Genomic DNA, 54,664 nt, shown 5'->3' with positions numbered 1-54,664 from the left:
CCGGCGCCGCCGACCACTGCGGCTTCACCGCCGCACCGGAGCGCCGGGCCGAGGTCGCCGACTGGCTGCACCGCCGGGCCCGGCGGGCGACCCTGCTGCTCACCGACCTCGACCCGGGGCAGCGCCAACTGCTGCCGCCCGGCGCGGTCGAGACCGGCCGCACCCCGTGCCCGCGCGCCGACCTCCGGGCCGGCCCGGAGGCGCTCGGCTCCCGGCAGTTCCGGGCCGACCTGCGCCGCTACGGCCGCAAACTGGCGGCCGACGGGGTCACCTTCCGCTGGGTGGCACCGGCCGTTGGAGAGCGCGAACTCCCCGAGCGGATCGAACTGTTGCACGCCGCGCTCCGGCTGCACCGGGAGCGTCGGGCCGCCCTCGGCCTGCCGACCACCTTCGACGCGGCCCGCGCACCGCTGCACGTCCGGCTGATCCAGCGGGCCGCCGCGACCGGCCGGGGCGAGGGCCCGGCCTTCCTGGTCGCCGAGCGGGCCGGCGAGGTGGTCGGCGTGCTCTACGGGTTCCGGTGGCGGAACACCTTCGCCTACTACCAGATCGGCTGGGACCAGTCGCTGGCGCCGCTGCGGCTCGGCACGGCCGTGATCGCCGAGGCGATCCGGGCCGCCGCCGACCAGGGCCTCGCCACCTTCGACTTCCTGCGCGGCACCGAGCCGTACAAGTACCGGTTCGACGCGGTGGACCGCGAGGACGTCTCCTGGCTGGTGCCGCACGGCCTCCCGGGCGCGCTGCTCGGCCTCAAGTACCGGGCCAAGGCGGCCCGTCAGGCCTGAGACCGCCACGAAGCGGACGCGGCCCCGGGCACCGCCGCGATCCCGGGTGCCCCGCCGGTCGCAGGTGCCCCTTCGGTCGTCGCCGGACCGGAGCTGGTGCGGATGCTCTGCGTCGCCACCGGGATGCCCTGCCCGGCGGGCGTCGACGCCGTCATCGGCACACTGGCGCGAACGGCCGCCGTCACCCCCACTCCCGCCGTCGCCGCGGCGGCGGCGGGAGTCGCCTCGAAGCCGACCGCCGCCAGCGAGTACAGGCGCAGGACGAGGTTCGGATGCTCCGGGTCGCCGCCGGTCCAGTCGGCGTCCTTGCTCCGGATCACCTGCGTGCGCTCCCCCGAACCGAGGCACTCGACCGGGCCCAGCCGCATCCGGATGTTGGGACACCAGCGCCCGTTCCAGCTGTGCTCCAACTCCAGCTCCCACTCGTCCTCCCGGACGTCCAGGAACTCCCCCACCCGACCCGCCAGCACAGCGGTCCCGTACGAGGCCCGAACCACCGCCCGCTGATCGAAGACGGCGTCCTTCCCGATGACCGTGATCCGCCACGGCCCGCTCATTCGCAGCACAGCCACCCTCCCAAGCCCTCCCCGTCCGCGGGACAGCCGACCCCGCACTCCCTCGACGGCCCCGCACCCCCCACCGGTTCAGATCCCCGCCCCGGCCCACCCGCCCGCACCCGGCATCCCGCACCCGGCATCCGGTTGCGGAAGGACGAGAAGGCCACTGCCAGTCGTCGCCCACCGGCTTGGCGGCGTGCACCGCCTGGGCCACTTTGGTCCAGACCATTGACGGGGGCGGCCCGAGGCAGCAGGATCGGCGACGCTCGCGGGGCCCCGCCGGCCGCATCTCGCACGTTCTGTGATCCTTCGTCAGTCGAAAGGCAAGGAACCAGGCGCAAGATCGTGAAGGCCGCTGCCACCGCAGCGGTCGGCGGAGCACTGCTCCTCGGCTTCACCGGGTCGGCCACGGCTGCCGCCCTCCCCCCGGGGCCGGTCTCGCTCGGCGGCAAGGGCTGCCCGGCGCACTACTGGAACCAGGCCCAGTACGGCTCGTACGACCAGTACCTGCAGTACACCTACGTCGGGGGCAACGGCGTCCGGTTCGGCATGTACGCCGTGTACTTCAACAACCCGGCGCGCGGCACCAGTTACGACTCGGCGATCTCCTACACCTGCTGACCGCCGACGGTTGTCCGGGGTGGGCGCCCGCGCCCACCCCGAACGTCTCCGCCCCCAGGGCCGCTTGAGGGTCGGAAGCGGGACTCCGCGTGGCAGGCTTGCGGGCCATGAGCGAACGCGATGCGGGTGGGACGGACGAGCGGGTGCCGCTGCTGGTGGTGGACGCCGCCAACGTGGTGGGCTCGGTGCCCGACGGCTGGTGGCGGGACCGCCGGGGGGCGGCCGAGCGGCTGCGCGACGCACTGGTCGCCGTCGCCCGATACGGACCGGCCCACCGGGACGCGGCACGTTCCCTGCCGGAGCCCGGACCGGTGGAGGTGGTGCTGGTCGTGGAGGGCGCGGCCCGCGGAGTGACGGCGGTGCCGGGTGTCCGGGTCGTCGCCGCCCCCGGCTCGGGGGACGACCGGATCGTCGAACTGGTCGCGGAGGCCCTGGCCGCCGGGCCCCGACGGGACTGCCGGGTCGTCACCGCGGACCGCGGCCTGCGCGCCCGCGTCACCGCCCTCGGCGCCGGGGTGCTCGGCCCGCGCTCGGTGTGGCCGGCCCTTCCGGCCCACCCGGCCCACCGCGCTCGCCCGGAGTCCTGAGCCCCCGGCCGCGCGGGGGCCCGCCCCGCAGTGCGGGGCGGGCCATGGCTGCGGTACGGGTCAGAACTGGACGTCCGTGCAGGAGTAGAAGGCGTTCGCGGTGTCGGCGACGTCCCAGACCGCGACGACCACGTGGTGCCCGGTGCGGCCGGTGGGGAGGGTGGCGGTGTGGGTGGTGGTGGCGGCGGGCTGGCGGCCGTTGTAGGGGACGGTCAGGAACGGGGTGAGGTCGAGGGCGGCCCGGGTGATCTTCTGGGTCGCGTCGTAGCCGGGCCTGGTGAGGAAGTACCGGAAGTTCGTCGTCGAGTGCCTGGCCTCGATCTCCCAGGTGAAGGTGAGCTGTTGACCACCCGTCACCTTGGTGGTCGGCCACTTGCCGCTGCGCGGGTTGTCCAGCGGCGCCCATCGCGCGTCGGCGCCCGCGCAGATGGTTCCGTCGGCGGGTCCCTTGGCCGGGAAGCCCTTGGGGCCCTCGACGCTCTGGGGTTCCCACTGGATGTCACCGCAGTTGGTGACGACGCCCGCGCCGCAGAGCGCCGAGCGGCTCGGCGGGAGGTTGATGAAGCCGTGCGACTGGGCCGGCCCGGCCGTCACGAGCGGGACGGCCGCGGCCGCGGCCAGCACGGCACCGATGATGTGGCGTCTACGCATGATGCTCCTCCGTGGGGGTGGATGGAGAGTGCGCCCGACGCAGGCGGCGCGTGGGGGTGCGCCGATCCGCCCGCATCGACGGGACGGCCTGGCCGCCGAGTCGATTGGCATGCCTGCGCCAGGTCGGTACCGGAACCGTAGACGCCGCCCCCGTGAACCGTCAATGGTCTGTACCACAGCGGGAGTTGGGCAATCCGGCGAGGTCCGGGCCGCCGCATGCGGCGGGTCGCCGTTTCAGCTCGCCGCCGTCCGGCCGCAGGGGGCGACAAGGGTCTCGCGGGGACGTCGAACCGCCGGCAGGGCCGGCGGTGGCGTTACGGGAGTCCGGTGCGGTGGTGCTGGTGTACGCGCCGCCGGGCGAGGAGTTCGCGGCGCCGCTGACGCGTGTCGGCGTGCCGCTGGTACCAGAAGGGCCTGTCTCGCGGATCACGTCGAGCTGCTCGACGTCATCCGAAAGACAGGCCCATGGCCTCGGCGCGGCCCGCGAGGACGCCCCCGGTCAGGAGACCGGGCTACTCGGCGCCGCTGACGCCGGGCGCGACGAACCGCCGGTGGAGCGGGGAGAAGGAGACCTCGGGGGTGCCGGCGATGCCGGCCTTCTCGACCGCCGGTGTCAGCCGCTGGGCGAGGAACGCCTCGAAGGCCTGCGGGGACTCCCACACGTCGGTCACGCACAGGCCCTGGTCGTCGAACCAGGCCACATGGACCTGACCGCCCGCCGACGGGATCTCCTCCCAGTCGACGGCGTCCCGCACCGCGTTGTACTGCTCCGGCGTGACCCCGGCCCAGCGCATCGACATCACCACAGCCACAGCCATGTCCGTTCCCCTTGCTCAGTAGCGGCATACCGGTCACCTACCAGCCAACAGCCTCCACCGGCGCGACGCACCCCGACGAGGGACGAAGGCTCCCCGGTGGCATCGGGGCAGGCCCCGGTCCCGCGTCACGAGGGTCTCGGGCGCACATCGCGGGAAGTCGGGAGATCAGGCTCCCCCGATCGGGGGAGGCCGCCGCCGAGCTGCCCCGCCATACTCGTGATCATGATCAAGGGAATCCAGCCGCTGCTGCGCGGCTCCACGTACACGGGCGTCCTGTTCGCCTTCTGCGGCGCGTTGGCGAGCCTCCCGCTGCTGCCCTTCGCGCTGCTGCCGGCGCTGGCGTGGCAGTCCGCTCCGGAGGGGGTGCAGCTCGCGCTGGTCCTGCTGCTCTGGGCGGTACTGGTCGGTGTGGTCGGGCTGGCCCGCACCACGCGGCGGGTACTGATCGTGTCCGCCCGTCGGCTGCTGCGGGTGCCGTTGCCGGATCCGGTGGCCGCCCGTCGGCCCGCGGGCTCTCCCGACACCGCACCGGCCCCCGGCGGGCCGGCCGGCGCCGACCGCTGGCGGACTCCGCTCTGGCTGCTGCTGCACGTGGCGCTGGGGTGGGCGGGCGGCCTGGTGGGCGGTGTGCTGATCGCGGCGGGCCTGGCCATGCCGGGCGGCTGGACCGGCTCCGAGGCGAAGGTGATCCTGTTCGGCTGGTCGGTGCAGGCCGCGGGCGGCTGGAGCTGGGTGGCGGCGGTCGGCTGCGTGCTGCTGGCGGTGGCGGTGTTTGTGACGGTGGCGAACATCCTGCGGTGGTCGGCGCCACGGCTGCTGGGCCCCTCGGCGGCCGAGCGGCTCGTACTGGCGGCCGAGCGGGAGCTGCTGCTGGCCGAACGCAACCGACTGGCCCACGAGTTGCACGACTCGATCGGACACACCCTGACGGCCGCCACGATCCAGGCGGCGGTGGCGGGCGAGGTCCTCTCCGCCGACCCGGTGGCGGCGCGGGCCGCCATGCGCAGCATCGAGGAGTCGACCCGGGCCGCGCTGGAGGACCTGGACTACGTGCTGGGTGTACTGCGCGAGGAGAAGGCGGGGACGGCGCCGACCCGGACCCTGGCCGACCTGCCCGAGCTGCTGGACCGGTTGGGGCACGCGGGCGCGGTGGTGGAGCCGGAGCTGTCGGGCGAGTTGGCGCAGGTACAGGGGACGCTCTCCCGGGCGGCGTACCGGATCCTCCAGGAGGGGCTGACGAACGCGCTGCGGCACGGGGCGGGCGGGCCGATCGGGCTCCGGGTGGCGGCCGTCCCGGACGGGCTGGAACTCAGCGTGGTCAACCGGACCGGCACGGGCGCGGACCCGGCCAACGGGGCCTTCCCGACGTCCGGGCACGGCCTGACCGGACTGGCCGAGCGGGTACGGCTGCTGAACGGCGAGTTCGAGGCCGGCCCGCACGGGGAGCAGCACTGGCGGCTGTCGGTTCGGCTGCCGGTACGCTTGCCCGCATGATCGGCTCTGACGTGAGCGCAACCCTCCTGACCGGCGCCGACGCGAGCGCAGCCGCCGTGGCCGACCCCGCCGCCGACCCCGCCGACCCCGCTGACCCTTCCGCCGGCCCGACCGGCAGCGCCGTCACGCTCGTGATCGCGGACGACGACGAGGTGACCCGCAGCGGTCTGCGCACCCTGCTCGCGGCGCAGCCGGGGATCGCGGTGGTCGGGGAGGCCGCCGACGGTGTCGAGGCGGTCGAGCAGGCGCTGCGGCTGCGGCCGGACGTGGTGCTGATGGATGTGCGGATGCCCCGTCGCAACGGGATCGACGCCACCCGGCAGCTGCTGGCCGAGTCGGCCGACCCGCCGAGGGTCGTGGTGATCACCACCTTCGAGAACGACGACTACGTCACCGCCGCGCTCAGCGCGGGGGCCAGCGGGTTCGTACTCAAGCGGCGTCCGGTCCGGGAGATCGCGGAGGCGGTGCGGGTGGTGGCGGCCGGGGAGGCGATCCTCTTCCCCGCGGCCCTGCGCCGGATGGTCGCCGCCCGGCCGCTGGGCTCCGCCCAGGCGTTGCCGCAGGCGGCGCTGACCGGGCGGGAGGAGGAGGTGCTGCGGTTGATGGCCACCGGCCTGTCCAACCCGGAGATCGCGGGGTCGCTCGTGGTGAGCCTGGAGACGGTCAAGACGCACGTCGGGAACGTGCTGACCAAGCTCGGCGCGCAGAACCGGACCCACGCGGTGGTGATCGCGTACGAGTCCGGGCTGGTGGTGCCGGGGGTTGCCGGCTGACCCGGCGTGAGGTGACCCGGCGCCCGTCCTGACGGACCGTGGCCTGCGCTCCGGGCCCCGGCTGTTCTCCTCGAAGCTCTCCTGCCGCTACCCCGGGGCGGCCGGAAATATTCCGCAGCGTGCGAACGTTCGGGGATGTAGGCTCTCCGATCAAGGACTTTTGAACGAGTTCAGGAACAGGAATTGGGGGGCCGGTGTACCGTCACCGTGTCATGATCTCCGCTGCCGTCGTCGCGGCAGTCGTCGGCTTCGTACCCGCCACGGCGCAGGCGGCGAGCCCGTCGGCCGGTCCCGGCGGGGCCGCGAGCACCACCGCCCCGGCCGAAGGCGCCGGGCAGGGCGCCCCCTCGGCGGGCGCCTCCGCGCGGACGGCCGAGGATGCCGCCGCCGAGAAGGCCGCGAGGGACGCCGTGGCGAAGGACATCGCCGCGGGGAACGCCGAGGCCGCCAAGGCCAGGACCGGCGCCCGGGCCGCTGCGCCGGGTGCGGCGGCCGAGCAGCCGTACTTCCAGGTCTTCACCGGTGAGTCCAACCGGAACGCGCACAGCATGGGGATGGCGGTCGGCGTCAGCAGCGACCTGACCGAGGGGGCCGTCGACTACAAGGTCGACTGGGGTGACGGCAGTACCTCCTCCGAGGTCGGCCTCCTCAAGGAGGTGCGGTTCCTCGACCACACCTTCGCCGAGGTCGGGACCCACAAGATCACGATCACGGCGACCGAGCTGCTCAACAAGCTGACCGTCGTCACCGTCAAAGAGGTGGTCCTGGACGGCACCGAGTTCACCCCGCACTCGCCCACCCGGCTGCTGGACACCCGCGACGGCACCGGGGCCCCGGCCGCCGGAGCGGTCGCCCCGTACGCCACGACCCGGGTGAAGGTCGCCGGCAACGGCGACATCCCGGCGGGGGTGACGTCGGTGGCGCTGAACATCACCGCCACCAACACCACGGCGGACGGTCACGTCATCGCGTACGCCTCCGGCACCAAGCAGCCGACCACCTCGAACGTGAACTTCACGGCCGGGCAGACCGTGCCGACCCTGGCGATCGTGCCGGTCGGCGCGGACGGGTACGTCGAGCTGGCCAACCGCAGCGGCGCCCCGACGGACCTGATCGCCGACGTGACGGGCTACTTCACCAAGTCCGCGGCCAACGGGTACACCTCCGTGAAGCCGTCCCGGATCGCCGACACCCGCGAGGGTCGGGGCACGGCCCAGGGGCAGGCCGCCGGGCAGAGCACCTTCACCGTGCAGGTCGCCGGCCAGGGCGGGCTTCCGGCCCAGGGCGTCGCGGCCGTCGCGCTCAACGTCACGGTCACCGATCCGAAGGGCCCCGGCCACCTGACCGTGTTCCCGAGCGGCGAGCAGCCGTCGGCCACCTCGAACCTGAACTTCACCACCGGACAGACGGTCGCCAACGCGGTGATCGTGCCGGTCGGCCCCGACGGCCGGATCGGCATCCGCAACGGTGCCTGGGCCGGAGCGGACGTGGTCGTGGACGTCACCGGCTACTACGGCACCGACGGCAAGGCCGCCTACCTGCCGGAGGAGCCCCGGCGACTGGTCGACACCCGGCCCTGGTCGCCGCTCGCCGGCCGGAGCTACGACCGTGAAGGGGTCTGGACGTCCGACCGGGCGCTCGAAGCCCTCGTCCTGAACACGACGGTGACCAACCCGCAGGGCAGCGGCCACCTCGCGGTCGCTCCGGATCCGACCGACCAGGGCGGCGCCCGGCCGACTCCGCCGGACTCCTCGGTCCTGAACTGGACCAAGGGTGCCACCGTTTCCAACCTGGTCCAGGCGGACATCAGGAACGCGCGGTACGTCGACATCTGGAACCTGGGCTGGGAGCCGACCGACCTGATCGTCGACCTGGTCGGTACGTACGACCGGAGCTGACGCCCCGCCCGCACCGCACGCCGGCCGTCCGTCCCTCCGGGGGCGGGCGGCCGGCGCCGTTCCCGCAGCCGGGGCCGGGCGCGCGGCGCGGGCCTTCAGCGCCGTTTCTCAAGCCCTTTTCTCAAGCCCCGATTCTCAGCGCCGGCCCTTCAGCCAGTCGGCGAAGGCGGCCAGTGCGGGGGCCGGGTCGCGGCGGCCGAGGCCGATGCGGAAGCGGTCGGTGGGGGTGGGGGTGAGTTCGGAGCGGTAGATGCTCGCGGGCAGGAGCAGGACGCCGGCCTGCTCGACCAGCCGGGTGCAGAACTCCTCCACGCCGTCCGCGCCGAGGTAGCGGGGATAGGCGACGCAGCCGCCGTCCGGGGCTCGCCACTCGAAGAGGTCGGGGAAGGCCGCGAAGAACGCGTCGAACTGCGGCAGGTTGGCGGCGATGATCGCCCGGTTGCGGGACAGGATCCGCTCGCGGTTGTTGATCGCGATCCGGGCCAGGATCTCGCTCGGCGCGGAGTTGCAGATGGTGGTGTAGTGCTTGGCGCGCTCCAGGCGGCTGCGCAACTCCCGGTCGCGGCAGGCGATCCAGCCGACCCGCAGGCCGGGCAGGCCGAGGGACTTGGAGGTGACGTTGAGCGAGAGGGCGGTCCGGGAGAGGTCGGCGGCCTGCGGCAGGGTGCGGGCCGGGTCGTACTCCAGGCCGCGGTAGACCTCGTCGCTGAAGAGGTGGATGCCACGCTCGTCGCAGAGTTGGGCGATCCGGGTGAGGTCGGCCGCGTCGATCACCTTGCCGGTGGGGTTGTTGGGGAAGTTGACGGACACCACGCGGGTGTTGGGGCGCAGCGCGGCGGTCAGTTCGTCCAGGTCGAGCGCCCAGTCGCGCCCGGCGTCCAGGGCGACCCCGGTGACCTCGCAGAGCGAGAGCGGAATGGTCTCCGCGGACTGGTAGTTGGGCGTCAGGACGACGGCGTGGTCGGCTGGTCCGAGCAGCACCTGCATGGCCAGGTTGAGGGCCTCCTGCGCGCCGCCGAAGCAGATCACGTCGTCGGTGTCGACGTGCTCGTACATGCCGGCGATCGCCTGCCGCAGGGCCGGGTCGCCGAAGGTCTCGGTGTAGCCGAGGGTGAGGTTGTCCCAGGCGTGCCGGTCCCCGGGGCCGGCCAGGGCGAGCAGTTCGGACATCGCCATGGTCTGCGCGTCGGAGGCGGTGAGGTGGTGGCGGGCGGTGAACTCCCAGCGGGAGAAGTGGGTTTCCAGCCGGAAGTCGGGCAGCCTGGTCATCGGCGGTTCCTCTGTTCTGCGTTCGGCTGTTCTGCGTTCGGCTGTTCTGCGTCGGCCTGTCGGGCTTCGCTCTGTTGCACGTCGGCCTGCAGCGCTTCGGCCCGTTGGGCCTCCGGCTCGCCTCTGAGCTCGGCGAGCAGGGTGTAGACCGTCGAGCGCGAGACCTTGAGCGCGGTGGCGACGGCCGGGACGGCGCGGCGTACCGCGAGCACCCCGGCCTGGTCGAGTTCGCGCAGCACGGCGAGCCGGTCCTCGCGGCCGAGCCGGTCCAGCGGTCGGCCGTGGGCGCGGACGTAGCCGCCGACGACGTCGTTCATCCGCTCCGTCCAGTCCCGTTCGAAGAGCGGTTCGGGGCGGGGGGCGGTGGGGGCGGCGAAGCCGGCCAGCAGGGCGGCGGCGTGTTCCAGCGGTCCGCGGTCGAGGTTCACGCAGAGCACGGCCGAGGGGCGGCCTTCGGCGTCGCGGAGCACGGCGCTGACCGAGGAGAGCCGCCGTCCGTCGGGCAGCAGCTTCTCGTAGGGCCCGTAGACGTCGGGCGCGGACGGGTCCAGCCCGTCCAGTTCGCCGAGCAGGGACGGGTCGCCGGGGGCGCGGCCGCTCATCGGGTTCCAGAGGGCGAGGACCTCGTCGCGGACGGCGTCGTGCAGCACCACCTCGGCGTAGGGGCCGAGCAGCAGCGCCACCGCCTGGCACACGGGCGACCAGGCCTGGACGCGCGGGTCTGGGGTCTCTGCGGTCATATCTGGACTGTACGTCCAGTCTGGACGTTTCGTCCAACCCTGCTTCGCCCAACACTGCGCGGCGCGCAGCACCGGGAGCCGGGCCCCCGCCTCCCGGGGAGAGGGAGGCGGGGGCAGTCGGGCTCAGACGCAGCTGATCAGCAGGGCGAGGGTGGCGGTGCAGGTACGGGACGCGCGGTCGTTGGTCGCGACCGGGTCGGCGGGCGCGCTCGCGGTGCGGGCGGCAGTGACGGTGAAGGCCCGGCCGAGGTTGAGCAGGCCGACCTGCACCGTGACGTGGCGGGTGGTGCTCGCACCCTGGGCGAGCGGGGTGGCGACGGTGCAGTTCAGCTTGCCGGAGGCGATGGTGCAGTCGGTCGAGGAGGCGCTGAACCCGCTGGGCAGGTCGGCGGTGACGGTGGCCGAGGTCACCGTGGCGGGGCCGTTGTTGGTCAGCGTGAGGGTGTAGTCGACCCGGCCGGAGAACAGCCCGCCCACCGGCGCGGCGCCGAGCGAGACGGCGAGGTCGGCGGTGGGTGCGGTGTAGCCGAAGCGGTCGGCGGGGGTCACCGCGCTGGTGCCGCCCGGCGTGGTGACCCGGACGTCCACCGTCCCGGCGGCGGAGGCGGCGGGCGCGGTGGCGGTGCAGCCGGTCGCGGTGCAGGTGAAGGTGGTGGCGTTTCCGGCGGCGCCGAAGCTCACGGCGGTGGCGCCCTCCAGGTCGGTCCCGGTGATGGTGACGACCGTACCGCCGGCCTGCGGGCCGGACGCCGGGCTGACCCCGGTCACCACCGGCACCGGCAGCGGGAAGCCGAGGACGCTCACGGTGGAGCCGGTGAAGTCGGTCAGGTAGCCGCGCCGCCCGTCCGGGGTGAGCGCCAGCGTGAACGGGCTGGCGCCGACCGGCACCGTCGCGGTGACCGCGCGGTCGGCGGTGGTGATCACGCTCAGCGTGTCGTCGGCGTAGTTCGAGGCGTACGCGTACCGGCCGTCCGGGGAGAGCGCGACGGCGAACGGGTTGGTCCCCACCGTCACGGTGCCCGCGACGGTCTTCGCGGCGGTGTCCAGCACGCTGAGGGTGTTGTCGCCGCCGTTGGCGGTCCACAGCCGGGAGCCGTCGGAGCTCAGCGCCAGGCCGAACACCCCGTGGCCGACCGCGATGGTCGCGCTCACCGTGTTGCTCGCGGTGTCGACGACGCTCACCGCCTGGGCGCCCGAGGCGGCGACGTAGAGGTGCGCGCCGTCCGGGGCGACGACCAGGCCGTGCGGCTCGGCGCCGACCGGGACGGTGGCGGTGACGACGTTGGTCGCGGTGTCCAGCACGCTGACCGTGCCGTCCCCGGCGTTGCCGACGTAGACGTGTGCGCCGTCGCGGGCGACGGCCACCCCGAAGGGCTCGGCGCCGACCGGGACGGTGGCGGTCACGGCGTTGGTCGCGGTGTCCAGCACGCTGACCGTGCCGTCGAGGTGGTGGGTCAGGTACGCGTGCCGCCCGTCCGGGGCCCAGGCCACGGCGTACGAGCCGGTGCCGGCCGTGAAGGTGCCGGCCACCGTGCCGGTGGCGGTGTCGAGGACGCTCACGGTGCCGCTGCTCTGGCTGGTCACGATCGCCCGGCCGCCGTCCGGCGCGAGCGCGACGCCCGCCGGGTACTCCGCCACGGCCACGGTGGCGGTCACGGCGGGCGGCGGCGCGGCGGCCTCCGCGATGCCGGGCTGCGACAGCAGCGCGGCCGTGGCCGCACCGGTGGCGACCACGGCCGTCCAGGAGCGGCGCGGGGAGCGACGTATTCTCACGGGGGTCTTCTCCAGACTCGTCAAGGCAGCGGGGAACGCTGGACTCCGGTACGCGCCGGAGCCGCACGAAGCGTAGGAGACCCCTTGACGGAGCGTCAGGAGTTGATCGGGATTGTTGCCAAATGTTCAGAACCGGTCACCGGTCACGCCAGAGTGAGCGCAGTCCGGCGGCGAGGCGATCAAGGCCCCGCTGCGGGGTGAACGGAGGGGCCCCGACGGAACCGGTGTCCGTGCGGCTTCGGACCGTCCCCGGGGAAGGCACGGGTGGCGGCCCGGCGGCTGTCGGGCGCAGCCTGGAGGGAGGCGATCGCGCGTGCCCCGGAAGGCGGTCGGTGACCGGTCTAGGAGCGGCCATGGACGAGACCGACGTACTGGTCGTGGGCGCGGGCCCGGTGGGCCTGACCGCCGCCGCCGAGCTGCGGCGCCACGGGGTCGGCTGCCGGATCGTGGACCGCCTAGCCACCCCGCAGCACTACGCCAAGGCCGTCGGGGTGCAGCCGCGCACCATGGAGGTGTGGGACGCGATGGGCATGGTCGGCGCGGCCCTCGACGAGGCCGTCCCGATGCTCGGCCAGCTCCTGTACTCCGACGGGCAGCCCGGCCCCCGGATCGAGCTGGCCCTGCCGCCCGACATCCCGTACGCGTTCGCCGCGCTGCCGCAGTACACGACGGAGCGCCTGCTCACCGAGCATCTGGCCGGCTGGGGCACCCACGTCGAGCGCGGCACCGAGTTGCTCTCCCTCGAACAGGACGCCGACCACGTCCGGGCCGCGCTCCGGGGTCCGTCCGGGCCACGGGAGGTGCGGGCCCGCTATGTGGTGGGCTGCGACGGCGCCCACAGCCTGGTGCGCAAGACGGCCGGCCTGCGGTTCGAGGGCGACGCCTTTCCCGAGCAGTACATGCTGGGTGATGTCGAGGTGGACTGGGACCTCCCGGCGGGGTACGGCGTCCGGGCCGTGCACCACGACGCGGACGGGAAGGTCGACGACCTGCTGGTCTGCATCCCGCTCCCGGGCCGGGGGCGGTACCGGATGTCGATGACGGTGCCGGACGAACTGTCCCGCGCGGGTTCGGGGGACGGCGTCGAGCACGGGTTGGAGGGGGGCCGGGCTCCCGAACTGCGGCACATCCAGGCGGTGCTCGACCGGCTCTCGCCCCGGCCCGCGCACGCCTCGGCGCTGCGCTGGGCCTCCACCTTCCGGATCAGCCACCGCCTGGTGGACCGCTACCGGGCCGGGCGGCTGTTCGTGGCCGGGGACGCGGCCCACATCCACCCGCCCACCGGCGCCCAGGGCATGAACACCGGTGTCCAGGACGCCTACAACCTGGCCTGGAAGCTGGCGCTCGCGGTGCGGGGCATCGCCGCCGACGGCCTGCTCGACAGCTACCACGCCGAGCGGTACCCGGTCGGCGCGGAGGTCGTCGGGCGAACGGTCCGGCACGCCAGGGCGGGCGTCCCGGCGGACGCCGAGTCCGACTCCGACGACCTGGAGACGATCCTGCGGCGGGAGGCCCAACTCCTGGTCGGGTACCCCGACAGTCCGCTGGTCGAGCAGGCCGACGGCACGGACGCCGCAACCGGCGGCCCCGCCCCCGGTGACCGGGCGCCGGACTGCCGCGGGCTGGAGCGCGAGCTCGCGAGCTACCCGAGCCGGCTGTTCGACCTGCTGCGCAGCCCCCGGCACACGCTGCTGTTCCACGTCGACCCCGGGGCCGCCGGCGAGCAGGTGACCACGTGTGCGGTGGCCGCGCTGTCCGCGGCCCACGGGCTGCTGGACGTGTACGCGGTGCTCGCCCCGGGCGCGCCGCAGCCGCAGTGGCGCCTGCCGTTCGTCCGGGACGGCGCCGGCGAGTTCGCCGCCGCCTACGCGGCCCGCCCCGGGGAGGCGTTCCTCATCCGCCCGGACGGCTGTCTGGCCGGGCGGTTCCACCCGCCGACGCCGGAGCGGCTGGCGAGCTGCCTGCGCCGGACGTTCGGCGTGGGGTGAGGCCGCTGGTGAGCGGGTGTCGAACGCACGGACGTCAACGCCGTTGACCGAACGACCACTTGTGGTACGTTCAGCGTCGCCGTTTACCGCAGGGACTGAGGAGGTGAGACCGATCAACGCTGTGACAGATCGGAGCTCCCTCCCGCGCATCGCGTAGGGAGCGCCGCACAGGGCACCCCGAAAGGCTTACGCCGTGCGCTTCACCTCCCAGACGTCCTCCGACGGCGTCACCGAGCAACTCTTCACCCTCGCTCACGACTTCGGCGAGATCCCCGGCGTCCTGTGGACACCGGACGGCGCCACCGGGCAGCGTTCCCTGATCCTGATGGGGCACGGCGGCGGCCAGCACAAGACGGCCCCCGGCATCGTGGCGCGGGCCCGGCGTTTCGCGGCCGACGGCGGTTTCGCGGTGGCGGCCGTCGACGCCCCCGGCCACGGCGACCGGCCGAGGACCGCCGAACACGACCGGATCATCACCGAGTTGCGGACCCGCGCGCAGGCCGGAGGGGACGTGTCGCCGGTGGTCGCCGAGCTCCACGCGCTCCTGGCCGGCCAGAGCGTCCCGGAGTGGCGGGCGGTCCTGGACGCGGTCCAGGACCTCGGCAGTGTCGGAGCCGGTCCGGTGGGCTACTGGGGCATGTCGATGGGTTGCGGACTCGGCGTTCCGTTCGTCGCCGCCGAGCCCCGCGTTCGCGCGGCGGTGCTGGGTCTGAACGGGGCGGAGACCTCGCCCGGGGCGGCGGCACGGATCACCGTCCCGGTGGAGTTCCTGGTGCAGTGGGACGACCAGATGGTGCCGCGGGCCGCGAGCCTGGCGCTGTTCGACCTCTTCGCCTCCGCCGAGAAGACGCTGCACGCCAACCCCGGCCGGCACGGGGAGATCCCGGCGTTCGAACTGGACAGCTCGCTGCGGTTCTTCGCCCGACACCTGGGCTGACACCCCGCCGGGAGCGATCCGCCGGGTGCGAGGCGCCGATCGGGCTTCGCTCCCGGTCGGCGGGTACGGCACACACCTGGTGCCGGGCGGCACGGCAACGTGCTGCCCGGCGCCGGGTGGTGGGGTCTCAGGAGCGGCGCAGCCGACGCGCGAGAGCGAGCGCGCCGGCCCCGATGGCGGGCACGCCGATGGCACTGCCGAGCAGCGCGGGATTGCCGCCCGTGCCGGCGGTGGCCGGAGCGACGGGCGCGTCAGGGGCGGTCGGGGCGGTGCTCGGCGCGGTCGGGGCGGTGCTCGGCATGGCAGCCGGGGCGGGCGTGGCGGGGGCGTCGGCGGGCGTGCCGGGGATCGAGTCGGTCCTGATGGTCCTGGTCTGCTCGGCCAGCAGCACCCGGGAGCCGGGCGCGGTCAGCCCGGAGCGCAGGGTGATGGACGGGAAGCCGCCGTCGGACGCTCCGTCACGGGGCAGCCCCGCCGCGGCGTTGATGCGCAGCTTCCGGGTGGCGGTGTCACCGACCGGGACGGTGACACCGCCGGGCAGCGTGCCGCTGAAGCCGGCGCTGCCGTCGGCGTGCTGCTCCAGCGGGACCGGCTTCCAGGCGCCGTCGGCGGGGTCCTGGTAGTCGATGGCGATCGCGTGCTCCGGGGCGCCGGTGCCACCGGTGGCCGTCAGGACCAGGACGTAGGTGCTGGTCTCGGAGCCGGTGTTGGTGACGGCCTCGGTGAACTCGACCGGCTGGCCGGCGAGTCCGACCGAGGCCGGGCCGTGGACGGCCAGGGTGGCATGCTTCACGGCCTCCGCGTGGGCGGCGGGCGCCGAGAGCGCGACGGAGCCGCACAGGGCGACGGCCCCGAGAACGGCGGCCACGGCGGCGGAGCGGCGCGAACGGCGGGTGCGGATGACAGTGGACATGACGGTTCCCCCCTGGAACGTCGGTGCGGGCATACGGAGTTACCGGCTTCCGGGCATGCGGGCATGTCGCGGAAGCGGTCGGCTGTGCGATGAGTGGAGTCGAGCGGACGCACGAGTGGCAGGTGTCGCGGTTGCGTCGATTCCGGGTGGTGGCCACCACCCCGCCCCTGCCCTCACCCTTGAAGACGCGTGGCACACGTCAGGGTTGCAGGTGGGTACGGAGAAGTTTTCCGCTCCCCCGAGAAGACGGGCCACGCCCACACCGCGGCCGCCTCGACGTTCGCCGCGCGTCCGCTGATCGCCACCCCCGGCGCCACCCTGGCCCTGCTGGTCCAACACGTCACCGACGGCGGCCGCCGCCAGGCGCCCTTCCCGTCATCCTCGGCAGCGTCACCGGCCTGTACATCCACGCGACCCTCGCCGTGGCCGGACTGTCAGCCCTGGTCATGCGCTCCAGCCTGGCCTTCACCGCCGCCAAGGCCACGTCGGCGGTCCTCATCACCCTCGGCATCCGGAGCGCCGTGACGTAGGCCGGGAGCCACCTCCGGCGGCCGCGGTGACGTGGCGAACGGCGTTCAGGTGTGGCCTCGGGCTGACGGTCCGTGGAACAACCATCTGTGGATCAAGCATCAGCGGACGGTTACGACTTCGTGAAGGCTCGATGGAAACCATTGCATCTTCAACTACGCACAGGAAAGGCTTGCCTTAGCAGTCACTCACCATGGCCGCGCCACAGCGGTCCCCCGTCCCCCTGGAGTACCTCAATGCCGCTCGTCCCCAGCAGTGTCGTCGACACCGCCCGCCCGTATGTGGTGGGCCTGTCGCGCATCGCGATCGGCCTGCTCTTCACCTGCCACGGAGCAGCCTCGCTGTTCGGCGTCCTGGGTGGCGCCAAGGGCGGCGGCACAGTGGAGGCGCTGTCCTGGCCCGGCTGGTACGCGGCCGTGATCCAGCTGGTCGGCGGCGGTCTGGTGACGCTCGGCCTGGGTACCCGGACAGCGGCGGTGATCTGCTCCGGCTCGATGGCGTACGCGTACTTCAGCGTGCACCAGGAGCACTCGCTGTTCCCGCTCCAGAACGGTGGCGAGCCCTCCGCGCTGTTCTGCTGGGCCCTTCTCCTGGTCGCCGCCACGGGCCCGGGCGCCCTCGCCGTGGACAGCCTGCTGACCCGCCGTTCGGCCCCGGCCACCACCGAGCCGGCCACCGCCTGACCGACGCTCGCCCGATGCCTGCCCGACCCGCCGAGCCGGCGGGTCGGGCAGGTGTCGGCGTTCGGGGCGCAGCGGTCAGAGAGTGCCGAACTCACCAGCCCGGACACCGGAGACGAACGACCGCCAGGCATCGAGCGGGAAGACGAGCGCGGGGCCCTCGGGGTCCTTGGAGTCACGCACGGGAACCGCCCCGGGGAAGCTTCCGGAGACCTCCACGCACTCACCACCGTTCGTGGAGTACGACGACTTGGCCCAGGATGCGCCGGAGAGGTCGGGGTTCATGGAAGTAGCTCCTTCCGAGCCTTGCGGACCAGTGCCAGGGATACAGCTTCGGGCGGCCCTGCCGCCCACTCCGGTGGGCTACCCGCACTACGGCGTGGGGCGGAACCGACGGTCAGAGGATGTCGAACTCCCCGGCTCGGACATCGGCGATGAACGACCGCCAGGCATCGAGCGGGAAGACGAGCACAGGGCCCTCGGGGTCCTTGGAGTCGCGCACGGGCATGATGCCACTGTGGCCGTCAGCGACCTCGACACACCCACCCTGACCATTGCTGTAGGTGCTCTTGCGCCAACGGGCACCACTGAGGTCAACGGGCATGGTCCTCGAAGTCCTTCCGTACTTTGCGGATATAGGCCACCGACGCCGCTCTCGACAGCGCCTCGACCTGGAGCCGATCGTAACTGCTCACCCAGCCCGCCACCGTCTCGGCATCTCGCTCAAGATACCCACGTTGAAGGGTCTCGGTGTACCCCATGACGCGTCGGTCCGGAAGCGACAGGAGAACAAGCGGGTGGTTGAGCGGCCGGTCCTCCCCCAGTTCCAGCGGGGCGACTTGGAGGACATTCATCGGGCAGTCCGCCAGTGCCTCCAAGTGCCGCAACTGCTCAACCATGACACCGGCGCCACCAATAGGCCTGAGCAGGCAGGTGGCATCGAGGACGGCCTGAACAGTTGGCGGACGGGCCTCGGACAGACGAGCCTGCCGCGCCCTGAGGAACGCCAGCCGTTCTGCTGCCTGGGCCTGCGTTGAGTTGCCTTGGCGCACAGCGGCCATCTCGTACGCCTCCGCGTACGACTGAACCTGCAGCAGTCCAGGGACGACCCCGATTTCAAACAGTCGTATGGCCGTAGCGCGCGACTCGTGCTCCGCAAACTCGGGAAAGCCTTCAATGAGCACGCTGTGCTCCAACTGGTCGAGCATCAGCTCGATCGTCCCGCCGGTCTCGAGCGCGCGGTCCACCTCCTGCGCGAGACGACGGCTGGGCGGCTCCACACCTCGTTCAATTCGCGAGATATATGACGCCGAGAAACTGATGGTCTCCCCGAGCTGCGCCTGGGTGAGGCTTCGACCCTCGCGCGACCTGCGGAGTTGAACGCCGAGTGCGGCACTCGGAGATGACGATGGATCAAGTTCGCGGCGGTTCATGCCACTCCTCAACTGAACCCAGGCTGACTCGCTAGTTCCGTAGCTACCGATCGTAGCCCTCGGCGCCCCATCATGGATACAGGTCGTGACGACCTCAAAGCACAGCGCAACCATTGGAGCACCCATGCCCCGTCGCCCTCACATTCCCGCCTACAAGCCCGAGGTGGGCGAGGTCGTCCGCGACATCGCCCACCGCTCCCCCGGCGGGACGCCCGTCGAGGGTGTCTACATGGACACCCTCGGCGGGCTGGCCTACCTCCGCCCCGAGCGCGGCGGCTGCGAGTGGACCACCAGGCCCGAGGACCTCCGACGGCTCGAACTCCCCCGCCTCGTCCCCGTCCAGCAGCCGAGTCGGCCCCGCGCGCACGACGCGGCGTGAGCGCCAGCGGCAAGCTGCTCGCGATCACGCTCGCCGTACCGACCCTCAGCGCCGCCACCGCCGCAGTCGTCTGCCGGCCGATCCACAGCGGGCCCCTCGCCCCGCGGATCCTCATCTTCGGCCTGATCCTCGCGACCGGTGTCATCGCCGGAATCCCCGCCTGCTTCAGCCGGCTGTCGGCGACCGAATCCGATCGCCCTCCTCCCGACTGCCCTCCGGCCCGGGGCCCCCGCAGGAACCGGGCGGGGCCCCGGACCACCCCCAACCTCCCACCAAGGAAGCCGACTTGCTGTACCCGCTGCCCGAGATCCTGACCCACCCGCCGCGCCGCCGGCTCGACCACCAGGCCCTCGTCCTGAACGCCGACGGCGCGATCCTCCTCGTCGAGACCACCTACCGCAACGGTTTCACCCTCCCCGGCGGCCCCGCCGAGCGCAACGAGCTCCCCCACCTCGCCGCCCGTCGGCACACCGAGACCGAGACCGGCCTCGTCCTCCCCCTCCGCACCCTGCTCGCGACCGACTACGTGAACGAGCAACTCCTGCCCGAGGGCGTGACCTTCGTCTACTGGGGCGGTCGCCTCACCCGCGCGCAGGAGACGACCGTCGGCCGCCACCGCCCGCCCGAGCAGATCGTCGGCCTGCACTGGGTGCACGACGCCCGGCTCGCCGACGTCATGGCCACCGACCAGCACCGCCGGGTCACCCAGTCACTCACCGCCCTCGCCCGTGGCGCGCATCTCCCCGTACTCCTGCGCGGGATCCCCGTCGGCTGAGCCGAGCGGTCAAGGACGGGATCCGCCCCGCGCGTTCGGCGCGGGCGGCGTCCAACCCCCCGTTACCGCCTCGGGCCTGCCAGGGCGTAGACCACGGTGCCGGTGGCCAGCAGGGCCAGTGCCGTTGCGGTGGACGCCGTGGTGCCGGCGGGGAAGATTATCCAGTGGATCACCTCTCCCAACTTGCCCCGGGGAGCGGGGATGAGGAGGGCGAGCGCGATCCAGCCGGTCGGCAGGGTCCAGGCGAGCTGGGCCCCGCAGAGCGCCGCCCCGAGTGCGGCCAGGCCGACCAGGCCCGCGCTGTCCCGCAGGACGACCTCGGTGGGGGCGAGCTTCGCGCCCGCCGCCTGGACCGCCAGCAGCGCGGCGCCGGCGAACACGCCGATCAGCAGGACGTGTGCCGCGCGACGGGGCACCCACCGGATCGCGGCCGTCCGCTCCAGTACGACGTCCGGCCCGCCGAGCCCGACGGAGGCGGCCGCCACGTTCGCGGTGAGGACCATGATCGCCACCCCCAGGTCCACCGGGCCCGGTCCGCCCTGGTTGAGGGCCCACACCGCCACCGCGACGAGCGCGACCGCGGCGGCCGAGGCCGGCACCTGCCGTGAACGGGCGTACAGCGTGAGCCACCTCATCGCGCCGCCTCCCCCGCCAGGGCCGAGAGCTGCACGTACCCCGAGCAGGAGACCGTGGCGGCGCGCACTGCGGCGATCCGCGAACGCTGCTCGGCGGGTGACGCCGCCATCAGCTTCTCCCAGCCGGCGTCGGCGTCCGCCCAGGTCTTGAGCGACCACACGTCGGTGCCCTTCGGCTCCAACGGCTGGAGCCGGGGGTCGTGCAGGGCCCAGCTCACCGCGATGCTCTGGACTGCGACGTCGTCGCTCCCCCCGCCCTCCCGGTCGCTGTGCCCGTGGCAGTTCGGGGCCAGGCCCTGGCCGATCAGCACACGGGTGAGTTGCTCACCCTTCGCGTCGACGAGCTGCCGTTCGTCGAAGTCGACCAGCACCACCTCGCCGGAGAGTGGGCGTTCCTGGCCGAGCGCGCGCAGCATGGTGTCCTCCCGCACCGAGGTCGGCGCCTTGTCGCCGAGGAGGTCGTGCAGCACGCGCAGCGCCTCCTTGCCGCGCAGCGCGAGTTCGGGCAGGCGTGCGCGGTTCGCCTGCGTCACGCACACCGGTCCGTCGCAGACCGGGGCGGCGGCGGCGCGGTCGACGACGTAGGCGTCGCGCGGAGCGGCCGGGAGGACCGGCAGGGCCACGGCCAGGCCGACCAGCACGGGGATCACCGCGAGCAGCCGGGCCCGCCGGGTCACGGCCGACAGCAGGGCGAAGCCGGTGGCGAGCAGGCCGAGCAGCCAGAGCGTCTGGCCGAGGTGCACGGAGCCGGACAGGGTCAGCAGCATCTCCCGCGGCTCCACCGTCACCGGGGACAGCTGGGCGAGCCGGCTGGGCGCCGCGATGCTTGCCGGCAGTGCCCCGTCACCGTTCTGCCGCAGGAGGACGCCCGTCAGCAGGAGGACGAGCACCACCAGGGCGGGCGGGGTGAGCACGGAGGGCAGCGCCCGTGCGACGCCCATGCCGAACACGGCTCCCGCGACGAGGGCCAGCGCCGCCACGAGCGAGATCGGCAGCCAGCCCAGCGGCGTGTAGGCGGTTGGGCCGAGGGCCACCTGGACGCCGCCCACGAGGAGCAGCAGGCCGAAGCCCGCCACCAGTGCGAGCGCCAGCGCCCCGGCCGACAGCGCCGCGCGGTGCCAGGCCGGGCGCGGCGTGGTCACCAGCAGTTCGGCCATCCGCGAGCGGGATTCGCGCAGCCCGTACACCGCCCCGATGCCCACCGCGAGCGGCCACCAGAAGCCCAGCAGGTACCTGGTCCACATGGCCATGGTGGTCCACTGGGCCGTCCACCCCGCGGTGCCCTTCCACCAGATCCCGTCGATCAGACAGAAGACCGCCAGGCTGCCGCCCAGGACGACGATGCCCGGCCACGGGGCGGCGGAGCGCTTCCACTCGATTCGCAGGACACGCGCGCTCACCAGTTGCCTCCCGGCTGCCCGGAGTTGCGGAGCAGCGCCGAGTAGCCGCGCTCCAGGGGGCTGTCGCCCGGGTACTCGGCGCCGCCCGCCGCGGCCAGGTCGTCGGGTGTGCCCTGGAAGACGAGGCGGCCGTCGGCGAAGAGCACCACGTCGGAGCAGGCCGCCGCGACGTCCTCGACCAGGTGGGTGGAGACCACCACGCAGGTGTCGCGGCCCAGTTCCTGCAGCAGTTCACGGAAGCGCAGCCGCTGCGCCGGGTCCAGGCCGGCCGTCGGCTCGTCCAGCAGCAGGACCACTGGGTCGTTGACGATGGCCTGGGCGATGCCGGCCCGCCGCACCATGCCGCCGGACAGGGTCTTCATCCGGTGGTCGGCGCGGTCCGAGAGGCCCACCCGTTCCACCGCCCGCTGGACGGCCGCGGGGATGTCCGCCTTCGGGACCTCCTTCAACCAGGCCATGTACTCGACGAACTCACGTACCGTGAAGCGCTTGTAGTAGCCGAAGTCCTGCGGCAGGTAGCCGATCCGGCGGCGCAGCGCCCGGTGGTCGCCGATCCCGCCCACGGAGGTGCCGAGCAGCTCCAGTTCGCCCTCGGCGGGGCGCAGCACGGTGGCCAGCGCCCGGATCAGGGTGGTCTTTCCCGCCCCGTTGGGCCCCAGGAGGCCGTGGGTGCCGGTGCCCAGGGAGAGGTCGAGTCCGTCGACGGCCATCTTCTTCCGTCCGACCCGTACTCTCAGGCCCTCGGCCCGGATCTCCCAGGCGTAGGTCTTCGGCGCGGTGTCCGGCGCGCTCGTGGTGGGCGTCATGCGGTGGTCCCTTTCGAGGGTCGACGATGGTTTCACAGCGTTGAGTACGCGTTTCTGCGGGCGATCACGGCGCCGGTGCCGAGGGCCAGGAGCAGTCCCCAGGCGGGCAGTCGGTCCGGTTGCAGGGCGAGCTCCAGGGCGTGCGGGACGCGGCCGGTGGCCCAGGCGGGTGCCACGACGGCGGCGGCCCACGCGGTGGCCAGCCCGGCGGCGGCGCGGGTCACGCCGACCACGCTGCCCAGTGCCAGGGCGGTGGAGGTGAAGGCCAGGGAGGGCAGCAGCCACTGCGCGGCCGTCATGGATCCGGTCCACCAGCCGCCCGCCAGGAGCACGGGCAGGACCACCACGAGGACCGCGGTGGTGCGTCTGAGCAGCAGGGGCAGGCCGGCCCGGGCGGTCGAGGCCGTCAGCTCGTGCGCCGGGTCCAGGCCGCGCGACCAGGAGGCGGCGACGCCGCACAGCGGCAGCACGGGCGCGATCAGCAGCATCGGCGAGGCGTCGCCGGAGAGCGCCGACGGCCAGGCCTCGTCCAGCAGCAACGCCGTCAGGGTGACGAGGACGGTCATGGCCAGCCACGGGCCCATGGCCGGGGTCATCCAGGCCGACACCCAGCGCGGGCGGAACCGCCGCGAGGGTGCCCGGACGGCCGCGTCCAGCTGCGGCTCCAGACCGGCCCGTACGGTGTCCACGAGCGCGGCGATCCCGGGTGCCTCGGTGACGACGGACTCGGCCAGGCGGCCGCGGCACGTCGCGCAGGTCTCCAGGTGGGCCTCCAGGGCCCATACCACGTCCGCGGCCAGCTCCGTGTCACCGCGTGCGTAGTCGTCGATCAGCCGCATCGACGCGTGTCCCGCGCTCATGCCAGCGCCTCCCTCATCGCGATCCGGGCCCGGCGGGCACGTGTCTTGACCGTGCCCTCGGGCAGTCTGAGCAGGACGGCGGTCTCCCGGACGGTGAGTCCGTCGAGCACCATGGCCTGCAGTACCTGTCGGAGCTCCGGCGCCAGCTGCCGCAGGGCGTCGCCGACGTCGCCGCCGACGGTCCCGGCGAGTGCCTCCTCCTCCGCCGCGGGCACCACCGCCCGCTCGGCGGCGGCGACCGGCGGTTCGGCGTGGTGGGCACGGCGGCGGAACGCGTCGACGAGGCGGCGTGCCGCGATCGTCCACAGCCATCCGACGGCCGTCCCGCCGACCGCGCTGCCGGCGAACGCGTCGGCCGCCCGCCACACCGCCAGATAGGTCTCCTGCATGACCTCGGCGACGATCTGCTCGTCGGCGCAGCGGCGGCGCAGTCGCACCGCCAGCCACGGCGACGTGCGCCGGTACAACTCGTCGAACGCTCCGCGTTCACCCCTGGCCACCAGCCGGAGGAGTCGCTCCTCGTCCAGCTCGTCCAGTGCTCTCCTGCGTGATCTCACACCTGCCAGACGACGGATCCGGCGTGCAGGTTCTGCATTCGGGGTGATCCGGGTCACAGTGCCGCGGGGGGAGGTTTGTCCGGGCCGGGGGCGCATCGCGCGAGGTGGGGGCGCCGGGCGGCCGTCGGGCCGGGCCTTACCCCCGGCGCACCGGGCCCTGGCATGGGGCACCGGCCACCAGGCCGGATGCCCCGCGCGGGGCCCCGCGGCCGTCCCATAGAGTGCTTCCGTCCGCTACACACCTGTGGCGCCGGGTGCCGACCCGCCCACGGGCCCGACCGAGGAGCAGCCGTGACCGACCAGGCGTCCATATCCCTGCAGCAGGAGATCGCCCGGGACCTCCAGGTGAGCGCGTCCTTCGACGCCGCGCAGGAGATCGAGCGCCGGGTGGCCTTCCTCGCCGACCGGCTGACCTCCACGGGTCTGCGCGCCCTGGTGCTCGGCATCAGCGGCGGCGTGGACTCCACGACGGCGGGCCGGCTGTGCCAGCTCGCCGTGGAGCGGGTCCGGGCCGCCGGGCACGACGCGACCTTCTTCGCGATGCGGCTGCCGTACGGCGCGCAGGCCGACGAGAAGGACGCGCAGCTGGCGCTGGAGTTCATCCGGCCCGACCGGATCCTGACCGTGGACGTGAAGGCCGCCAGCGACGCCGCGCTGGAGGCGGCGCTGGCCGGGGGCACGGTCTTCCGGGACGCGCACCACCAGGACTTCGTGCACGGCAACATCAAGGCCCGGCAGCGCATGATCGCCCAGTACGCGGTGGCGGGTGCGCACGAGGGGCTGGTCGTGGGCACCGACCACGCCGCCGAGGCGGTCTCCGGCTTCTTCACCAAGTTCGGCGACGGTGCGGCCGACGTCGTCCCGCTCACCGGTCTGACCAAGCGGCGGGTGCGGGCCGTGTCGCAGGTCCTGGGTGCGCCGTCCGCGCTGACCCACAAGACCCCGACCGCCGACCTGGAGACGCTGGACCCGGGCAAGCCGGACGAGGACGCGCTCGGTGTCACCTACGACGACATCGACGACTTCCTGGAGGGCGAGCCGGTCGAGCAGGCGGCCTTCGAGGTGATCGTCCGCCGCTACCGGCTCACCGAGCACAAGCGGCAGCTGCCGATCGCCCCCTGAGGCGGGCGGTAACGGGCCCTGCGGCGCGTTCGGGCAGGATGGGCGCCATGCCCACGCCTTCGGAACACCCCGGCCCGTAATGCGTGGCGGGTGGTGGACGGCCGGTGCCAGGATGGCCGGATGCCAACATTTCCTGCTCCGGACGGAACCCGCCTCGCCTACCGCGTCGTGGGGAATGGCGATCCGCTGATCTGCCTCCCCGGAGGGCCGATGCAGGCATCCGCCTACCTCGGTGACCTGGGCGGCCTGCCGGCCGCCGCAGGGCGTTCGCTTGTGCTGCTCGACCTGCGTGGCACGGGGCAGTCCGAGACACCGGCCGACCCGTCGAGCTACCGCGTCGACCGGCAGGTGGACGACGTCGAAGCGCTCCGGGCCCACCTTGGGCTGGAGCGGATCGACGTGGTGGCCCACTCCGCCGCCGGCGACCTCGTGCTGCTCTACGCCGGCCGGTATCCGCAGCGGATCCGGTCGCTGGTGCTGGTGACCGCCCGGGCCCGGGCGGCCGAGATCGAGTTCCCGCTCGAGGGACGGCGCGAGGCGCTCGCGCTGCGCAGCGGTGAGCCCTGGTACGACGAGGCGGTGCCCGTCCTCGAGCGGGCGATGGTCGGGGAGGCGACCGAGGACGATTCGCGGTTCCTGGACCGCCTCTTCTACGGCCGCTGGGATGCGGCGGCGGAGGCCCACGCCGCATCCGGCAGGGACGGTTACAACGAGGAGGCTGCTCACGCCTATCCCGGTTCCGGCGCGTTCGATGACGCGGCCGCGGTGCGCGAGGCGCTGGCCAAGCTCGACGCGCCGGTGCTGGTGCTCGCGGGCGAGTTGGACCCGTCCCCTCGCCCGGACAAGGCTGCGGAGGTCGCGGCGCTCTTCCCGCGCGGGGAGTTCGTCGTCCAGCCGGGCGGCGTGCACTTCCCGTGGCTGGACGACCCGGGATTCTTCGTCCGGACAGTCGGCGAATTCCTAGGCCGTAGCGACGCGTAGTGGTCGGCTCCGGAGTCAACCCCCGAAGGACTTCCGGAGCCGACCACTTGGCGGGCCCGTACCGTCAGCGCGCCCCAGCCGGCCGGGGCCACCGGTCTCCTCAACCAGCACGCCCGGCAGGTGCGGCTCCAGGTCGCGGAAGAGGCGCCGCGCGTCGATGACGGCCTCCGACGGGTGGACGCCCGGGCGGCGGGCCGTGCCGTCCAGCACCTGTGCCAGCCCGAGTGCGAGCGGGATCCCGGTGGCCCGGGCCATGTCGGCGAGCAGGCGCGGCGGCTCCTCGGCCGGGCGGGCGAGGACGGTGAGCGGGCGGCCGTCGCGCAGGCCCGTGGCGGCGGCGAAGAACGGCGGCAGCGTGCCCGGGCCGCGGAACGCGGCGGCGCGGACGGCGGCCGTCAGGGCGCGGCCGGTCGGCGGGTCGGCGAGCAGCGCCGCGGCGGACTCGTTGTCCAGCCGCCCCCGGTCGAGGTCGCGCCGCAGGCCGTCCAGGTAGGCGGCGGTGCCACGGGTGACCACCATCAGACAGGCCGCGTCGCCGCCGGGCGCGAGGCTGCGGTGCAGGGTGACCGGTTCCGGGTGGCCGACGGTGTACCCGGTGCCGGTGCGGCCGCCCGGCAGGGCGAGGGTGACCGGCCGCAGCGGCGGCCGCCGTACCGGCTCCCCCCGCTCGACGACGGCGACCGTGCCGCTGATCTGCTCCATCCAGTGGACGGCGGCGGCGCCCGGGCGGCCGTCCGGACCGGTCAACTCCTCGCCCGCGTCGGGCACATCGACGGGCCAGGCGGTGTACAGGTCGTGCAGGGTGTCGAGCCGTTCGGCGGCGAGCACGGCCAGCAGGTTGGAGAGGCCCGGGCTGGCGCCCATGCCGAGCACGGCCGTGACGCCCGATCTCCTTGCCTCGCCGTCCAGTTCGAGCATCCGGACGGTCGGCTCCCAGTCGTCGCACAGGTCCAGGTAGTGGGTGCCGGTGCGGATCGCGGCGGCCAGTACCGCCGGGCCGAACCGGTAGTAGGGGCCCACGGTGTTGAGTACCGCGTCGGCCTCGGCGAGCGCGGCTTCGAGGCGTCCGCCGTCCGTGATGTCGAGTTGACGTATCGTCAGGTCTGCTCGGCACGGCTGGAGCGCGGCGGCCAGCCGGCGGGCCGCCGCGAGGTCGCGGTCGGCGACGACGACGCTCCGGACGCCGGGCAGTTCGACGGCGGCCCGGACGGCGGCCGCGCCCATCGCGCCCGCTCCGCCGAGGGCGAGGATCCTCATCGGCGCACCGCCTTCGGCGCCACGGACTCCAGGTAGCGGCGCAGGTCGTCCAGATAGCCGTCGACATAGACCGAACGGGGTGCGGCCACCGCGGTGAGCAGGCCCCGGAGGGAGTCGTCCTCGACGCCGGGCGCGGCCAGGGAATGGCTCGCCGCCGGGTAGCTCCGCACGGTCAACTGGCCCGGCCCGGTGAGGAGTCGGCGGTAGCCGGACTCGGTGTCGGCGACGTCGACGTTGCGGTCCCGGCCGCCGAGCACCAGCAGTACGGGCACCTTGAGCGCGGCCAGGTCGGCGGTGGCGTCCGCGGTGAAGTTCCGGCCGATGAACCGCCAGCGCCCGGGCGTCAGATCGCCGAGGTCGGCGCCCACGGCGGCCCTGGCCTGCTCGTACGTCGCCCCCTTGCGCAGTTGGTCGTTGACCCGTTCGCGGCGGGCGAGTTCGGCGTCGATCCGGCTCTGCGGGGCGTGCTCGTCGGCGAGTTCGGCGAGCAGGTTGTAGCGGCCCTGCCGGAGCCAGTCGACCGCCGGGGAGACGGCGATCACGAACCGGACGTCGGGCACCCGGTTGGCGACCTTGGGCAGCACCCAGCCGGCCTGGCTGATGCCCCAGAGTCCGATCCGGCCGGGGTCGATGCCGGGCTGGGACCTGGCCCAGGCGATGGCGGCGGCGGTCTCGGCGGCCCGGTCGTCCATGGACTGGTCGAGCCAGTCGCCGGGCGCACCGCCGACACCGGGCTTGTTCCAGGAGAGCGAGGCGTAGCCGGCCCGGGCGAGGGACTCCCAGATCGGCCGGTAGAAGGAGTCGCGGGTGGCATCGGCCGGGCCGTCGCCGTGGACGAAGACCACCAGCCCGAACGGGCCGTCGCCGCCCTCGGGCCGGGCGAGCACGCCGTCCAGGGGCTGGGCGCCGCCGGTGATGGTCACCCGCTGTTCGCGCAGCTCGTAGCTGTGCTGGTAGGCCACCCAGCCGGCCGCGGCGCCGGTCGGCAGGGCCAGCGCGAGCAGGGCGCCGAGCAGCCGCCGGAGCCAGGTGCGGGTACGGGTGCGGGGTGTTCGTCGCGCCATCGGGCCACCGGATCCCATCGCTGCCTCTCGTTATCTATCGCTGTCAAAACTATCGTTTCATTTTCGATAGTTTGGAGCGTACTACACTCCTTCGAGGAAGGGAGCGGTCGAGATGACGGAGGAACCAAGGCCCGAGGTCCCCACCAGGACGCTGGTCGAAGGGCTGGTCCGGGCGGACGGCACGGTCGACGCGGGCGAGCTGTACGAGGTGGCCGGCACGCTCGGGATGTCCGACCAGCAGGTGCGGCTCTGCATCAAGCGGATGGCCGCCGAGGGCCTGATCGTCCAGGAGGGCCGGGGTCGGCGCGCCGTTCTGCGGGAGACCGAGGAGGCCCGGCTCGCGGCCGAACCGGAGGTCGGCTTCGTCCGGCACATGTACGCCCAGGACGCCGGGCTCGCGCCCTGGGACGGCAGCTGGCACCTCGCCGCCTTTGCCGTCCCCGAGTCCGCCCGCCCCGCCCGGGACGCGCTGCGCGAGGCCCTGGTCGCGCTCGGCGGCGCGGCCGTCCAGGGCGGCGTCTACGTCTGCGCCAACGCCTGGGAGCCGTACGTCGAGACCGAGGCCGAGCGGCTCGGGGTACGCGACCGGCTGACCCTGATGACCAGCACCGACCTGCGGATCGGCGGCGAGGCGGGGCCGGCGGCACTGGCCCGACGGCTCTGGCCGATCGACGAACTCGCCGACGGGCACCGCCGGTTGGCCGCCATCGCGGGCGAACGGCTGGCCCGGCTGACCGCCGCCGATCCCCCCGGTCGGACCGAACGGCTCGCCATCACCGTGGAGTTGGCCGCCGCGTTCACCCGCGCGACGACGCCCGACCCGCTGCTGCCGCCCGAACTCCTGCCCCGCCCCTGGCCCGGCACCGAGGCCCGCACGCTGACCGCCGACTGCTGGCGGCTGCTACTGGCGACCGAGGGCTCCGACCCCGCACCCGGGCCCCGGCTCTTCCACCGCTACGAGCGGGTGGTGCGCGAGATCACCGGCACGCCGGAGGACGCCTGACGCCGCAGCGGGCAATAAACTGGATTTTGTAAGTCGTATTAGCTAGCGTGCACATCGTGAGGCTGACCAAGAGCACCGACATCGCCCTCCGCATCGCCATGCGGCTGGCCGTCGTCGAGGACGACGCCACCCCGACCACCCGCGAGGTGGCCGAGGCGGTCGGGGTGCCGTACACGCACGCCGCCAAGGTGGTCAGCCGACTGCAGCACCTCGGCGTGGTGGAGGCGCGGCGCGGGCGCGGAGGGGGCCTGGCCCTCACCTTCGCCGGCCGCACCGGATCGCTCGGGCTGCTCTTGCGCGAGCTGGAGGGCGTCGGGGACGTGGTCGGCTGCGAGGACGATCCGCCGTGCCCGCTGCGCGCCGCCTGCCGTCTGCGCGGGGCGCTGCGCACCGCACAGGAGGCGTTCTTCGCGGCGCTCGACCCGCTCTGCATTGGCGACCTGGTCGCCTCCCCCACCGGGCCGGTCCTGCTCAGCCTCACCATCAGACCCACCGACTGACCCGGCCCGCCCGCGGGGCGCGCCACCGGGACCACCCCTTCGCACGCACGCACTCCACACCCACACCCGGTTCCGCACGCACCTGCGCGCGGGCTTAAATACGAGTTTCAGATACAAATTTGGAGCGAGATCGATGCTGTCCGCCAAATCCGCCGAGGTCGTCGAAGCCACTCTGCCCGCCGTGGGCGCCGCGATCGGCGACATCACCCCGCTGTTCTACGACAAGCTGTTCGCCGCCCACCCGGAGCTGCTTAGCGACCTCTTCAACCGGGGCAACCAGGCCAACGGCACCCAGCGGCAGGCGCTGGCCGGGTCGATAGCCGTCTTCGCCTCCGCGCTGATCGCCCACCCCGACCAGCGGCCGGACGCCATGCTCGCCCGGATCGCGCACAAGCACGTGTCGGTCGGCATCTCCGCCGACCAGTACCGCATCGTCCACGAGCACCTCTTCGCCGCCATCGTCGAGGTCCTCGGCGAGGCCGTCACCCCCGAGGTGGCCGCCGCCTGGGACGAGGTCTACTGGCTGATGGCCAACGCGCTGATCGCCGTCGAGGACCGGCTGCGCGGCGAGGCCGCCGCCGGGCAGGGCAGCGCGGACCCGGCCGACCTGTGGCGCCCGTACACCGTGGTCGCCCGTTACCAGGAGACCGACGAGGTGGCCACCTTCCTGGTCCGCCCCGCGGACGGCGGGCCCGTGCCGCCCGCCCGCCCCGGCCAGTACGTCTCGGTGCGGACGATGCTGGCGGACGGCGCGCGGCAGATCCGCCAGTACAGCCTCTCCGGCCACCCGGACGGCGCGCTCCAGTTCTCCGTCAAGCGGGCCGCCCGGTCCGAGGACACCCCGGCCGGCGAGGTCTCCACCCACCTGCACGACCACCTGCGGGCCGGCGGGACCGTCGAACTCACCCCGCCGCTCGGCGATGTCGCGCTGGCCGACGGCGACGGGCCGGTCCTGCTCGCCTCCGCCGGCATCGGCAACACCCCGATGACCGCCATGCTCGCCCACCTGGCCGCCGGCGGATCGACCCGGCCGGTGGTCGCCGTGCACGGCGACCGCGACCAGCTCACGCACGCCTTCCGGGCCGAACTCACCCAGCTCACCGCCAAGCTGACGGACGCCACCGCCCATGTCTTCTACGAGCGGCCGCTCGGCGACTGGCCGGCCGAGCGCAGCGGGCTGGTCGACCTCTCCACGGTGGCCGTCCCGCCCGGCACCACCGCCTACCTGTGCGGTCCGCTGCCCTTCCTGCGCTCCGTCCGGACGCAGCTGCTGGCCGCGGGCGTGCCGGCGGCGGACATCCACTACGAGGTGTTCGGCCCCGACCTCTGGCTGGGCGCCTGATCCGACCGGCGTGACGGGACCTTGACGGTCCGGTCGGCCCGGTCACCGCGGCCTGGTCACTGCCGCGTGGTCACCGCGTCCTGAGCTCCAGGGTGCAGCACTTGGCGCCGCCCCCGCCCTTGAGCAGTTCGGAGAGGTCCACCGGGACGGGCTCGTACCCGTGCTCGACCAGCCGCCCGGCGAGGGACTTGGCGGTCTCCGGCAGCAGCACCCGGCGCCCGTCGGAGACGGCGTTCAGGCCGAACACCTCGGCGTCCGCGCGGTCCGCGAGGATCGCGTCCGGGTAGAGGGCGCGCAGGGCGGCCCGGCTGTCGGGGGCGAAGGCCTCCGGGTAGTACATGACGTGGTCGTCGTCGAGGACGGCCAGCGCGGTGTCCAGGTGGTAGAAGCGCGGGTCCACCAGGGTCAGGCTGAGCACGGGCACGCCGAACAGCGCGCCGGCCTCGGCGTGCGCCGCGCGGTCGGTCCGGAAGCCCGTCCCGGCCAGGACCCGGCGACCGGCGACCAGGTGGTCGCCCTCGCCCTCGTTGACGAACCCCGCCCGGTGGACCTCGCGGAAGCCGTTGGCCTGGAACCAGCTCTGGTAGGCGTCGGACTCCCCGGCCCGCTCCGGGTGCCGGAACGTGGCGACCAGCGCCCGGCCGTCCAGCACGGTGGCGCCGTTGGCCGCGTACACCATGTCGGGCAGGCCCGGCACCGGCTCGATCAGGTCCACCGTGTGGCCGAGCCGCCGGTACAGGGCGGCCAGCCGCTCCCACTGGCGGACGGCGAGGGCGGTGTCGGTGGGCTGCGCCGGATCCATCCAGGGGTTGATCGCGTAGTCCACGGTGAAGTGCGTCGGTCGGCACATCAGGTAGCGACGCGGCCTGGCGGTCCGTTCCGGGGTTCGGTTCGGCATACGGCAACCTCCGCCGTCCGGTGGTGCGGGAGCACGGGAGGGGTACCGGGGCACCCCGGCCGCGCGGGAGTACGGGCGTACGCCCCAGAGGGCGGCTGCCCGGGTGGCGCCGTTCGTACGCACGTGCGGACCCCTCCGGCGGACGCAACCCCCCGCGCACCCGGCGCGGCCCCCGGCGCACAGGCGCACGGGGGGCTCTGCACCTGAGGGTGACGACCGCTCAGACCGCGCCCGGCGCCCGGCCTCCCGAGCCTGCCGACCGGTGGGCCGACATCAACAAGGCAAGGGCCCGACGTGTTCCGGGAAGCCCACGTGGCCCATCTCACGTACCGCGACGGGCCACCTACGGTGGCGTAGGTCACTTGAGACAGTGAACTATCTCCTTCATGCCGAACCTCCAGGAGACCCTTGACCTCAGTTCGTACGCCGCCCTCGGCGACAGCTTCACCGAGGGCCTGAACGACCCCGGAGCCGGCGGCGCCTTCGCCGGCTGGGCGGACCGGCTGGCCGGCCTGCTCGCCGAGGGTCGCCCGCCGGGCGGGTTCCGCTACGCGAACCTCGCCGTACGCGGGCGACTGCTCGACCAGATCACCGCCGAGCAGGTGCCGCAGGTTCGCCGCATCCAGCCCGATCTGATCACCTTCTGCGCCGGCGGCAACGACATCCTGCGCCCGGGCAGCGACCCGGACGAGGTGGCCGAGCGCTTCGAGGCCGCCGTCGTCCAGCTCGTCGAGTCGGCGGGGACGGTCCTGATCTGCACCGGCTTCGACACCCGGGGCGTGCCGCTGTTCAAGCACCTGCGCGGCAAGATCGCCACCTACAACGGCCACATGCGGGCCGTCGCCGACCGCAACGGCTGCAAGGTCGCGGACCTCTGGTCGCTGCGCGCGGTGCAGGACCGCCGGGCCTGGAGCGAGGACCGGCTGCACCTGTCCGGCGAGGGCCACCAGCGGGTCGCCCTGCTGGCCGCCCGCTCGCTGGGGCTGCGCACCGAGCAGGACCCGGAGGCGCCCTGGCCGACCGTGCCCGAGCTCTCCCCCGCCGAACAGCGCAGGGAGAACCTGCACTGGGCCCGCACCTACCTGGTCCCGTGGGTCGGCCGCCGCCTGCGCGGCGAGTCCTCCGGCGACCATGTCGAGGCGAAGCGCCCGGAGCTGCTTCCGCTCTGACGATGCGTCAGAACCGCACGGCGGCCCGCCACCCTTCCAGCGGTACGGGTGGCGGGCCGCCGGACGCCCGCTCCGACCCTCCCCTTGCCCGTGCTCGATTCGCCCCCGCCCGAGGATGGTTGACGACCGCCTACCTGGCGTAGCCTCGATCGGTACGGAACGCGCATCCACCGGGGGGGCCATGCTGTTCGTCGCCGTCATCGCCATCGTCGCCGGGTTCGCCCTCGGGTGCCTCACCGCCTCGGCCGTCCTGCGAAACCAGGCGATCGACGCGGCCCGACGGGCCGCCGCCTCGGCCGCCGTCGCCGCGAAGTCCGCGGACGACGCCCGGGCGCTGGTCGCGCCGGATGCGACACCGGTACGGACGGTGCCGGCGGTGTCCACCGCGAAACCGAAGCCGCAGCCGAAGCCGCAGCCGAGAGCGAAGCCCGGGCCGAAAGCAGCGCGGCCGAAGCCGGCAGCCGTTTCAGGCGCTCGACGCACGGAACTCGCCCTCGTGCACTCCGCGCTGGTCAGGCTGGAGCAACGGCGCCGGGCCGAGGCTTCGGATCCCTCCGCACCCCGGGACGCCGTACCCCGGTCCCGGCAACGCTCCGCCAAACCCGCACCCGTGCCCGCCGCCAAGCCCGTATCCACTCCCGTGCCGGGTCCCGTCGATGAGGACGGCCTGCCCCGTCTCACCGTGACCACCGGTCCGCTGGACGGTCCCGGGCCGGTCCCGCAGCGCCAGGAGGGCGAGCGGTTCCACTACTCCGGCCGGACCGACGAGCCGACCGAGCTGGAGTTCCCCATCGAGCGGCCCGAACCCGGGGTGGTGGCCGTGGCACTGGTGGAGGCGACGACCAGGTCGAGCTTCTCCATCACACCGATGGTCAGGACGCGCACCCGCGTCGACACCCATTCCTCCCTGCTCTACGTCGCCTCCTACGAGAAACGCGGACGCTCCCGCAGGGTGCTGGCCGGCGACGTCACCCACCTCAAAGTGGAGTCAGGCGGCCGCAGCGAGTGGTCGGTCCGACTGTACGGCCCCGCGGAGGTCGACGAACTACTGGGCGAGCGCGAGGGGTTCGGCGAAACGGTCCTGGCGGTCCGCCCCGGCGACCCCAGCGAGGTGGTCGTCCACGCCAAGTCCTCCTCGTGGCACGCCCAGTTCGTCTGCGGCTGCTGGCGGGACGACGACTGCAAGTGCCCCTCCCCCAAGGGACTTCCCTCCTGGTTCCGGACCTACATCAGCGCCTACGGCGAGGCCATGCGGGTGGTCACCCTCCCCCGCCCCGGCCTGTTCGTCCTGCACACCGACAAACCCACCGACCCCTGGCGACTCCAGGTCCGCCCCTACGGCTCCGGCCCGAAGCACGACTGACCCCGAGCCCGCGGCGAGGTTGTGCAGGTGGGCGACGGCCTGCACCGCGTGGTGCAGGCCGTCGCCCTTCTGTCGGCAGTCGCGGAGGATGAGCGGTCGCAACCCGATACGACCAGCACGGATGCGTCTACCTCGGCACCGTCACCGCAGCCGCTCTCGTCAGCCGGCTCCGCACGTGATCGCCCGGACTGCTCCCGCCCAGGTTCCGTCCGGCACTCCGGTGGGGGTTCTCCATTGGGCCCCTCTCACCAGGTGACGGGCAGTGACCGCATGCCGTAGATGAACGAATCGGTACGGAACTCGCGCTCGCCGGCCAGCCGCAGCCCCGGCAGCCGGCGGAACAGCGTCTCCAGGGCGATCTGGAGTTCGGCGCGGGCAAGCGGCTGGCCCAGGCACTGGTGTACGCCGAAGCCGAACGCCAGGTGCCGCCGGGCGTCCCGGTCCAGGTCCAGCTCGTCCGTCGCCCGATGGCCGGCGCCGCCGAACACCGCCTCGTCCCGGTTGGCGGTGGAGAGCATCGCTATCACGCCCTCCCCGGCCCGGACGGTGACGCCGCCCAGCTCCACGTCCTCCAGCGCCACCCGGGGCAAGCCGGTGTGCACGATGGTCAGCAGCCGCAACAGCTCCTCCACCGCGCCCGGCAGGGTGGCCGGGTCGGCCAGGCCGGGGATCTGCTCGGGGTGCTCCAGCAGCAGCGCGGTCGACAGCGAGATCATGTTCGCGGTCGTCTCGTGCCCGGCGATCAGCAGCAGCACGGCCGTGCCGGCCACGTCGTCCGGGGTCAGGTCGTCCCGCGCCGCGAGTCGGCTAAGGACGTCGTCCTCCGGCTGTGCGCGCTTGCGGGCCGTCAGGTCGCGCAGGTAGGCCCGGACCTCCTCCTGGGCCTCCCGGAGCTGCTCCACGGTGCTCTCCTGGCTGAGCATCGTACGGCTCAGGCTCTGGAAGCGGTCGTGGTCCTCGTACGGCACGCCGAGCAGCAGGCAGATCACCAGTGAGGGCACCGGCAGCGCGAAGTCGGTGACCAGGTCGGCCATGGTCCGGCCCGCGGTCATCCGGTCCAGTACCTCGTCCACGATCCGCTGGATCTCCGGGCGCAGCGCCTCCACCCGCTTGACCAGGAATTCCCCGGTGATCATGCGGCGCTGGCGGGCGTGCTCGGGGTCGTCGAGCCGCAGGAAGTCCGGATTGTCGGTGATCAGCCCGCGAGCGCCGGCGACCAGCAGCGGGAAGGCCGGGTGGCGTATGTCGGCACTGAACCGGCGGTCGGACAGCACGGTGCGGACCTCGGCGAAGCCGGTGACCAGCCAGCAGAGGTCGCCGTCGGGCAGCTCGGCCCTGGTCACCGGCCCGGTGGCGGCGGCCTCGGAGTACTCGGGCGGCGGGCCGAACGGGCAGCCCCCGGAGTGCCGGGCCGGCAGTGGGAGGACGGGGGTGGTGGGTGCGGTGGTCAAGGCGGGGGTCTCCTCACGTCGCGGGTGTTCTCGTGGGGTTCGGGGCCCGGGAGGGTTCCCGGCGGCCTGCGGGGCCGGCGGCGGGGGTCCGTCAGGCCCCGGTCCGCACGGGCTCGTCCCCGGTGACGGTGATCGCCCGGCCCGGGCAGAGCTCGGAGGCGAGTCTGACCTCGTCGAACTGCTCGGGCAGCAGCACGGCCTGACGTAGCCTCACGAGACTGTCCCGGTCGTCCTGGTCGAAGACCGCGGGGGCGTTCGTCACGCACATGCCGGAGCTGCAGCAACGGTCCCGGTCGACGCTCACCTGCATGTCGGGCACCTTTCGCCAGGGCGGCGCCGGCTGCCCGGCGGCCGCCTCTCGTTGTCACGGTCAACCTAGCCGCCGCTGGTCCGTTCACGGAGGGATACGGTGGCCGGATCGAGAATGGCCGATTCGGCCCCTGTGCGTGAACCCCCATTGCGGCGCCATGCGTTTCACCCCGCGGCACTTCGCCGGACGGGTCGGCGGACCCGGCCGCGCGAACGGCCTCACAACCCTTCGGCGGTGGCCAACTCCCCTACGGAGGCCACCGTGTCGGCCTCGGCGGCGCTCTTGTCCGGCCGGTAGCGCACCACCCGGGCGAACCGCAGGGCCAGCCCGGCGGGGTGGCCGGGGCTGCGCCGGAGGCCGTCGAAGCCGACCTCGACGACCAGTTCCGGCCGGACCAGCACCGCCCGGACCAGCGCCGCCCGGGCGTCCCGCCCGGTCTCCCGGGCGGGCAACTCGGCGGTCTGCCAGGCGAGGCGACCGCCACGGGCCGACCCTGGCAGCCGCTTCCGATCCTGCTCCCGGGACGGGTCGCTTGTGGGAGATCCGCCGCCTGGGAGGCCGAATTGGCCTGGACGCGGCGGACCATCGCCGGGATCCGCGACGGCAGCCTGTTCTGGCCCAAGGTCGAACAGACCGAACAGGGATGGACCTGGTCCGCCCCCACGTCCACGGAGGGAACCACCCGATGACCGAGGTGCCGATCGTCGGAGCCGGCCCGGCCGGACTGTTACTCGCGAGCGAACTCCGACTCGCCGGCGTCGACACGGTCGTCGTCGAACGCCACGCGCAGCGGCCGGACTTCTGCCGGGGCTTCAACCTCAACGCCCGCTCCCTGGACCTGCTGGCGCGGCGCGGCCTCGCCAAGAGGCTCATCGACGAGGGTTGGCAAGTGCCGCACGCCGCGTTCTCCGGCCCGCCGGTGACGCTCGCCCTCCCCGGCACGCACACCGACCACCCGTACTCGCTGGGCATCCCGCAGACCCGGGTCGAGGAGATACTCGAGGCGCACGCCCTCGACCTGGGGGCCGACATCCGACGCGGACACGAACTGCGCGTGCTGGAACAGGATTCCGAATCCGTCACTGCCACCGTCACCACCGGCGGCCGCGAGTACCGCGTCCGCGCCGCGTACCTGGTCGGCTGCGACGGCGGCCGAAGCACCGTCCGCAAACAGGCCGGCATCGACTTCCCCGGTACCGCGGCGACCCGCTTCTCCCTGCTCGGCGTCACCGCGACCTGCCCAGACCATCCCGAACTCGCGGCCATCCTCCTGCGGCCGGACGGGCACACCGCATGGCTGCGCACCGCCGGTCACGACCAGGCCGACGGGCTCCACCAGGCGCTGCAACACTGGCACGGCCCGGCCGCACCGGCCCACGCCGCGTTCGCGGAAACGGCCCACTAGCGAGCCGGGTGCTGCCACCGTCGTGTGCGGTCGGCGGATCGGAGCGGGGTGGGACCGGAGCAGCCCCTCGGACCGGTGGTTCAGGGGGTTGAGGTTGTCGTCGAGGGTTGGAAGGTGGCGGGGAGGCTGCCCTGGGTGAGGGTGGCGGCGAGGTCCCGGGCCTCGTCCTCGTTGTAGGTTCCGCTGATGACGACCTCGCCCCCGGTGATCGCCTGCATGACGGCCGGGTGTGAGACGACCGTGCCGTCCAGCAGGATGGCGATCTGGTTGGCCGGGTCGGGCTGCTGGGCCAGCTTGCCCGTCACCTCGGTGAAGGCCGCCGCGCCCTTCTGGTTGAAGGAGAGGTTGACCTGCCAGCCCCGGTTGGACTGGCTGTCGAACTCCGCCGCGGCCTTGGTGACATCGGCACCGCGAACCGCGAGCGGTCCGAGGGCCAGCTTCATGGCGACCGGTTCGGTCGTGGAGACCGAGCCGCAGACCACCAGCGCGGCCGCCGGATCGGTCGGCGCGGTCAGGGCCTGTGCGGTGGCGCCACAGGTCAGAGCGGTGAACCGGGAGGCGAGGTCGGGCGGCACCGTCCCGGTCGGCAACTGGTCCGGCCCGCCGATCGGTTGGGCGGTGGCGGCGGGCGCGAGCGCGAGGACCGGGCGGAACTCCAGCACGGCCTGTCGGCCCAGGGCGACCAGACGGTCGGCGGCGACCGGGCCCGCGACCGAGAGCCGCAACCCGCCGGGCACCGGCGACACCTGGGCGTCCGACAGACCGCGCGCCTTGGCCCGGCCGAGCAACAGCTCGCCGGAGCGCGTGAGTTGCGCCTCGTCCAGCTGGTGGTCGGGGGTGAACACGGCCACCGTGCGGATGGCCGAGGAACTCGAGGCCGACGACGCCGCGGGGGTCGACTGTGCCGGCTCGGGCGTCGCCTTGTCGGCGGAGCAGGCGGTGACCGCCGCACCGGCGAAGGCGAGGACGACCGTCGCGGTCAGTACCCGGAAGGACTTTCGGCCGGCCCGCGGAGTAGCGATTCCCATGCCGTGAGTCTCCAGCGGGCCGGTCCCCGGTCGCTGGAGACCGCCGATCACGTGACGCAACCGTGACATGTACCTCCCTGGCGGGGATGGAAGAGCTGCCCGGGTCGCCCTGCCACGAGGTCACCGGGGCGGACGGGTCACCGGGACGAGACCGGACTGGTAGGCGATGGCGACCAGTTGGGCGCGGTCGCGGGCGTCGAGCTTGGCCATGGCGCGATGGACGTGGGTCCGCACGGTGAAGGGGCTCACGTACATCCGCTCGGCGATCTCCTCGTTGGTCAGGCCGGTGGCCGCCATGGCCATCACCTCGCGCTCGCGGGCGGTGAGGGCCGACAGCCGCTGCGGCGCGTCGGGGGCGGCGGGCTCGGGCCGGGCGAGAAGTTGGTCGATCACCGCGCGGGTGGCGGCGGGCGAGAGCAGGGCCTCGCCCGCCGCGACCGTCCGCAGCGCCGCGAGCAGCTCCTTCGGGTCGGCGCCCTTGCCGAGGAAGCCGCCGGCGCCCGCCCGCAGCGCCTGGGCCACGTACTCGTCGATCTCGAAGGTGGTGAGGATGAGCACCCGGGTACCCGCGAGGTCCTCGTCCCCGCAGATCGCGGCCGTCGCGGAGAGCCCGTCCACGCCGGGCATCCGGATGTCCATCAGGACCACGTCGGGCCGGGTGGCCCGGGCGAGTTCGACGGCCTCGCGGCCGTCGGCGGCCTCCCCCACCACCTCCATGTCCTCGGCCGCGTCGATGAGCACCCGGAACGCACCGCGCAGGGCCCTGTCCGGCCGATCTTGCCGGACAGGGCCTAAGCGCGGGCTCCCCGGACCCAGCGCACGGCCTCCCCGGACGCCGCCCTGTTGCCCGGCCCTTCCGTCGGTCCTCGGGTCGGCCCCGCGAATTCCCCGCTCGCCGATGAATCACACGTTCGAGTGGCGTCACGGCGACACGCCCGGCGAGCCCGCCGGAGACCGGCATCATCATCCCTCCGAGGCCCCAACAACCCGTGAGGAGACACCCGTTGACCACCACGACAACCAGCCAGAACGATAAACCGACGGACTCCGGGGACCACACCGAGGAGGTGGCCTGGAGCTACCAGGGCGACACCAGCGGCCAGGCGGCGGCCGCGATGACGCCCGCCCGGATGGCGCGTCGGCTGCCCCAGCTGATCGCCCGTTCCTTCGCTCCGGCCTGGCGGCTGGACCGCGGTTCGGTCCTCGCCCTGCTGGCCTGCCAGATCGTCTCCGGCGTGCTCGGCGCGTTCGGACTGTTCGCGACGACCGGCACGATCACCGCTCTGGTGGGCTCCGGCGACGTGTCCGGCCGGATGTGGGACGCGGCGCCCTCGGTCCTGCTGATCGCCGCGTCCGCGGGCCTGCGGGCGCTGCTGGGCATCGTGATCACCTGGCTGTCGCACCGCCTGTCGCCGAAGATCTCCCGCGAGTCCGAGCTCCGGCTCGCGGCGGCGACGATGAACGCCGAGCTCTCCGCCTACGACACCTCCGGGTTCCAGGACCGGTGGGACGCCGCCGACCGGGGCGCCGAGGTGTCCCAGGAGATCCTCGGCCAGGCCCAGAACGTGATCGCCGCCGCCGCGTCGCTCGTCGCCGCGGCGAGCGTGGCCGGCATCCTGCACCCGCTGCTGCTACCGCTGCTGCTCCTGGCCGCGCTGCCGCAGGGCATCGCCTCGATCAAGGTGGCCCGGCTGCAGTACCTGGCGATGCTCGACACCTTCGCCGACCGGCGCGTGCTGGGCCTCATGCGCTGGTTCATGGCCGACAAGGCGTGCGCGGACGCGATCCGCGCCGACACCATGGCGCCGGTCCTGCTGGACCGCTACGCGCGGGCCGGGGCCAAGGTCGACCGGCGCACCAACGAGGCGGCGTGGACGTCGCTGCGGGTCTCCCTTGCCTGGGCACTGGTCGCCGGGGCCGGCGGCGCGCTGGTCTGGGGCGCGCTGGTCTGGCTGCTGGCCACCGGCCGGATGTCCGTCGTGTCGGCCGGCACCGCGGTGTTCGCGCTGGTGGCGGCCGGGAACGCCCTGCGGGGTGTGGTCGGCGAGGGGACCACGCTGTTCCGCACCGGCATGTACCTGGACGACTGGTCGACATTCCTGGACGAGGCGGGCGGCCACCGCCTCGACCGCGGGCGGACCGCCCCGGCAGCGCCGGACCGAATCGAGGTGCGTGGGGTCGGCTACCGCTACCCGGAGACCGACGCCACGGCACTGGAGGACGTCGACTTCACCATCCGGCGGGGTGAGATCGTCGCCGTCGTCGGCGTCAACGGCTCGGGCAAGTCCACCCTGATGCGGCTGCTGACCGCCCTGTACCTGCCCACTGTGGGCACCGTCCGGTGGGACGGCACGGACACCCGGGACCTGGACCCGCACGCCGCATGGAGACATGTCGCCGTCACCACCCAGGAGTTCGCCCGCTGGCCGATGAACGCCGCCGACAACGTCCACCTCGGCCAGCCGGTGGACGACCCGGCCGCCCTGGACCGCGCGGCGGCGGCCACCGGCGCCGACGAGGTCGTCGCCGAGCTGCGCAGCGGCTGGCGGACCTTGCTGTCGAAGAAGTGGTGGGGAGGCGTGGAGCTCAGCTCCGGTCAGTGGCAGCGCCTTGCCGTGGCCCGCTCCTTCTACCGGCCGGCCGCGCTCATGATCCTGGACGAGCCGACCTCCGACCTCGACCCGCGCGCCGAACACCGGATCCTCCGGAACCTGCGCGCACTCGCCCGCAGTCGGGCGATCGTGCTGGTCACCCACAACCTGATCAACACCGCCGTGGCCGACCGGATCGTGGTCCTCCACAAGGGCCGCATCATCCAGGAGGGCACCTTCCCCCAGCTCACCACCACCGAGGGTGCGTTCCGCGAGATGTGGCTCATGCAGCACGACCGCGGCGACCACGCCGACCCCGCCAACCCCGGCGACCACGGCATCCCGGTCCAGACCACCGGCAGGGCCCGCACCGAACGCGTCGACACCAAGCACACCGGCGCCGAAGGGGCGGACAGCAGAGGGGAGAGCACCAGGGCAGACAGCCCCGGGTAAGGGCCGGCCGCCCGGCCAGGGCACGTCGGCATCAGGCCGTCGGCGGATGTCACCTGTGCGCTACCCCCGAGACCGGGGCCACCTCGTCGGTGCAGCCACACTCGGAGCAGGCCCCGGACAGTCGGCCTACCCGCCGACCGGCGGCGGCCGACCGTCGCGAAGTGGCCATCAGGGCCAACATGTGTGCCCACAAGGGCAGTTCAGGAGGCGATCGGCCCGCGCCCCGCAAGCTCGGCCGTCACCTGCCGACGCACTGGCGGCAGTCGGCAGCCCTCCACTCCGGCCACCGGGGCCGGAGTGGGCGTTCTGATCATTTAGCGTCACCTTCCCCGTTTGCACACGCGTCAATCACCCGTGGAGGTCAATCCTCGGCCCGCACCTCCGCTCTGTTTACGGAGAGCGAAACCATCCCGTGATCTCACCCCCGCCCAGGCGGCGAAAAAGCGCTCTTGGGATGGCCCTGACGGTCGGTTAGGTTCTCCTTATGGCACGTCGTAACGACGGGCCCGGCACCGCCGCCGCGTCGGACCGCATTGACCGACTGCCCCTGCGGCCCGCCGGGTCCGGAACTGCGGCCGCCCTACGGCAAAGCGGCCCGTCGGCCGCCGACAACCACGCCATTAACCCACTGAAATCATCCACCAACCGACGATCGGGAGAAAATGATCGGCTGGCGATCCCGGCTTGACGGCCGGCCCCGCACCCGTCCGGCGGCCCCCGCCGTGCGGACCGGTGCCGCCGCCCGAGCGGGCTCAAACCATCCGGCACCACAGGCGGCACCTGCGGAGTCCCAGGTTCCGCCGGGCCTCTCGCGGCCCGCCCGCCGCGGCGGCGGGGCCCGTACCCCCGGGCGACGCGACGGGGCTTCACCACCGTCCGGAAATCGGACGGCACCGCGGCCGAAATGACGGACGGGCCTCACCGCCGCCGGTCGAAACCGACGGGCCCCCCGGGTGAGGACGGCCGCATGACAACAGTCGGGACCGACATCTCACCGCGCCCGACATCACCAGAATACGGCCGCACCGGGTGGCACCGGGAAACGGCTTCCGCGGCACATTCCGCGGCGGTCGCGAACGGCTCCCACAACCGGGAAAACCGCGCCTGTTACCCACGGGACTTATCGTGACACTGCTGAAGACCCGCACATCGATCCTCGTCGTCGAAAGAAATTCTCTGCTGCGCAAGGGCTTGCACGCACTCTTCTCCGCCGAGTCCGATCTGGTCGTCCACGCGACCGTGAGCGACGTGACCGAGGCCTTGGACGTGCTGTCGGAGCACCGCATCGACGTGGTGCTGTACGGGGCGAGCGAGTCCCTCGCCGCCGCCGAACACGACCTGGTCCGGCTCCTGGACCGGGGCGCCCCCTGTCGGGTGGCCGTGCTGAGCAAGCACGAGCGACCCGGCGAGGTGGAGATGTACCTCAGCTCCGGAGTGAGCGCCTATCTGCCCGAGGACGTGGCCGGCGACTGCCTGGTGTCCGTGGTCCGGGGGCTGGCCACCAACCGGGACCGGGTGTACATCATGGCCTCACGGTCCGGCCTCGGCCTGGCGGCCGGCCAGCGTGGTACCCAACTCTCCTCCCGGGAAAGGGAGATCATGGGACTGGTGGCGAACGGCCTGAGCAACTCCGCGATCGCCTGCCGCCTCAGCATCGCCCCGGGCACCGTCAAACGACACCTGAGGAACGTCTTCGTCAAACTCAACGCCGTCTCCCGGATCGACGCCGTCAACAAGGCCAGGGCCGCCGCGCTACTGGTGCCGTTATGCTGAGCGCGCCGTTCGGCCGTGCTCCATCACCGGCGGCAGCGCGCCCGCCCGACGCGGCTCCCGCAGCTGCACGACGCCGCTGAGCAGGTCGTTGTGCAGGTCCCGCAGCGGTTGCGAGGGATCGATGCCCAGGTCGTCGTTGAGCTTGCGGTAGAGCGAGCGGTAGACCTGCAGTGCCTCGCTGCGCCGCCCGGTCAGGTCGAGCGCGAGCATGAGCTGCTCGTGGAACCACTCGTTGAGCGGGTGGTGCAGGGTCAGTGACCGAAGCTCCGGGATGAGCTCCCGGTGCCGGCCGATCTGCTGGTCTGCCAGGATGCGGTTCTCCAGCGCCCGCAGGCGCATCTCCTCCAGGACCGCCACGTGGCCCGCCAGCGTGCCGCCGACGGGTATGTCCGCCAGGGCGGAGCCGCGCCACAGCCGCAGCGCCTGGCGCAGCCGGTCCGCCGCCGCCTCGGGGTGCCCGTCCGCCAGCAGGCGGGCGCCCTCGAGGTGCAGCCGCTCGAACTCCTGGGCATCGAGCTCCTCCTCGCCCAACAGCAGCAGGTAGCCCGGCGCCTTGGTGAGGATGAAGTCGCGGCCCTCCGCCCGGCAGAGCTTGCGCAGTTGGTAGATATAGGTCTGCGCGGTGGTCACCACCGTCCGCGGGGGGCTGTCGCCCCAGATCTCCTCGATGATGACGCCGAGATCGACGATCCGATTCGCGTGCAACAGCAGGATCGCCAGCGTCCACCGGACCTTCAGTGCGCTCGGTGTGCAGTGAATTCCCGAATCGAGGACTTCGAGCGGGCCTAGAACATTGAACCTCATGACGCCTCCGATTTCGCCGAGATTATCGCTCGACCCATATATATCCACTCTTCGATCAAGCCCTCAAGGGGACTGCGCGCAAGGTGGCACCTCCGCTATTCCAAGGCGTCCGGCGCAGTTGTTCCGAAGGGAATACTCCCCCGCCGATCGACCCCCGCCGATCGGCGGACCCACCGTCAAGTGCTGTTAGACTGGAGCACGTTGGACCCATGTCTCGATCCGAGGAGAATGACGTGCCCCGAAAGATCCGTGTTGCTCCGGTTATGCAAGAGAAGACCGAAGAACTAGGGGAAGCACGTCATGTCAAGCGTGAACATCGGAATCCTGGCCCATGTCGACGCCGGTAAGACCAGCCTGACCGAGCGGCTGCTGTACTCGGCCGGCGTCATCGACCGGATCGGCAGCGTCGATCGCGGCGACACCCAGACCGACTCCCACGAGATGGAGCGGCAGCGCGGCATCACCATCCGGTCGGCGGTGGTGTCCTTCACCGTCGGCGACGTGAAGGTCAACCTCATCGACACTCCCGGCCACCCGGACTTCATCTCCGAGGTGGAGCGGGCCCTTGGCGTGCTCGACGGAGTGGTGCTGGTCGTCTCGGCGGTGGAGGGCGTCCAGGCCCAGACCCGTCTGCTGATGCGCACCCTGGTCAAGATGGGGATGCCGGTGATCCTCTTCGTCAACAAGATCGACCGGATGGGCGCCCGCTACGACGACCTGCTGGAGGAGATCCGCTCCGAACTCACACCGACCATCGTGCCGATGACCAGGGTGGATCGAATCGGAACACCGCAGGCCCGCGCCGTGGCCCGCCGGATCGCGACCGGAAGCCTCGGACTCTCCACCGGCCCGGGCGAATTGCGGGACGGACTCGGAGAGCTTCAGGGCGCACCCGGAGAGTTGCGGGACGGACCCGGAGAGCTGCCGGACGACTTCGCCACCGACCTGGCCGACGCACTGGCCGATCACGGCGACGCCTTCCTGGCGCGCTACCTCGACGACGAGGCGGCGCTCACCGCACAGGACTACACCACCGAGCTCGCCCGGCAGACCCGGCTGGCACAGCTGTACCCGGTGTTCTTCGGCTCGGCCGTGGCCGGCGCCGGCATCACCGAACTGATGAACGGAATCACCAGCCTGTTTCCGGTCAATCACGGAGGCGCCGAAGGCTCACCGCGTGGCACGGTGTTCAAAATCGAACGCGGCTGGGCCGGTGAGAAGGTCGCCTACGTGCGGCTGCACTCGGGTGTGCTGGGGCCCCGGAGCAAGGTGTCGATCCACCGCCGGGACCAGCACGGCGCCCTCGTCGAGCTGCCCGGCCGGACGACCGTGGTCGAGGTCTTCGACCAGGGCTCCGCGGTGATCGAGGCCGAGGCCGGCGCCGGGGACATCGCCAAGGTCTGGGGCCTCAAGGGCATCCGGATCGGCGACCAGCTCGGCAGCGCCGAGGGGCTGGGCGACCGGCACCTCTTCGCACCGCCGAGCCTGGAGACCGTGGTCCGGGCCACCAGGTCCGGCGCGACGCCCGAACTGTACGAGGCGCTCCTGCAGTTGGCCGACCAGGATCCGTTCATCAACGTCCGCAAGAACGACGAGGAGCAGGAGGTGTCGGTCTCCCTCTACGGCGAGGTCCAGAAGGAGGTCATCAAGGCGACGCTCGCCGACGACTACAAGCTGGACGTGGTCTTCGAGGGCAGCCGGATCATCTGTGTGGAGCGGCCGGTCGGGGTCGGCGAGTGGGTGGAGGAGATCGACTACCGGAGCAAGACCTTCTTCTGGGCCACGGTCGGGCTGCGGGTGGAGCCCGGGGCGCTCGGCTCGGGGGTCGTCTTCCAGCGGTCTGTCGAACTGGGCTCGCTCCCGCACGCCTTCCACAAGGCGGTCGAGGAGGCGGTGCGTTCGACGCTCCACCAGGGCCTGCACGGTTGGGAGGTGCTCGACATCCTGGTGACGCTGACGCACAGCGGGTTCGCCAGCCCGGTCAGCGCGGCGGGGGACTTCCGCAAGCTGACGCCGCTGGTCCTGATGAACGCGCTCAAGCAGGCGGGAACGCAGGTGTTCGAGCCGGTGAACAGGTTCGAACTGGAGGTACCGGCCGAGAACGCCAGCACCGCCCTGTTGAACCTCGTGGAGTGCACCGGCACGCCGGAGACGACGAAGGCGCAGGGCACCACCTGCCTGGTGGAGGGCACCATCCCGGCCCGCACGGTACAGGAGTTCGAACAGCGGCTGCCGGGGCTGAGCCAGGGTGAGGGCGTTCTGCTCACCCGGTTCCACGGCTTCCAGCCGGCCGTCGGCGCGACCCCGAGCCGCCGCCGGACGGACACCAACCCGCTGGACCGCAAGGAGTACATGCTGCGGGCGTTCGGCCGGATCTGACCTTACGGCCGCCGCCGGACAGCAGGGCCGGAAAGCACGGACAGGTCCCGATCACCGATGGTGATCGGGACCTGTCCCGTTCGGGCGTCCTGTACATCTGCCGCAACCCGGGCCGTCCGGGCCGTGCACCGCTCGGGGCGGCCCGCGTCCGGCCGACCGGCCTGCACCCTTCGTCCAACCTGCTCCCGCGCCAACGATTTTGGCGGGCGGTGCCGGAGCCGTGAATCCGCCCGGCGCGGGGGTGTACCCGGATTGCCCGGCGCGATCCCTGGAAAATTCCCGCCGGCGCCCCGGGAAATGGCCGGGGCCACCGTGCGTAATGCTCCCGGAACGCAGCGAACGCCGGAACGCACGGAACGCCGGAACCCACGGAACGCACGGAACTCCGAGCGCAGGTATGCGAATGACGGGTACGGACCGAAGACACCCGCCCCGATGAACCGCGCTCCGGCCCCGGCGGGCAAGTTCGTCACCCCACCATGGCCACCGACCATAGCGGCCGGCGAAACACGGCGAGGATTGGAGCATTCCCGGGCGTCGGCCGACACAGGCGTTGCGGCGGCACAATGTGACCAGGGACACGATGTCACCGGCAGCGCAATGTGGTCGGCGGCCGATCCCATCGAATGGCCGCCGGTCAATGAGGCGCAGGGGCGACCCCTTCCGGCAGCAGCGCGCAGGCCCGCAGCACCTCGGGGATCCGGTCCGGGCCGCGGTCGCGGGCGGCGAGATAGCCGTCCGGCCGGATCAGCAGGAACTCCCCGGGTACCAGGCCCAGCGAACGGCGCAGACTGCCGTCCGCGTCGGGCAGCACGCCCGGACCGTCACCGCCGGCCGGCGCACCAGGAGCATCACCGTCGGCCAGCAACCGGACGGAGACGGCGGCGCCGAACGAACGCTCCACCTCCGCCAGGACCTCCCGGTAGGCGTCAAGCCCGGCCGCGGGCGCACCGGCCCCCAGAACACCGTCTCCGGGCACGCAGGCCAGCAACGTCCAACGGGGATCGGTCAGTTCGGCCCGGAGCCCACCCCAGTCGACCCCTCCGGACGCCGGCCCGGCAGCCCCGGGCACCCGCTCGCCCGGCCTGATCCCACCGGTGCCACCGGTGCCACCGGAAGCGCCGGCAGCACCGGTCGACAGGGTGAGCGGGCTGTCCCGATAGGCCAGCGCCAACCCGCAGAACCCGCGGATCATCCTGCCCTCGATCCGGCGCCGCAGCGGCGGGACCGCGCGCAGCACGGCGGTGCCGACGGTGAGCAGCGCCGGCGCCAGTGCGGTGCGCAGCGAGACCAGCGCGGTGGCGGTCCGGGTGGAGCGCAGCAGCACAGCGCCGGTCGGCACCCGCTCCGCGTCGTAGCTGTCGAGCAGTTCGGGCCCGGCGTGGCCGCGGACGACGTCGGCGAGCTTCCAGGCGAGGTTGTAGGCGTCCTGGAGTCCGCTGTTCATGCCCTGACCGGAGGCGGGGCTGTGGACGTGCGCGGCGTCCCCGGCGAGGAAGCAGCGGCCGGAGCGCATCCGGGTGATCTGCCGCTGCTGCACGGTGAACACCGAGAGCCAGCTGGGCGCGCCGACCTCGACCGGTCGGCCGAGGGCCCGGCCGATCTTGGCGGCGAGCCGGCGCCGGACCAGTTCGGGGTCGTCGGCCCCGGCGACGTCCACGGTGTCCACGACGCGCCACTTGCCCCGCTCGGGGAAGGGCACCAGCAGCAGGGTCCCGGGGTCGGTGTGCAACAGGTGGTTGCTGTCCGGTGCCAGGTCGGCGTCGAGGGTGACGTCGGCGTTGAGCCACTCCTGGGTCGAGTCCCCGACCAGCCGCATGCCGAGCTGGCGGCGGACGGTGCTGCGGCCGCCGTCCGCGCCGACCAGCCAGGGCACCGTCGCCTCCTCGACCCGCCCGTCGGGGTGGCGCAGGGTGACCTCGACCGCGTCGGGCCCGGGCCGGACGGCGGTCAGTTCGACGCCCCACTCGATGTCGACGCCGTGCCGGGCGGTGCGCTCGCGCAGCACCCGTTCGGTCACCACCTGGTCCACCATCAGGCTGAAGGGGTAACGGGTGGGCAGTGTCTCGTAGTTGGTGTCGAAACGGACCAGGGTGCGGCCCCGGCGGTGCATGGTGAAGTGGGTGACCCGTCGACCCAGGGGCAGCAGTGCGTCGAGCGCCCCCATCTGGTCGAGCACCTCCATGGTCCGGGCGTGCACGGCGAGTGCCCGGCTGCTGGTGGCCGGGCCGGCGGCGGCGTCGATCAGCCGCACCCGCACGCCGCGGCGGGCGAGTTCGTGTGCCGCGGTGAGCCCGACCGGGCCGGCGCCCGCGACCAGGACGGTCGGCGGTCGGTCAGCCATGGCGCTCCTCGGCGAAGCGCTTGGCCAGCGCCAGGGTGGCGCGGCTGTTGCCGCCCGCGGCCTGGCGGATGAACGCGCGGGCGGAGGCGATGGTCGCGTCGGGGCCGAGCACGTCGGGGATGGCCTCCGGGTTGAGGACGACGGCGTGCCAGGAGGTCACCCGGACCCCGTGTCCGGTCTCCTCGAAGGACCACCGACCGGTGTGCGCGGACATCATCGAGGGTGTGCGCAGCTGCTTGTAGGCGATGCCCGCCCCGGGGAAGCAGATGCGGATCGACTCGGTGGTGTGCTCGGAGCCGTCCGCGGTGCGGGTGTCCATCGACATGTGCTGGATGCCGGGGGTGTCCTCGCGCAGGTCGAGGCGGGCCACGTGGGGCAGTCGACTCGGCCATTCGGCGGCCTCGTTGAGGAATCCGTAGATCGTCTCCAGCGGGGCGTCGACCAGTACCGAGTCCTCGAACTCGAACTCCAGGCGGGCCAGTTGGGCCCAGCTCTCGGCGAGGGTCTTGATGTTGCCGAGTTCGGTGCGGCTGTTGCGGTCGGTGGCCCGGGTGATCCACTCGACGCCCTGCGGGTCGTCGTCGACGGCGGTGAACTCGTGGGTGAGGGTCAGGGTGGAGCCGCCGGGCCGCTCGCGGACCTGCCACTCCCCCGCCATCGAGGCGACCGGGGGCGAGGAGACCTCCTGGCGGAAGCGGATCCGCCGCAGGCCGCGGTCCAGTTCGCGGCGCGAGGTCCACTGTGCGACCTCGCCGTTGGCGCCGGCCCAGATCCGCAGCCGCTCGACGCCCGCCGCAAGTTCCGCGTGTTCCACGTGCAGGGTGGGTCCGAACCGCCGGGGCCACGCCTTGGCGTCGGCGATGACGGCGTAGACGACGTCGGCGGGGGCGTCCACGTCGATGTCGTGGGTGGTGTGCTCGGTGCGGGTCATTCGTCGACCACCTTCCGTCGCGGGTTCTCTCGTGGGGTTCAGTCAGTGGGAAAGCCGGATTGCCGGAAAGCCGGAACTTCAGGGAGCCTGACGAAGCGTCAGTAGATTCCGAGGCCGCCGCAGACGTTGATCGCCTGGGCGGTGACGGAGGCGGCCGCGGGCGTGGTCAGGTACTCGACCATGCCCGCCACCTCGTCCGCGGTGGAGTAGCGGCCGAGCGGGATCTTCTGCTCGAACCGGTTGAGCACGTCCTCCTCGCTGGTCTCCCAGGTGGCGGCGTACGCCTGGCGGACCCGGACGGCCATCGGCGTCTCGACGTAGCCGGGGCAGACCGCGTTGACCGTGGTGCCGGTGACGGCGAGCTCCTTGGCCAGGGCCTTGGTGAACCCGATGACGCCGGCCTTGGACGCCGAGTAGGGGGCGCCGAGCGGGACGCCCTGCTTGCCGCCGGTGGAGGCCACGGTGATGATCCGCCCGTGGCCGGCCTGCTCCATGCCGCCGGTGGTGAGCACCTCCCGGGTGACCCGGAAGACGCTGGTGAGGTTGGTGTCGATCACGTCGTTCCAGAGCTCGTCGGTGATGGCGGAGGTGACGCCGCCGCCGTTGCGCCCGGCGTTGTTGACCAGCACGGTGATCGGGCCGAACCGGTCCACCGCGGCCCGCACGACCCGTTCGACGTCATGCTGGGCGCGGACGTCGGCCGCGACGCCGTCCACGTCGAGCCCCTCGGCGCGCAGCCGCTCGACCGTCTCGGCGACGTCCTTCCCGGTGCGGGCGCAGAGGAAGACGCGCAGGCCGCGCCGTGCCAGCCGGACGGTGGCGGCCAGTCCGATCCCGCTGGTGGCCCCGGTCACCAGGGCGACCCCGGTTGTCTCGCTGCTCATCGCATCAGCCTCCGCTTCAGAGTCCGGGGCCCGTTCGGCGCCCCTGGGCCCGACCCTGCACCGCGGGCTTCGAATCCCGTTGGAGCGGGCCCGCACGGAACGCGCTCGACCGGGATTCGAAACGGGGCTGGGAACGTCGCCCTACCGATCCCGAACAACCCGAGGAGGCCCCGCAGATGCCCGGAACGCTCTACGAGGAGGTCCAGCACTTCTACGGCCGGCAGATGCGCCACCTGGACGAGGGCGCGGTCACGGAGTGGGCCGCGACCTTCACCGAGGACGGCGTCTTCGCCGCCAACGCCCGGCCGCACCCGCAGGAGGGCCGGGCGAGCATCGAGCAGGGCGCCCGGGAGGCCTCGGCGCGCCTGGCCGCCTCGGGCGTCCAGCACCGGCACTGGCTCGGCATGCTGGAGGTCGCCGAGCAGCCGGACGGCAGTGTGCTCGCCAAGACCTACGCGCTGATCGTCGCGACGCCCAAGGGCGGTGCCGCCGCGGTGCACCTCAGCTGCAGCTGCGAGGACCTGCTGGTGCGGGAGGCCGGGGAGCTGAAGGTCCGGCACCGCCAGGTGTACCGGGACGACCTTCCGGCCGTCTGAGAGGAACCCGACGTGCCCATCCCAGACGTGTCCATCCCATCCGACAGTGCCCCATCGGACAGTACGACCTTCGGTGCCCCGCTGGACACCGTGGCGGAGCTGATCGGCGGCCCCAGGATCGACGACCTGCTCCGGCGCTCGGCCCGGCGGGCACCGCGGCACCCGGCGCTGGTCGCCGAGGGCCTGGTGCTCGACTACGCGGGTCTGGACGGGCGGGTGTCCCGCTGCGCCGAGGCGCTGCGCGGCGCGTTCGGCGGCCCCCGGACGGTGATCGCGATCGCCGCCGAGCTCACCGCGGAGTTCGCCGTCACCTTCCTGGGGATCTCCCGCTCCGGCAACACCAGCGCCATGTTCAACCCGCTGATCTCGGACGACACCCTGGTGCACGTGCTGAACGCGTCCGGGGCACGGGCGGCGGTGCTGTCGCCCGCGATGCACCGCCGGCTCGCGGCGGTGAGGCATCGGATCCCGGCGCTGGAGCACATCGTGGTGACCGCCGACGCGGGGGACGGCACTCCCGTGCTCGACGCGCTGCCGCGGGCCGCCGTCCCGGGCGGCGAGGAGGTGGAGACCGCCTGCCTGCAGTTCACCAGCGGGACGACCGGCGCGCCGAAGACGGTGCGGCTGAGCCACCGCAACCTGCTGGTGAACGCCGCGCAGTCGGCGTACGCGCACCGGCTTGAGGCGGACGCGGTCTCGCTCAACAACCTGCCGTCGTTCCACCTCATGCACCTGAACACCGCGCTCGCGGTCGGCGCGACCCATGTGCTCTGCCCCGAGCAGGACCAGGAGGCGATGGTGGAGCTGGCCGGTGTCTGGCGGGCCACCCACCTGTACAGCCTCCCGGTGCGGCTGTCCCGGCTGGCCGGGGACCTGCGGCTGCCGGCGCTGCGGATCCCCTCGCTGCGGGCGGTGCTGTCCGGGGGCTCCGCGCTGCCGCCGCGCACCACGGCGGCGCTGTCGGAGCACTTCGGGGTCCCGGTGGTCCAGGGCTACGGCCTCGCCGAGACCTCGCCCTCCACCCACTTCGACCTGCTGGACCGGCCGACCACCGGATCCTGCGGCCCCCCGGTGGCCGGGACGGCCTGCCGGATCGTGGACGTGCAGACCGGCGCGGTCCTTCCGGTGGGCGAGAAGGGCGAGATCCAGGTCAAGGGGCCGCAGCTGATGCTGGGCTACCTCGGCGACGGCCACCCCGCGGTGCCCGCGGACGGCTGGTTCAGCACCGGTGACGTCGGGCGGATCGACGAGGAGGGCCGACTGGCCGTCGTCGACCGGATCAAGGACGTCTTCAAGTGCGACAACTGGCTCGTGTCGCCGACCGAGATCGAGCGGGTGCTGATGCGGCACCCGGCGGTCGCCGACTGCGTGGTCTTCGACCACCCCGACGAGCTGAGCGGCGCCGTCGCCGTCGGCCTCGTCGTCCCGAGGGGCCCGGACGTCGACCCGGCCGCGCTGGCCGAGTTCGCCAACGCCCAACTGCCCTACTACGAGCACCTGCGGCACCTGCGGCTGGTGGAGGGCATCCCGCGCTCCGCCACCGGCAAGGTGCAGCGGCGCGATCTGCGCGACTGGGTACCCGGCCGCTCCTGACCCGGCACCAGGCGTCAACCTGCAACAACCGCTCAGCCACCCAACCCGCTCAACCGGCCGATCAACCGATCAACCAGCCTGGAGGAACACCGTGTTCACCTTCATCAACCGTTTCACCGTCACCGGTGACGTCGCCGAGTTCGAGACCCTCGTCAAGGAGATCACCGAGCACATGAGCGCCCAGCCCGGGTTCCGCTCGCACCGCCTGTACCGCTCGGCCGCCAACGCCCTGGTGTACGTGGAGACCGCCGAGTGGGACGACGCGGCCTCGCACAAGCTGGCCACCGCCGACCCGGCGTTCCGCTCCCGGGTCGGCAAGGTGATGGCGCTGGCCCAGGCCGAGCCGGCCCCGTTCGACCTGATCGCGCAGCACGGCGCCTGAGGAGAGCAGAAGATGACGACGACTGGCGAAACCATTCCGCAGGCGGTGATCCGGCTGCGCGAGCTCGCGCTCGGTGCGGCCGGCGCCGCCTCCGTCCGCGCGGCGGCCCGGCTGGGCCTGGCCGACGCGCTCGGCGAGGAGCCCGCGACCGTGGCCGATCTGGCCCGGGCCGTGGACGCCGACCCGGACGCGTTGCAGCGGCTGCTGCGCTCGCTGACCTGCTACGGCGTGTTCGCCGAGCAGGCCGACGGCCGGTACGCGCACACCGACACCTCCCGGCTGCTGCGGGAGGACACCGACCGGACCCTCAAGCACATGGTGCTCTGGGGCACCGAGCCGTGGACCTGGGAGCTGTGGGGGCACCTCGACGAGGCCGTCCGCACCGGCAAGGCCGTCTTCCCCGAGCTGCACGGCATGGACTTCTTCGACCACCTCCACGACCAGGCGCCGGAGTCGGCCGCGGTCTTCGACAAGGCGATGACCCAGTCCAGCCGGCTCTCCGCCCTCGCCCTCGCCGACCGGCTCGACCTCAGCGGGGTCGCCACGGTGGTGGACATCGCCGGCGGTCAGGGGCACGTCCTCGCCACGCTGCTGGAGCGCAACCCGGGGCTGCGCGGCACCCTGCTGGACCTGCCCGAGGTGGTGGCGGGAGCCGACCCGCGGCTGCGGCCCGGCGGCGCGCTCGCCGACCGCGCGACGCTGCTGGCCGGCGACTGCCGCCGGGAGATCCCGGTCTCGGCCGAGGTCTACCTGCTCAAGAACATCCTGGAGTGGGACGACGAGAGCACCGTCCTGACCCTGCGCAACGTGGTGGCGGCGGCCTCGCCGGGCAGCCGGGTCATCGTGGTCGAGAACCTGGTGGACGGCAGCCCCGAGATCCGGTTCACCACCGCGATGGACCTGCTGCTGCTGCTCAACGTCGGCGGCCGCAAGCACACCAAGGCGGGGCTGGTCGCGCTCGTCGAGGAGGCCGGTCTGCAGCCGGTCGAGGTCCGCCCGGTCAACTCCTACCTGGACCTGGTGGAGAGCGTCGTCCCCGGCAGGGAGGGCTGACCGCCGCGTCCCGGCGGTACGGCGGGGGGGGGGGGCCGGGCGGCCCCCCGGGGGGGGGGCGCGCCCGCCCGCGCCGCCCGCGCCCCCCCGGGGCGGCGGGGCCCGCCCCCCCGCCCGGGGGGCGCGCGCGG

The 54,664-nt window shown here is 73.1% G+C and carries 52 protein-coding genes and 3 pseudogenes (1 of these 55 running past the window's edge); 27 read left to right on the top strand and 28 right to left on the bottom strand.

The window, feature by feature from the left end:
* Positions 1-785 carry the 3' portion of a GNAT family N-acetyltransferase gene (locus ACIGZJ_RS23210; protein WP_396458999.1) on the top strand. It extends 313 nt beyond the left edge of the window, so only the last 785 of its 1,098 coding nucleotides appear in the window; its start codon lies off the left edge, out of view; its stop codon occupies positions 783-785.
* On the opposite strand, the gene ACIGZJ_RS23205 is transcribed toward ACIGZJ_RS23210, so the two are convergent.
* Positions 776-1,357 (bottom strand): hypothetical protein, encoded by a 582-nt coding sequence (locus ACIGZJ_RS23205; RefSeq protein ID WP_396458998.1) that lies wholly within the window; start codon positions 1,355-1,357, stop codon positions 776-778. The genes ACIGZJ_RS23210 and ACIGZJ_RS23205 overlap by 10 nt on opposite strands.
* A 330-nt stretch (positions 1,358-1,687) precedes the next feature.
* Between ACIGZJ_RS23205 and ACIGZJ_RS23200 the strand changes: the two genes are divergently transcribed.
* Positions 1,688-1,963, top strand: coding sequence for a hypothetical protein (locus ACIGZJ_RS23200; protein ID WP_396458997.1), 276 nt, complete (start codon positions 1,688-1,690; stop codon positions 1,961-1,963).
* A 107-nt stretch (positions 1,964-2,070) separates the two neighbouring features.
* Complete coding sequence (locus ACIGZJ_RS23195) at positions 2,071-2,550, top strand: NTP pyrophosphohydrolase (protein ID WP_396458996.1); 480 nt, start codon at positions 2,071-2,073, stop codon at positions 2,548-2,550.
* A 60-nt stretch (positions 2,551-2,610) separates the two neighbouring features.
* Here the strand turns inward: ACIGZJ_RS23195 and ACIGZJ_RS23190 are convergent, their stop codons facing one another.
* Both ACIGZJ_RS23190 and ACIGZJ_RS23185 read right to left on the bottom strand, forming a co-directional pair.
* Positions 2,611-3,201: a lytic polysaccharide monooxygenase gene (locus ACIGZJ_RS23190; RefSeq protein WP_392939299.1), complete on the bottom strand. Its 591-nt coding sequence runs from the start codon at positions 3,199-3,201 to the stop codon at positions 2,611-2,613.
* Positions 3,202-3,713: 512 nt separating this feature from the next.
* Complete coding sequence (locus ACIGZJ_RS23185; RefSeq protein ID WP_396458995.1) at positions 3,714-4,019, bottom strand: hypothetical protein; 306 nt, start codon at positions 4,017-4,019, stop codon at positions 3,714-3,716.
* A 222-nt stretch (positions 4,020-4,241) separates the two neighbouring features.
* On the opposite strand from ACIGZJ_RS23185, the gene ACIGZJ_RS23180 reads away from it, so the two are divergent.
* From ACIGZJ_RS23180 to ACIGZJ_RS23170, 3 genes are all read left to right on the top strand, one after another.
* Positions 4,242-5,513, top strand: coding sequence for a sensor histidine kinase (locus tag ACIGZJ_RS23180; protein ID WP_396458994.1), 1,272 nt, complete (start codon positions 4,242-4,244; stop codon positions 5,511-5,513).
* Entirely contained in the window at positions 5,510-6,286 is a 777-nt protein-coding gene (locus ACIGZJ_RS23175) for a response regulator (protein WP_396458993.1), read from the top strand. The genes ACIGZJ_RS23180 and ACIGZJ_RS23175 overlap by 4 nt, the downstream gene beginning before the upstream one ends.
* Positions 6,287-6,498: 212 nt before the next feature.
* Positions 6,499-8,184 carry a hypothetical protein gene (locus ACIGZJ_RS23170; protein ID WP_396458992.1) on the top strand — a complete coding sequence of 562 codons (1,686 nt, stop codon included), beginning with the start codon at positions 6,499-6,501 and terminating at the stop codon, positions 8,182-8,184.
* Positions 8,185-8,319: 135 nt separating this feature from the next.
* Here ACIGZJ_RS23170 and ACIGZJ_RS23165 read toward each other — a convergent pair whose 3' ends face one another.
* The 3 genes from ACIGZJ_RS23165 to ACIGZJ_RS23155 all read right to left on the bottom strand — a co-directional run bounded on the left by ACIGZJ_RS23165 (position 8,320) and on the right by ACIGZJ_RS23155 (position 11,966).
* On the bottom strand, positions 8,320-9,453 hold the full coding sequence (locus ACIGZJ_RS23165) for an aminotransferase class I/II-fold pyridoxal phosphate-dependent enzyme (RefSeq protein WP_396458991.1): 1,134 nt from the start codon (positions 9,451-9,453) through the stop codon (positions 8,320-8,322).
* Positions 9,450-10,193: a transcriptional regulator gene (locus tag ACIGZJ_RS23160; protein ID WP_396458990.1), complete on the bottom strand. Its 744-nt coding sequence runs from the start codon at positions 10,191-10,193 to the stop codon at positions 9,450-9,452. Before ACIGZJ_RS23160 ends, ACIGZJ_RS23165 begins: the two co-directional genes overlap by 4 nt.
* Positions 10,194-10,316: 123 nt before the next feature.
* A complete protein-coding gene (locus tag ACIGZJ_RS23155; protein WP_396458989.1) occupies positions 10,317-11,966 on the bottom strand; it encodes a cytochrome D1 domain-containing protein in 1,650 nt (549 codons plus the stop codon).
* Between the two features lie 353 nt (positions 11,967-12,319).
* Between ACIGZJ_RS23155 and ACIGZJ_RS23150 the strand changes: the two genes are divergently transcribed.
* Entirely contained in the window at positions 12,320-13,954 is a 1,635-nt protein-coding gene (locus ACIGZJ_RS23150) for an FAD-dependent monooxygenase (protein ID WP_396458988.1), read from the top strand.
* 193 nt (positions 13,955-14,147) lie between these two features.
* Positions 14,148-14,891: a dienelactone hydrolase family protein gene (locus ACIGZJ_RS23145; RefSeq protein ID WP_396458987.1), complete on the top strand. Its 744-nt coding sequence runs from the start codon at positions 14,148-14,150 to the stop codon at positions 14,889-14,891.
* 127 nt (positions 14,892-15,018) lie between these two features.
* Here ACIGZJ_RS23145 and ACIGZJ_RS23140 read toward each other — a convergent pair whose 3' ends face one another.
* Positions 15,019-15,804 carry a hypothetical protein gene (locus tag ACIGZJ_RS23140; protein WP_396458986.1) on the bottom strand — a complete coding sequence of 262 codons (786 nt, stop codon included), beginning with the start codon at positions 15,802-15,804 and terminating at the stop codon, positions 15,019-15,021.
* 294 nt (positions 15,805-16,098) lie between these two features.
* Between ACIGZJ_RS23140 and ACIGZJ_RS23135 the strand changes: the two are divergent.
* Positions 16,099-16,316: pseudogene (locus tag ACIGZJ_RS23135) on the top strand (LysE family transporter); the annotation flags it as partial.
* A gap of 252 nt (positions 16,317-16,568) precedes the next feature.
* Complete coding sequence (locus tag ACIGZJ_RS23130) at positions 16,569-17,015, top strand: DoxX family protein (RefSeq protein ID WP_392939275.1); 447 nt, start codon at positions 16,569-16,571, stop codon at positions 17,013-17,015.
* Between the two features lie 75 nt (positions 17,016-17,090).
* On the opposite strand, the gene ACIGZJ_RS23125 is transcribed toward ACIGZJ_RS23130, so the two are convergent.
* From ACIGZJ_RS23125 to ACIGZJ_RS23115, 3 genes are all read right to left on the bottom strand, one after another.
* Complete coding sequence (locus ACIGZJ_RS23125; RefSeq protein WP_396458985.1) at positions 17,091-17,297, bottom strand: DUF397 domain-containing protein; 207 nt, start codon at positions 17,295-17,297, stop codon at positions 17,091-17,093.
* A gap of 112 nt (positions 17,298-17,409) precedes the next feature.
* On the bottom strand, positions 17,410-17,616 hold the full coding sequence (locus tag ACIGZJ_RS23120; protein ID WP_396458984.1) for a DUF397 domain-containing protein: 207 nt from the start codon (positions 17,614-17,616) through the stop codon (positions 17,410-17,412).
* Positions 17,606-18,445 (bottom strand): Scr1 family TA system antitoxin-like transcriptional regulator, encoded by an 840-nt coding sequence (locus tag ACIGZJ_RS23115; RefSeq protein ID WP_396458983.1) that lies wholly within the window; start codon positions 18,443-18,445, stop codon positions 17,606-17,608. The genes ACIGZJ_RS23120 and ACIGZJ_RS23115 overlap by 11 nt, the downstream gene beginning before the upstream one ends.
* Before the next feature lie 124 nt (positions 18,446-18,569).
* On the opposite strand from ACIGZJ_RS23115, the gene ACIGZJ_RS23110 reads away from it, so the two are divergent.
* Both ACIGZJ_RS23110 and ACIGZJ_RS23105 read left to right on the top strand, forming a co-directional pair.
* Complete coding sequence (locus ACIGZJ_RS23110; RefSeq protein ID WP_396458982.1) at positions 18,570-18,824, top strand: hypothetical protein; 255 nt, start codon at positions 18,570-18,572, stop codon at positions 18,822-18,824.
* Positions 18,825-19,110: 286 nt separating this feature from the next.
* Positions 19,111-19,599, top strand: coding sequence for an NUDIX domain-containing protein (locus ACIGZJ_RS23105; RefSeq protein WP_396458981.1), 489 nt, complete (start codon positions 19,111-19,113; stop codon positions 19,597-19,599).
* Between the two features lie 62 nt (positions 19,600-19,661).
* On the opposite strand, the gene ACIGZJ_RS23100 is transcribed toward ACIGZJ_RS23105, so the two are convergent.
* Genes ACIGZJ_RS23100 through ACIGZJ_RS23080 form a run of 5 tightly spaced genes read right to left on the bottom strand, consistent with a single transcriptional unit; the run spans position 19,662 to position 23,857 of the window.
* Entirely contained in the window at positions 19,662-20,234 is a 573-nt protein-coding gene (locus ACIGZJ_RS23100) for a hypothetical protein (RefSeq protein ID WP_396458980.1), read from the bottom strand.
* Positions 20,231-21,634 carry a hypothetical protein gene (locus ACIGZJ_RS23095; protein WP_396458979.1) on the bottom strand — a complete coding sequence of 468 codons (1,404 nt, stop codon included), beginning with the start codon at positions 21,632-21,634 and terminating at the stop codon, positions 20,231-20,233. Before ACIGZJ_RS23095 ends, ACIGZJ_RS23100 begins: the two co-directional genes overlap by 4 nt.
* Entirely contained in the window at positions 21,631-22,440 is an 810-nt protein-coding gene (locus ACIGZJ_RS23090) for an ABC transporter ATP-binding protein (RefSeq protein ID WP_396458978.1), read from the bottom strand. The genes ACIGZJ_RS23095 and ACIGZJ_RS23090 overlap by 4 nt, the downstream gene beginning before the upstream one ends.
* A gap of 32 nt (positions 22,441-22,472) precedes the next feature.
* Positions 22,473-23,300 carry a zf-HC2 domain-containing protein gene (locus ACIGZJ_RS23085; protein WP_396458977.1) on the bottom strand — a complete coding sequence of 276 codons (828 nt, stop codon included), beginning with the start codon at positions 23,298-23,300 and terminating at the stop codon, positions 22,473-22,475.
* The gene (locus ACIGZJ_RS23080) at positions 23,297-23,857 is read right to left on the bottom strand and encodes an RNA polymerase sigma factor (RefSeq protein WP_392939260.1); all 561 of its coding nucleotides are present in this window, start codon (positions 23,855-23,857) and stop codon (positions 23,297-23,299) included. The genes ACIGZJ_RS23085 and ACIGZJ_RS23080 overlap by 4 nt, the downstream gene beginning before the upstream one ends.
* A 291-nt stretch (positions 23,858-24,148) precedes the next feature.
* On the opposite strand from ACIGZJ_RS23080, the gene nadE reads away from it, so the two are divergent.
* Together nadE and ACIGZJ_RS23070 are read left to right on the top strand one after the other, a co-directional pair.
* On the top strand, positions 24,149-24,979 hold the full coding sequence (gene nadE, locus ACIGZJ_RS23075) for an ammonia-dependent NAD(+) synthetase (protein ID WP_392939258.1): 831 nt from the start codon (positions 24,149-24,151) through the stop codon (positions 24,977-24,979).
* Between the two features lie 210 nt (positions 24,980-25,189).
* The gene (locus ACIGZJ_RS23070; protein ID WP_396458976.1) at positions 25,190-25,960 is read left to right on the top strand and encodes an alpha/beta fold hydrolase; all 771 of its coding nucleotides are present in this window, start codon (positions 25,190-25,192) and stop codon (positions 25,958-25,960) included.
* Positions 25,961-25,975: 15 nt separating this feature from the next.
* On the opposite strand, the gene ACIGZJ_RS23065 is transcribed toward ACIGZJ_RS23070, so the two are convergent.
* Positions 25,976-27,217 carry a saccharopine dehydrogenase family protein gene (locus ACIGZJ_RS23065; protein WP_396458975.1) on the bottom strand — a complete coding sequence of 414 codons (1,242 nt, stop codon included), beginning with the start codon at positions 27,215-27,217 and terminating at the stop codon, positions 25,976-25,978.
* Positions 27,214-28,281, bottom strand: a complete 1,068-nt coding sequence (locus ACIGZJ_RS23060; RefSeq protein WP_396458974.1) for an alpha/beta hydrolase family protein — start codon at positions 28,279-28,281, stop codon at positions 27,214-27,216. Before ACIGZJ_RS23060 ends, ACIGZJ_RS23065 begins: the two co-directional genes overlap by 4 nt.
* Before the next feature lie 112 nt (positions 28,282-28,393).
* Between ACIGZJ_RS23060 and ACIGZJ_RS23055 the strand changes: the two genes are divergently transcribed.
* From ACIGZJ_RS23055 to ACIGZJ_RS23045, 3 genes are all read left to right on the top strand, one after another.
* Positions 28,394-29,284: a PaaX family transcriptional regulator C-terminal domain-containing protein gene (locus tag ACIGZJ_RS23055; protein WP_396458973.1), complete on the top strand. Its 891-nt coding sequence runs from the start codon at positions 28,394-28,396 to the stop codon at positions 29,282-29,284.
* Between the two features lie 56 nt (positions 29,285-29,340).
* Positions 29,341-29,784 (top strand): RrF2 family transcriptional regulator, encoded by a 444-nt coding sequence (locus tag ACIGZJ_RS23050; RefSeq protein ID WP_392939252.1) that lies wholly within the window; start codon positions 29,341-29,343, stop codon positions 29,782-29,784.
* Positions 29,785-29,917: 133 nt separating this feature from the next.
* The gene (locus tag ACIGZJ_RS23045) at positions 29,918-31,126 is read left to right on the top strand and encodes a globin domain-containing protein (protein ID WP_396458972.1); all 1,209 of its coding nucleotides are present in this window, start codon (positions 29,918-29,920) and stop codon (positions 31,124-31,126) included.
* Positions 31,127-31,196: 70 nt separating this feature from the next.
* Here ACIGZJ_RS23045 and ddaH read toward each other — a convergent pair whose 3' ends face one another.
* Complete coding sequence (ddaH, locus tag ACIGZJ_RS23040; RefSeq protein WP_396458971.1) at positions 31,197-32,024, bottom strand: dimethylargininase; 828 nt, start codon at positions 32,022-32,024, stop codon at positions 31,197-31,199.
* A 386-nt stretch (positions 32,025-32,410) separates the two neighbouring features.
* Between ddaH and ACIGZJ_RS23035 the strand changes: the two genes are divergently transcribed.
* Together ACIGZJ_RS23035 and ACIGZJ_RS23030 are read left to right on the top strand one after the other, a co-directional pair.
* Positions 32,411-33,193: an SGNH/GDSL hydrolase family protein gene (locus ACIGZJ_RS23035; RefSeq protein WP_396458970.1), complete on the top strand. Its 783-nt coding sequence runs from the start codon at positions 32,411-32,413 to the stop codon at positions 33,191-33,193.
* Between the two features lie 181 nt (positions 33,194-33,374).
* Positions 33,375-34,556, top strand: a complete 1,182-nt coding sequence (locus tag ACIGZJ_RS23030) for a hypothetical protein (RefSeq protein ID WP_396459033.1) — start codon at positions 33,375-33,377, stop codon at positions 34,554-34,556.
* 12 nt (positions 34,557-34,568) lie between these two features.
* Here ACIGZJ_RS23030 and ACIGZJ_RS23025 read toward each other — a convergent pair.
* The 4 genes and pseudogenes from ACIGZJ_RS23025 to ACIGZJ_RS23010 all read right to left on the bottom strand — a co-directional run.
* Positions 34,569-34,646: pseudogene (locus tag ACIGZJ_RS23025) on the bottom strand (IS5/IS1182 family transposase); the annotation flags it as partial.
* Positions 34,647-34,801: 155 nt separating this feature from the next.
* Positions 34,802-36,007 (bottom strand): cytochrome P450, encoded by a 1,206-nt coding sequence (locus ACIGZJ_RS23020; protein WP_396458969.1) that lies wholly within the window; start codon positions 36,005-36,007, stop codon positions 34,802-34,804.
* A 91-nt stretch (positions 36,008-36,098) separates the two neighbouring features.
* Complete coding sequence (locus ACIGZJ_RS23015; RefSeq protein ID WP_396458968.1) at positions 36,099-36,317, bottom strand: ferredoxin; 219 nt, start codon at positions 36,315-36,317, stop codon at positions 36,099-36,101.
* Positions 36,318-36,535: 218 nt separating this feature from the next.
* Positions 36,536-36,790, bottom strand: a pseudogene (locus tag ACIGZJ_RS23010) (ATP-dependent DNA ligase); the annotation flags it as partial.
* A gap of 212 nt (positions 36,791-37,002) precedes the next feature.
* On the opposite strand from ACIGZJ_RS23010, the gene ACIGZJ_RS23005 reads away from it, so the two are divergent.
* On the top strand, positions 37,003-37,722 hold the full coding sequence (locus tag ACIGZJ_RS23005) for an FAD-dependent monooxygenase (protein ID WP_396458967.1): 720 nt from the start codon (positions 37,003-37,005) through the stop codon (positions 37,720-37,722).
* A gap of 80 nt (positions 37,723-37,802) precedes the next feature.
* On the opposite strand, the gene ACIGZJ_RS23000 is transcribed toward ACIGZJ_RS23005, so the two are convergent.
* Entirely contained in the window at positions 37,803-38,750 is a 948-nt protein-coding gene (locus ACIGZJ_RS23000; protein ID WP_396458966.1) for a SecDF P1 head subdomain-containing protein, read from the bottom strand.
* 120 nt (positions 38,751-38,870) lie between these two features.
* Entirely contained in the window at positions 38,871-39,509 is a 639-nt protein-coding gene (locus ACIGZJ_RS22995) for a response regulator (RefSeq protein ID WP_396459030.1), read from the bottom strand.
* Positions 39,510-39,754: 245 nt separating this feature from the next.
* On the opposite strand from ACIGZJ_RS22995, the gene ACIGZJ_RS22990 reads away from it, so the two are divergent.
* Together ACIGZJ_RS22990 and ACIGZJ_RS22985 are read left to right on the top strand one after the other, a co-directional pair.
* Positions 39,755-41,794 carry an ATP-binding cassette domain-containing protein gene (locus ACIGZJ_RS22990; RefSeq protein WP_396458965.1) on the top strand — a complete coding sequence of 680 codons (2,040 nt, stop codon included), beginning with the start codon at positions 39,755-39,757 and terminating at the stop codon, positions 41,792-41,794.
* A 1,125-nt stretch (positions 41,795-42,919) separates the two neighbouring features.
* Positions 42,920-43,567: a response regulator transcription factor gene (locus ACIGZJ_RS22985; protein WP_396458964.1), complete on the top strand. Its 648-nt coding sequence runs from the start codon at positions 42,920-42,922 to the stop codon at positions 43,565-43,567.
* Here the strand turns inward: ACIGZJ_RS22985 and ACIGZJ_RS22980 are convergent.
* Positions 43,559-44,371, bottom strand: coding sequence for a BTAD domain-containing putative transcriptional regulator (locus ACIGZJ_RS22980; RefSeq protein WP_396458963.1), 813 nt, complete (start codon positions 44,369-44,371; stop codon positions 43,559-43,561). The genes ACIGZJ_RS22985 and ACIGZJ_RS22980 overlap by 9 nt on opposite strands.
* A gap of 300 nt (positions 44,372-44,671) precedes the next feature.
* On the opposite strand from ACIGZJ_RS22980, the gene ACIGZJ_RS22975 reads away from it, so the two are divergent.
* Positions 44,672-46,750 (top strand): GTP-binding protein, encoded by a 2,079-nt coding sequence (locus tag ACIGZJ_RS22975; protein ID WP_396458962.1) that lies wholly within the window; start codon positions 44,672-44,674, stop codon positions 46,748-46,750.
* Between the two features lie 637 nt (positions 46,751-47,387).
* On the opposite strand, the gene ACIGZJ_RS22970 is transcribed toward ACIGZJ_RS22975, so the two are convergent.
* From ACIGZJ_RS22970 to ACIGZJ_RS22960, 3 genes are all read right to left on the bottom strand, one after another.
* Positions 47,388-49,094 (bottom strand): FAD-dependent oxidoreductase, encoded by a 1,707-nt coding sequence (locus tag ACIGZJ_RS22970; RefSeq protein ID WP_396458961.1) that lies wholly within the window; start codon positions 49,092-49,094, stop codon positions 47,388-47,390.
* Positions 49,087-50,025 (bottom strand): aromatase/cyclase, encoded by a 939-nt coding sequence (locus tag ACIGZJ_RS22965; protein ID WP_396458960.1) that lies wholly within the window; start codon positions 50,023-50,025, stop codon positions 49,087-49,089. The genes ACIGZJ_RS22970 and ACIGZJ_RS22965 overlap by 8 nt, the downstream gene beginning before the upstream one ends.
* Before the next feature lie 98 nt (positions 50,026-50,123).
* Positions 50,124-50,909 carry an SDR family NAD(P)-dependent oxidoreductase gene (locus ACIGZJ_RS22960; protein ID WP_396458959.1) on the bottom strand — a complete coding sequence of 262 codons (786 nt, stop codon included), beginning with the start codon at positions 50,907-50,909 and terminating at the stop codon, positions 50,124-50,126.
* Between the two features lie 176 nt (positions 50,910-51,085).
* On the opposite strand from ACIGZJ_RS22960, the gene ACIGZJ_RS22955 reads away from it, so the two are divergent.
* The 4 genes from ACIGZJ_RS22955 (at position 51,086) to ACIGZJ_RS22940 (ending at position 54,533) form a co-directional block, all read left to right on the top strand.
* Positions 51,086-51,505 carry a nuclear transport factor 2 family protein gene (locus ACIGZJ_RS22955; protein WP_387951874.1) on the top strand — a complete coding sequence of 140 codons (420 nt, stop codon included), beginning with the start codon at positions 51,086-51,088 and terminating at the stop codon, positions 51,503-51,505.
* A gap of 27 nt (positions 51,506-51,532) precedes the next feature.
* Complete coding sequence (locus ACIGZJ_RS22950) at positions 51,533-53,098, top strand: class I adenylate-forming enzyme family protein (protein WP_396458958.1); 1,566 nt, start codon at positions 51,533-51,535, stop codon at positions 53,096-53,098.
* Between the two features lie 91 nt (positions 53,099-53,189).
* Positions 53,190-53,480, top strand: a complete 291-nt coding sequence (locus ACIGZJ_RS22945) for an antibiotic biosynthesis monooxygenase family protein (protein ID WP_387951870.1) — start codon at positions 53,190-53,192, stop codon at positions 53,478-53,480.
* 12 nt (positions 53,481-53,492) lie between these two features.
* On the top strand, positions 53,493-54,533 hold the full coding sequence (locus ACIGZJ_RS22940; protein ID WP_396458957.1) for a methyltransferase: 1,041 nt from the start codon (positions 53,493-53,495) through the stop codon (positions 54,531-54,533).
* Positions 54,534-54,664 lie beyond the last annotated feature (131 nt).

Source organism: Kitasatospora sp. NPDC052868, assembly GCF_044547105.1.
Lineage (GTDB): Bacteria > Actinomycetota > Actinomycetes > Streptomycetales > Streptomycetaceae > Kitasatospora.
The sequence above is the reverse complement of the archived record's forward strand: the minus strand, read 5'-3'. Positions and strand labels throughout refer to the sequence as shown.

Excerpts from the sequence above, each read along its gene's own strand:
- ACIGZJ_RS23195 (WP_396458996.1), top strand. The coding sequence starts at position 2,071 with ATGAGCGAACGCGATGCGGGTGGGACGGACGAGCGGGTGCCGCTGCTG.
- ACIGZJ_RS23190 (WP_392939299.1), bottom strand. The coding sequence starts at position 3,201 with ATGCGTAGACGCCACATCATCGGTGCCGTGCTGGCCGCGGCCGCGGCC.
- ACIGZJ_RS23185 (WP_396458995.1), bottom strand. The coding sequence starts at position 4,019 with ATGGCTGTGGCTGTGGTGATGTCGATGCGCTGGGCCGGGGTCACGCCG.
- ACIGZJ_RS23180 (WP_396458994.1), top strand. The coding sequence starts at position 4,242 with ATGATCAAGGGAATCCAGCCGCTGCTGCGCGGCTCCACGTACACGGGC.
- ACIGZJ_RS23175 (WP_396458993.1), top strand. The coding sequence starts at position 5,510 with ATGATCGGCTCTGACGTGAGCGCAACCCTCCTGACCGGCGCCGACGCG.
- ACIGZJ_RS23170 (WP_396458992.1), top strand. The coding sequence starts at position 6,499 with ATGATCTCCGCTGCCGTCGTCGCGGCAGTCGTCGGCTTCGTACCCGCC.
- ACIGZJ_RS23165 (WP_396458991.1), bottom strand. The coding sequence starts at position 9,453 with ATGACCAGGCTGCCCGACTTCCGGCTGGAAACCCACTTCTCCCGCTGG.
- ACIGZJ_RS23160 (WP_396458990.1), bottom strand. The coding sequence starts at position 10,193 with ATGACCGCAGAGACCCCAGACCCGCGCGTCCAGGCCTGGTCGCCCGTG.
- ACIGZJ_RS23150 (WP_396458988.1), top strand. The coding sequence starts at position 12,320 with ATGGACGAGACCGACGTACTGGTCGTGGGCGCGGGCCCGGTGGGCCTG.
- ACIGZJ_RS23140 (WP_396458986.1), bottom strand. The coding sequence starts at position 15,804 with ATGTCCACTGTCATCCGCACCCGCCGTTCGCGCCGCTCCGCCGCCGTG.
- ACIGZJ_RS23130 (WP_392939275.1), top strand. The coding sequence starts at position 16,569 with ATGCCGCTCGTCCCCAGCAGTGTCGTCGACACCGCCCGCCCGTATGTG.
- ACIGZJ_RS23125 (WP_396458985.1), bottom strand. The coding sequence starts at position 17,297 with ATGAACCCCGACCTCTCCGGCGCATCCTGGGCCAAGTCGTCGTACTCC.
- ACIGZJ_RS23120 (WP_396458984.1), bottom strand. The coding sequence starts at position 17,616 with ATGCCCGTTGACCTCAGTGGTGCCCGTTGGCGCAAGAGCACCTACAGC.
- ACIGZJ_RS23115 (WP_396458983.1), bottom strand. The coding sequence starts at position 18,445 with ATGAACCGCCGCGAACTTGATCCATCGTCATCTCCGAGTGCCGCACTC.
- ACIGZJ_RS23110 (WP_396458982.1), top strand. The coding sequence starts at position 18,570 with ATGCCCCGTCGCCCTCACATTCCCGCCTACAAGCCCGAGGTGGGCGAG.
- ACIGZJ_RS23100 (WP_396458980.1), bottom strand. The coding sequence starts at position 20,234 with ATGAGGTGGCTCACGCTGTACGCCCGTTCACGGCAGGTGCCGGCCTCG.
- ACIGZJ_RS23090 (WP_396458978.1), bottom strand. The coding sequence starts at position 22,440 with ATGACGCCCACCACGAGCGCGCCGGACACCGCGCCGAAGACCTACGCC.
- ACIGZJ_RS23085 (WP_396458977.1), bottom strand. The coding sequence starts at position 23,300 with ATGAGCGCGGGACACGCGTCGATGCGGCTGATCGACGACTACGCACGC.
- ACIGZJ_RS23070 (WP_396458976.1), top strand. The coding sequence starts at position 25,190 with ATGCAGGCATCCGCCTACCTCGGTGACCTGGGCGGCCTGCCGGCCGCC.
- ACIGZJ_RS23065 (WP_396458975.1), bottom strand. The coding sequence starts at position 27,217 with ATGAGGATCCTCGCCCTCGGCGGAGCGGGCGCGATGGGCGCGGCCGCC.
- ACIGZJ_RS23060 (WP_396458974.1), bottom strand. The coding sequence starts at position 28,281 with ATGGCGCGACGAACACCCCGCACCCGTACCCGCACCTGGCTCCGGCGG.
- ACIGZJ_RS23055 (WP_396458973.1), top strand. The coding sequence starts at position 28,394 with ATGACGGAGGAACCAAGGCCCGAGGTCCCCACCAGGACGCTGGTCGAA.
- ACIGZJ_RS23045 (WP_396458972.1), top strand. The coding sequence starts at position 29,918 with ATGCTGTCCGCCAAATCCGCCGAGGTCGTCGAAGCCACTCTGCCCGCC.
- ddaH (WP_396458971.1), bottom strand. The coding sequence starts at position 32,024 with ATGCCGAACCGAACCCCGGAACGGACCGCCAGGCCGCGTCGCTACCTG.
- ACIGZJ_RS23035 (WP_396458970.1), top strand. The coding sequence starts at position 32,411 with ATGCCGAACCTCCAGGAGACCCTTGACCTCAGTTCGTACGCCGCCCTC.
- ACIGZJ_RS23030 (WP_396459033.1), top strand. The coding sequence starts at position 33,375 with ATGCTGTTCGTCGCCGTCATCGCCATCGTCGCCGGGTTCGCCCTCGGG.
- ACIGZJ_RS23015 (WP_396458968.1), bottom strand. The coding sequence starts at position 36,317 with ATGCAGGTGAGCGTCGACCGGGACCGTTGCTGCAGCTCCGGCATGTGC.
- ACIGZJ_RS23005 (WP_396458967.1), top strand. The coding sequence starts at position 37,003 with ATGACCGAGGTGCCGATCGTCGGAGCCGGCCCGGCCGGACTGTTACTC.
- ACIGZJ_RS23000 (WP_396458966.1), bottom strand. The coding sequence starts at position 38,750 with ATGGGAATCGCTACTCCGCGGGCCGGCCGAAAGTCCTTCCGGGTACTG.
- ACIGZJ_RS22980 (WP_396458963.1), bottom strand. The coding sequence starts at position 44,371 with ATGAGGTTCAATGTTCTAGGCCCGCTCGAAGTCCTCGATTCGGGAATT.
- ACIGZJ_RS22975 (WP_396458962.1), top strand. The coding sequence starts at position 44,672 with ATGTCAAGCGTGAACATCGGAATCCTGGCCCATGTCGACGCCGGTAAG.
- ACIGZJ_RS22970 (WP_396458961.1), bottom strand. The coding sequence starts at position 49,094 with ATGGCTGACCGACCGCCGACCGTCCTGGTCGCGGGCGCCGGCCCGGTC.
- ACIGZJ_RS22965 (WP_396458960.1), bottom strand. The coding sequence starts at position 50,025 with ATGACCCGCACCGAGCACACCACCCACGACATCGACGTGGACGCCCCC.
- ACIGZJ_RS22960 (WP_396458959.1), bottom strand. The coding sequence starts at position 50,909 with ATGAGCAGCGAGACAACCGGGGTCGCCCTGGTGACCGGGGCCACCAGC.
- ACIGZJ_RS22955 (WP_387951874.1), top strand. The coding sequence starts at position 51,086 with ATGCCCGGAACGCTCTACGAGGAGGTCCAGCACTTCTACGGCCGGCAG.
- ACIGZJ_RS22940 (WP_396458957.1), top strand. The coding sequence starts at position 53,493 with ATGACGACGACTGGCGAAACCATTCCGCAGGCGGTGATCCGGCTGCGC.